Raw genomic sequence first — 56025 nt, forward strand, 5'->3', positions numbered from 1 at the left:
TCCGAGCCGCCCTGCCGTTCCTGGCCGTGCTCTTCGTCTTCCTCATCATGGTCACCTACATCCCGGCCCTCTCGACCTTCCTCCCAACAGCGCTCATGGGACCGGAAATCATCACGAATTAGGCCGCAGAAGCCTGATGTGGACGATGTTTCGAAAGCCCCGCCAATGGCGGGGCTTTCTACATGGGCGCAGCACTGTTGATTTTCAGGGTTCCAGTGATATAGTTGTATGATACAACTATATATGTCGGGGGGAACACCATGGATCAGGATGCACTTGTCACCGGCATTCGTGCCGCCTCGCGCGATCTGGTGCGGCACTGGGGATTTCTGGGACGCTCGGTCGCCGGGTCCGATCTGTCGGGATCGGCGGCCCATGCGCTGATCGAGATCGGGCGCACCGATGGGTTGTCGGCGCGCGATCTCTCGGCACGCCTGCAACTGGAGAAATCCACCGTCAGCCGGTTGGTAAAATCGCTGATGCAACGTGGCGAAGTCACGGAAACCGCCTCGCGCCACGATGCGCGCTCCAAACACCTCCATCTGACCGAAAAGGGCCGGCAGACGCTGGCCGGCATCGACCGCGTGGCCAAAGCCCAGGTGGCCGGCGCCTTGTCCCGCCTGCCGTCAGATCGCCAGATCCAGGTTCTGGAGGGCCTGTCGACCTACGCGGGTGCCTTGGGGCAGGCGGCGCCATTGCCTGCCCCGCCGAGGCCCGAGATTGAAATCCATGAAGGATATGTCGACGGGTTGCTGGGACGCGTGGCGCAAATCTGCGCGCAGCGCATCCAGAAGGACTATCCCTTCGGCCGCGCCTTCGAATGCCGGATCGCGCGGGACATGTCGGACTTCCTGCCGCGCGCCGACCGGCCCGAAAACGGCATCTGGTATGGCCGGGCCGCAGATCAGATCGTCGGCAGCATAAGCATTGACGGAGAAAGCCTGGGCGAAGGTCGCGCGCATCTGCGCTGGTTCGCGGTGACCGAGGCGGCCAGCGGTGCCGGCCTTGGGCGGCGTCTGCTCGACAGGGCTTTGGCGCATTGCGATGCCCAGGGCTTCCCGGAAACCCACCTGTGGACCCTGAAGGGGCTGGATGCGGCGCGCCGCCTCTACGAACACCGTGGCTTTACCCTGGCCGAAGAGTTCCCGGGCGACCAATGGGGCGCCACGGTGACCGAACAGAAATTCATCCGCCCCCGTCCGGTCTGATCCGCCAACACGCAGCGTCTGCCCAATCTTCTTGGCAAAAATACTCCGGGGAGAACGAGGGGCTGGCCCCTCGCTCCGACATCGCACCCACCGCGCAACACCCGCACTCCAGACCAACGAAAAACGCCCCGCAACAGGGGCGGGGCGTTCACATCCAGAAAGCAGCCGCTTAAAGGCTGTCTTCGATCCAGCTTTTCAGGGCCGCCTTGGGGGCCGCGCCGGTCTTGTTGGAAACCACTTCGCCATTCTTGTAGAGGAACAGCGCCGGGATCCCGCGGATGTGCAGCGCTTGTGCGGTCTGCATGTTCTCGTCGACGTTGACCTTGACGATCTTCACCTTGCCATCCAGCTCGACCGACAGCTCTTCCAGCGCCGGGCCGATCTGCTTGCAGGGGCCGCACCATTCGGCCCAGAAGTCGACGACGACGGGCAGGTCGGCCTGTTTGACCTCGGTGTCAAAGGTGGCGTCGGTTACTGCTTGTGTTGCCATGGGGTCCTCCTTGGCGCACTGAAACTCCTGAAGGCGGAACCTAGGTATCCGGCCCGCCAGCGTCAAGCCGTGGTGGCGCCGCAAGCCCCTGCCGCAAGGCGTCCCGAACCAGCGTATCCGGCAAGGGCATCAGGCGGGCGCCACGGGTCCACAGGATCGCGGTACGGATCTCGCGTCCGGGGTAAATCTGTTGCAAAGCATGGGCATAGGCGCCCATCTGCCGCAACAGCCCTTCGGGAACCGCCTGCGGCGTGTCGGGTACCTGCGGGTTGGATTTGAAATCAATCGCCAGAACGTGATCTTCGGCCACAATCAACCGATCCACCAGCCCATACAGCGGTGGACCGCCGGGCAGGGCGGCGGTCAGCGGCACCTCGGCCAGATGATGGAGCGCGAACAGTTCTGCCAGGGCCGGGGCGGTCAGCACATCTGTGGCTTCGGCCAGCAATGCGGCCCGGTCTTCACCCGCGATCTCGCCCAGCAGGTGATCGGCCATGGCGGGCCAGGACGCGGGCGCATGGCCGGGCAGATGTTCCAGCAGCTTGTGCAGGGCGTTTCCGCGTGCCTTTGCGGCTTCCTCATCCAGGTTCTGGTCGCCGGGCAGCGCCTTGGTGCCGCCCAGATCCGACGGGCTGCGGGTCTTTACGCGATCTTCCACCGGGATCACGGGCAGGGTGGCCCAGCCGGGAAGCCCCATACGCGCCTCGGGGATTGTAACGGGGGTGATCAGCGGTCCCTCGGTCCAGGTGCCCTGTTCCAGCCGCAGACCGGGGCCGGTGGGAAACGCGCACGACTGCGCCCCCAGCTCAGTTAGACCGTCCTGCACCTGTTCGTGCCAGGTCAGGGCGTTCGAATTGGTGCCATTCTCGGCGGCACAAACCCAAAGCCAGGTTTCGGCGCGGGTCATGGCGACATACAGAAGGCGCTGCCGCTCGGCCTCCAGCCGGGCGCGCCAGGCATCGCGGGCCTGTGCCAGCGCTTCGGGCATGTCGCCCGAGGCCGGCAGCCACGCCGGCCAGCCGTCCGCATGGGGCAGCACCTCGCCGGGCGTCGGCGCCTTGCGCTTGCCACAATCTGGAAGGATGACCAGCGGTGCCTCAAGCCCCTTGGCGCCATGCACGGTCATCACCCGCAGCCGCCCGCCCGCGCTTTCGGCCTGCCGCTTGATTTCCACGTCGTCGGCGCGCATCCATTCCAGAAATCCGGTCAGGCTAGGCACATCAGCCTGTTCATAGGCCAGTGCCTCGGCCAGCAGGGCATCGATCGACTCCTCGCAATCCGGGCCCAGTCGCGCCACCAGACGCTCGCGGCCGCCGTGGCGCGTCAGGATGCGTTCCAGCAGGTCATAGGGGCGCAGGAAATCAGCCTGTTTGCGCAGGTCGCGCAGCATTTCATGGGTCGGGCTGCCGGTACGCTCGGTGCGCAAGGCGGCCCAAAGCGTGCCGCGCCGCGGTTGTGCAAGCCGATAAAGATCGTCTTCGGACCAGCGCAGCAGCGGCGAACGCAGCGCGCAGGCCAGCGCCAGATCATCCTCGGGCAGGGCGAGGAAGGCCAGCAGCGCCAGCAGGTCGCGCACCGGCAGTTCGCGGGTGATGGTCAGCCGATCGGCCCCGGCAATTTCAAGCCCCTTGTCCTTGCAGGCGCGCAGGATCTCGCGAAACAGGGCGTTGCGCCGCTGCACCAGGATCATCACGTCGCCCTCGGTCAGCGGGCGGCGCTGACCGTTGGTCAGGGGGATGGTCTCGCCCGCGTCGATCAGGCGGCGCAATTCGGTGGCGATCTTGTCAGCCAGCCGCGCGTCCTGATGGGTTTCGGACCGCTTGTCCACCGGATCGTACCACTCGGCATCGTCCTGAGCTTCCGGCGCGGGTTCCAGTGGCCAGACATCGACCCGGCCGGGCAGGGCGTCGAAAAATGCCGCATGGCTGGGCGGGCCGCCGACGCCGTCGCCCCGTTCGCCCGCGAACCCGGCATCCACCGCCGACAGGATTGCGCCCGCCGAGCGGAACGAATGCTGCAACTGTTGGTCGCGCAGACCGTCACCCTGACCAGTCAGGGCAGCAGCGAACTTGTCGCGCATCCGGTCGAATTCCGCCGGATCGGCGCCCTGAAACGAATAGATCGACTGTTTCTTGTCGCCGACCACAAAGATCGTCCGGGTCACGTCATCGCGCGCCCCGGCGCCTGCGGTCAGCTCGCGCGCCAGCAGTTCGATCACCTCCCATTGCACCGGGTTGGTGTCCTGCGCCTCGTCCACAAGGATATGGTCGATGCCGCCATCCAGCTTGTAAAGCACCCAGTCCGCCACCGCCGGATCGCGCAGCAGATCGCGGGCGTGCAATAGCAGGTCATCGAAATCCAGCCAGCCACGGGCCGATTTGCGGGCCTCCATCGCCGGCAGGAAGACCCCGGCAAAACCATGTAGCGCGGCGGACTTGCGGGCAGCGGCCAGGGCAAGGCGGCGGGGGCGGGCCTCGGCAACGCGCGCCATCAGGTCGTTGAGCGCCTCCATCACCCCGTCACCCAGAACTTTTTGCGAGGGTTTGGTGGGGAAAGACCCGATCTTGGGGCCAAAGGGCACCTTGGCCCCCGCTTTGGTCAGCAGGACATCCTCCAGCGCCGACAGCCCGGCCAGCGTGTCGGGCGCGGTCGTGAACGGGCGCAGCTTGTCGGCGGCCTTGCCATCGTTGCCGCCCTTGGCCTCCAGCACCCGAACCAGCGTGGCCAGCAGGTCGGCCTCGGCACCGTCGAACACCTCGGCCAGCAGCGCGTCCTCGCTGAAATCCGGGGGCAGATCCAGCGCGGTCAGGCAGGCGGACAGATCCATCGGCGCGGCGAAACCCTCGCGGTGCGACAGCACCTGCCGGGCGAGACCGGGCAGATCGTCGTCGGTCAGATAGGCGGCCACGGCGTCAATGGCCCTGGCACCGGGGCCCTCGGCCAGCCCGTCCAGAACATCCGTAAACAGCGCCTCGGCCGAGCGGTCGTCAAGTTCGACAAACCCCGGCGGCACCCCGGCTTCCAGCGGGAACTGCCGCAGCAGGGCCGCGCAAAAGGCGTGGATTGTCTGGATCTTCAGCCCGCCGGGGGTTTCGATGGCCCGCGCGAACAGCCGCCGGGCGGCGTCCAGCCGTTCAATGTCCAGCGCGCCGGTGACGCCCTTGCGGGTCAGTTCGGCGCGCAGGGTGGCGTCGTCCAGCATCGCCCAATCCCCCAACTGGCCGAACAGGCGGTTCTGCATCTCGCTCGCGGCGGCCTTGGTATAGGTCAGGCACAGGATGTTCTGCGGCGGCACCTGGTCCAGCAACAGCCGCGCCACCCGGTCGGTCAGCACCCGCGTCTTGCCCGACCCGGCATTGGCCCCCAGCCAGGTCGAGGCCATGGGATCGGCGGCCGCGATCTGGCGGCGGGTGGCGTCGTCCAGCGGGGCTACCATCCCACGTCCTCCGGTTCGGGCATGTCCGAGAATTCCCATTCGCCCCGGCGCGACAGATGCGCGTAGTCGCTTTCATAGGTGATGGTCTTGGGCGCGGGCTGGGCGGTGTATCCCTGTGTGGGATCGTCATAGGCCGCGATCAGTTGCGCCAGTTCCGTCAGAACCTGCGCGGTGGGCAGATCGTCCAGCGGGGCAGGCGATTCATCCAGCTTGGCATTGAGACCAAGGTAGACGGCCCGTGACACCGGGGTCGGCGGCAGATCCTCGAACCCCGCGGTTTCGGCAATCGCCACTTCCAGCAGCAACTGTTTGGCAAAGGCTTTCTGCACCTTGTCGGTGGGCGGCGCGCCGGTCTTGTAGTCATAGATCCGCAGCGTGCCATCCGCGACGCGGTCGATGCGGTCGGCCTGCGCGGTCAGGGTGAAGCGCGCCTCGGGCAGCTCCAGCCGCCCCTTGCATTCGCCGGGGATCGGGTCGGCGTCGGCTTGCCGTGCGGCCTCGGCGGTAAGGAAGCGGTCGGCGATGCGGGCCAGCCGCCCGCGCCACAGCCGCCGCGCCGTAGGCCAGGGAAGCTCGGCCAGCGCGCGGTCGGCGGCGGTCATCATCGCATCGCGCCGGGTTGCCGGGGGCAGGGACTTCAGGTGCGGCACCACCTCCTCCATCACCTTGTGCAAGACGATGCCGCGATCGCGCATGTCGGCGGTGGCGCGCAGCGGGTCCAGTCGCCGCAGGCCCAGAATTCGGCGGGCATAGACCGCGTAAGGATCACGGATCAGGGTTTCGACCATGGTCACCGGCAGTTCGCGCGGGCGGTGATCCAGCGGCGGGCGCGGCGCCGGGCGTGGGGCGGCAGGCACCGGGGCGGCGGGCCGGTCCAATGCGGCGGCCATGGCCACCCAGACCGCACCCCGGGCGCGCATCGCGGACAGGGCCTCGGCCCCGTTTTGATCGGGTAGACCCGCCATCAGATTGGTCAGCCGGTTCAGCCAGCGCGAGGGTACGGTTTCGGCCTCGCCATCGCGGCGGGCGCGGCTGAGGATCGCCTCGGGCGCGGCGATAGCTTGCTGGAAATCATGTGCCGACAGGCCGATGCGGCGTTCGGGCAGCAGCAGTCCCGCCTGCGCCCGCATCCGGCGGTTCAGCCATGGATCGGGGTCGGGAAGCTCGGGCCAACTGCCATCGTTCAACCCGGCCAGCACCACAAGGTCAGCGCCCTGCACGCGGGCCTCCAGCGTACCCCAGATCATCACGCGCGGATCGGGCCGGGTGGCGCTGCGCACCTCGCCGCCCAGCAAGGCATTGACCAGAATGTGAAACTCGCCGGCATCCATCGTGCCCCCGGCTTCGGCTTCCTGCGCCAGTTCGGTCAGCACCCGGCGGGCTTCCTCGCCCGCGTTCTCGTCCCAGACCGGGGCCGGGACATCATCAGGCGCGCCGGGACCAAGGCTGAGGCGGGTCACGAGGGTTTCAAGCCAAACGGTGTGATCGGCCAGCGGCATGGTCCCGCGGCTGTCATGGCCAAGGCAGGTGTCACAGATCCAGCCGACCCACAGCGCCACGTCCTCGGCCTCCCGCACGCGTCGCGCGCCATAGGTTTCGGCCCAGGCGGTCAGGGTTTCGGCGTCGGGAAAGGCATGCCCCTTGCGGCGCAAGTGCAGTTCCAGCTCCCGCGTCCACAGCAGGTGCTGGCCCCGGTCGGCGGCGTCATGCACCAACGGGTGTTTCAGCAGCACCAGCAGGGCCTCGGCGGTCAGCTTCTGTCCGGCCAGCCCGGTGACATGACGGATCAACCGGCCGGGTGCTGTTTGCCGCAGCGGCGCACCGGCGCTGTCGTCTGGCTCGATCCCCCAGCGGGCCAATGCCGCCGTCACCCGCCGCGTCAGCATCCGGTCGGGCGTGATCAGCGCCGCGATGCGCCCGTCCTCGACCGCCTTGCGCAGGCACAGGGCCAGCGCATTGGCTTCGCCGCGCGGATCGGGGGCCTCGATCAGCGTCAGCCCCTCGGTCGCACCCCGCAGATCCCCCAGATCGGGCCCGTCGCGACGCCAGCCATCGGTGACCGGAGCCGGACGCAGCGCCAGCGACACCAGCCGGTTGCGCGATTCCGAAGGCGCGGGACAGTCGGCCCAGTCGGGGATCGTGGCCGGGTCATGACCGAAGGCCTCGGCCAGCGCGGCAAAGCGGTATTGCGGGTGGTCCTGCTGCGCCACCGGGTCGGTCAGGCTGCGCCACAGGTCGGGCGGCATATGTGGATCGACCCCCGGCAGCACCACCGCGCCTTGGGGCAGATCGACCACCGCCTGCATCAGCCGCGCCGTGGTGCCGCGCGATCCGGTCGAGCCTGCGATGAGGACCGGCTCCAAGGGCGGGGTGCGCTGCCAGTCCCGGATCAACCCATCAACGATCAGCCGCTGCCGGGCCTCCTTGTCAATCCCGCCCGCGGCATCGGGCGTCAGGAACTGCCCGGCCAGTGCGATGAACTTCTGGCTGCGCGCCCAATGGCCGGACTGGTCGGTGACATCCAGCGATTCGATGGCGGACAGGGGCACGCCTTCGCTTTGCATCTCGTCCAGCAGCGCGGTCAGGCTGGTGGCCAGATCGAAGGCCGCACTGTCCGGGGCAAGGTCAGGTTCGATCTCCAGCAGGCGGGCGACCAGCTGGCGCAACTCCAGCCGTCGCCGCAGGGGCGGGATCGCGGGCGGCAAATCAGTGCTGGCCGTCTGCCCAAGCTCGGCAACCAACCTGATGCGGGGCAACAGACAGGGCGGGCCTTCGGTAAACAGGGCGGTGATCCGCCGCTCCATCCGCCGGGTGTTCACATACAGCGTCACACGGGCCAGCGCCTCGGGCGGTGCCCCGGCATAGCGGGCGCGCAGACCAGCGACCAGTGCGGCCGGAAAATCCACGCCCGGCGGCACGCGATACAGACCGGGGGCAACGCGACGGGTCATGGCAAAACCTGCGGTGGCGCGGCCAGCATTGCCTCGGCCAGCGGAATGGCCTGGGGATAACCCACGTCGCACCAGCCGCCGCGATGCACCACGCCGAACAGGCGGCCCTCGGCGCCATAGCGGTTCCACAGCAGGTTCAGCGAAAACACCCGGTCGGGAATGTCGGACAGGCCTGCGGGGTCGAGGATCTGCACCCCGGAATAGACGTACTCGGCGCCACGCGTCAGTTGGCCATCGGGCGCGCGGCTGAAATCCCCCACGCCCTTGTGGCCGGTTGCGCGCGCCGCCGGAACAAGGCACAGCAGCGCCGACATGCGGCTCGGCTCCCAGGCCGCGCGCAGGGTCTCCAGCGGGTTCGGCCCGGTCCAGACCGCATCGGTGTTCATCGTGAACACCGGCCCCAAACCCAGATGCGGCAGCGCGTTGCGCAGCCCGCCGCCGGTGTCCAGGATCTCCGGCATTTCCGGCAGAACGGTTACGCCGCGCCCGTCCAGATGCGCCGCGATCATCTCGGTCTTGTAGTGAGCGTTCACCACGGTGCGCGCCACGCCTGCCACTTCGGTCAGCGCCAGCGCATGATCCAGCAAGGACCGGCCCGCGACCTCGATCAGCGGTTTGGGACGGGTGTCGGTCAGGGGCGCCATGCGGGTGCCGAACCCCGCGGCAAACAGCATCACGGCGTCGGGACGGTTCCGCATCGGGCTCTCAACTGGGTCAGGAATTCAGGGGTCGGGGCGGGCAGGGCCGCCGTGGCCGCGCGCAGATCCTGCAGGGCGGGGTGGGCCAAATCGCCTTGCAGATGGTCCCAGACGCGCGGGATCAGGTCGACATAGCGCGCCTTGCCCACATGCAGGCACAGGCGGGCAAAAATGCCAAGGATGCGCAGGTTGCGCTGTGCCCCCAGCACCGCCAGCGCGGTGGCCAGCGCATCAGGCGGCGTGCCTGTGGCGGCAGCAAACCGCGCCTCCAGCCGGGCGCGAAGCGCTGGGGCCAGATCGCGGCGGGCGTCTTCCAGCAGCGACACCAGATCATAGGCGGGCAGACCGGCAAAGGCGTCCTGAAAGTCCAGCAGCCCGACCCGTGCGGGGCCTGTACGGTCCGGCAGCCAGACCAGGTTCTCGGCATGGAAATCGCGATGCACCAGCACTGGGGTGTCCCAGCCCTCAAGCGCGGCCAGAACCGGGTCCAGCGCCGCGGCAAACCCGGCGGCCAGTTCGGGTTGCGGGGTGCCAAGACCGACGTACCAATCTGCGGCAGGCGCGGTCATCTCCGCCAGTGTCGACGGGCCATAGCGCGGCACATCATCCGGCACCGGGCAGGTCTGAAGGGCCACCAGAAGATCGACGGCGGCCTCGTACAAGGAGGTCTCACGCGCAGGATCGGCAAGGATATCCTGCGCGAACATGGTCGCGCCCAAGTCTTCCAGTAAAAGCAAACCGTCCTGTGGCTGACCGGCCAGAATCCGCGGGGCGCTCAACCCGTGGCGCACCAGATGTCCCGCAAGGGCGGCGAAACGAACCGTGCTGTCGTCCGGCTGCGGCGGTGCAATCATCAGCACGGCAGACTGGCCGTCGGGCTTGCACAACCGTTCATAGCGGCGGCTGGAGGCGTCCCCGGCCAGCGCCTGCCGCGCGGCCAGGTGCCACTCGGCCGCCCGCAGAAAGTCCGTCACACGGTCAGTCATCTGCAAACCCGCCTGTTTTCAGTATCTGCGCCAGCCGCGCAGGCCAGGCCGGGCCCCCCGATGACAGGGTCACCACCCGCCGATCACCCTCTTGCGGCGCGAAGGTCAGCAACAAGGCACTGGACGGCAGGTCTTCTCCCATCCGGTCGGGCCATTCGATCAGGCACAGCGCGGTCTCGAAAGCCTCTTCAAGCCCCAGTTCGAACAATTCGTCCGGGGTCGAAAGGCGGTAGAGATCGCTGTGCCAGATCTCCAGATCTCCGGCCTGATAGGTCTGGACAAGCGTGAAGGTCGGCGAGGGAATATCCTCGTCCTTGCCGACGGCATTCAACCGGTGCCGGATCAGGGTGCGGGCGAAAAAGCTCTTCCCGGCGCCGATGGGACCGGCCAATGCCAGCGTGTCCCCGGCGCCCAGCTCGGGCGCCAGCGCGCGGGCCAGGCGGGCGGTAGCCTCCTCGTCGGGCAGGGACAGCGTCAAGGGCAGGGGTGCGATCATGGCCGGACTATGCTGCGCCGCGCATGGGGCGGCAAGTCGGTTGAAACCAGTATCGGGCCGCAAGAGCGATCTTTGGCAAACGAGCGACCCCCACAGACCACGGGCAAGGGCGCGGCATGGCAATTTCTTCTTGGAAAAAATACTCAAATGGGCGCAACCGCATCCACCGGGATCCCGCGTGCCAATTGTCACGATGCGAAAGCCAAGGGCGGTTTTTCAACCGGACACCCGCAGCGCGACACGCGCGGGTGTCCGGCCCCGGATCAATCCGCGCGGGTGCTCAGCGCGGCCAGTCCATTCAGAACGTCGATGGCATAGGCCAGCTGATAGTCCTGCTTGCGCAGGTCGGCTGCGGCCTTGGCGCGGGCCTCGTCCTCTTCCAACTGGCGCATCTCGTCATCGCTGATCGAGTCGTTGCCAAGCGAGCCGCGCAGGTCGGCTTCGCTGCGGGTGTGCGCATCGTCCTCGGTCTGGTCGTCCAATTCATCCGTGCGCGGCGGCTGTTCCACGATGATGTCGGGCGACACGCCAAGCGCCTGGATCGACCGGCCCGACGGGGTGTAGTAGCGCGCGGTGGTCAGGCGCATGGCACCGTCGCCGCGCAGCGGCATGACCGTCTGGACCGATCCCTTGCCGAAGCTCTTGGTGCCGACGACGATGGCGCGGCGATGATCCTGCAACGCACCGGCGACGATCTCGGACGCCGAGGCCGAACCGCCGTTGATCAGCACCACAAGGGGCTTGCCTTCGGCCAGATCGCCTTCGGTGGCGTTGTAGCGTTCGCTGTCCTGGATGTCGCGGCCGCGGGTCGAGACGATCTCGCCCGCATCGAGGAAGGCGTCGGACACGCGGATCGCCTGGGTCAGCAGGCCGCCGGGATTGTTGCGCAGGTCCAGCACGATGCCCGAGACATTGTCGATCCCGCCCAGTTCCGCGACCGAGTTCTGCAGGCCTTCCTGCAGGTTCGGGAAGGTCTGGTCGTTGAAGGTGGTGATCCGCAGCACCACCGTGTCGCCCTCGGTGCGGGCGCGGACGGCGGTCAGTTTGATGGTGTCGCGGGTGATCGACACGTCAAAGGCCTCGTCCAGCCCTTCGCGCACCACGGTGATGATGATCTCGGAGCCGACCGGCCCGCGCATCAGTTCCACCGCCTCGTCAAGGTTCAGCCCCAGCACGCTTTCGCCATCCACATGGGTGATGAAATCGCCGGCTTCGATGCCCGCCTCGTCGGCGGGGGTGTCGTCGATGGGCGAGACCACCTTGACAAAGCCGTTTTCCTGCGTGACCTCGATGCCCAGCCCGCCAAACTGGCCGCGGGTCTGCACGCGCATGTCATCGGCATCCTCGGGCGACAGATAGGAGGAATGGGGATCGAGCGAGGTGAGCATGCCGTTGATCGCCGCTTCGATCAGATCGGTTTCATCCACTTCTTCCACATATTGCGCGCGGATCCGTTCAAAGATGTCGCCGAACAGGTCGAGTTGTTCATAGACCGTGCGCGCTTCACTTTGTTCCTGTGCCAGAAGCGGGCCGGCCACCTGCGTGGTCAGAACGGCCCCGGCCAGGGTGCCTCCGATCGCGGCCATCACGAAAGATCTCATCTGTGGGCGGTCCTTTCCTGTCCGGCTCCCTGCGGGAACCCTTTCGGATCATATAATGCCTATTCCAAAAGGGGGCGCCAGTTCCAACCGCGCCCCGGGTCACAATTCCGTGGATTTCCGCCTCACGCGCGGCGGATCAGGCTGCGGCCGGTCATTTCCTCGGGCTGCGGCAGGCCCATCAGCTCCAGCAGGGTGGGGGCCAGATCGGCCAGGCGGCCGTTTTCCAGCCGCGCGCCGACCGGGCCGCCGACCAGGGCCACCGGCACCGGGTTGATGGTATGGGCGGTGTGCGGGCCGCCGGTTTCGGGATCCACCATGGTTTCGCAGTTGCCGTGATCGGCGGTCACGATCATCGCGCCACCGGCCTTGTCCAGCGCCGCGGTGACGGCGGCCAGGCCCCGGTCCACGGCCTCGCAAGCCTTTTTGGCGGCATCCAGATCGCCGGTGTGGCCGACCATGTCGGGATTGGCGTAATTGGTGACGATCAGATCATAGCCCGCTTCGATCGCCTCGACGAATTTCGCGGTGACTTCGGCGGCCGACATTTCCGGGGCAAGATCATAGGTGGCGACCTTGGGCGAGGGCGGCATGGCGCGCTCTTCGCCCACTTCCGGGCTTTCCTTGCCGCCGTTGAGGAAGAAGGTCACATGGGGATACTTCTCGGTCTCGGCCAGGCGGAACTGGGTGCGGCCATGCTTTGCGACCCAGGCGCCCAGCGTGTTGATGATCGAGCGTTTGGGAAACACCGTGGTGAACCACGCGTTGTGATCGTCGGAATATTCCACCATGCCCAGCAACGCGGCCCAGTCGGGGCGGGTGCCGATATCGAAGTCGGTGAAATCGGGTTGGGCGATGGCGCGCAGGATTTCGCGCGCACGGTCGGCGCGGAAGTTCAGGCAAAAGAAGCCGTCACCGTCGCGGGCACCGGCGAAATCGCCGATCACCGTGGCCGGGATGAACTCGTCATTGGCGCCCGCGTCATAGGACTGGGTGACGGCGGTGACCGCATCCGGGGCGGCCTTGCCCCTGGCGTGCACCATGGCGTCATAAGCAGTGGCGATACGTTCCCACCGGTTGTCGCGATCCATGGCGTAGTAGCGGCCGATGACCGTGGCGATGGTGGCCCCGTCGGGCAGCGCGTCAGAAAGCTGTGCCATGTACCCGGCGGCGGATTTCGGCGGTACGTCGCGGCCATCGGTGATGGCATGCAGCGCCACTGGCACCCCCAGATCGGTGAGGGCTCGGCAGGCCGCGACCACATGATCGATGTGGCCATGCACGCCACCGTCCGAGATCACGCCCATCAGATGCGCGGTGCCGCCGCTGGCCTTCAGGGTTTCGGCAAAGGTGACCAGGGAGGGGGTCCTGGCGAAAGAGCCATCCTCGACCGCGAGATCGATCTGGCCCAGGTCCATGGCGACAACCCGGCCCGCGCCGATGTTGGTGTGGCCGACCTCGGAATTGCCCATCTGGCCGCTGGGCAGGCCGACATCGGGGCCGTGGGTAATGAGCTGTGCGGTGGGACAACTGGCCATGATCCGGTCGAAGGTGGGCGTATCGGCGAGGGCTGGGGCGTTGGCGGTGCGGTCAGGATTTGCGCCCCAACCATCGAGAATGCACAGGACAACGGGTTTCGGGGTGGGCATGGGGGCACTCCTTCGATCGGCACGCGTTGGCGTTCATATAGCGGTCAGGCGCGCATAGTGCGAGGGGCAAGGGGAGGCTCCCGCCGCCTGGACGACCTGACGATCGCAAGGCGTTGGGCCGGCCTGGCGCGGGCTTTGCCCCCGCCTGCGGGCGCGCGGAACGGGTGAACAGGGTTTTGGTTGGCGGCTGTGCGGTTCGTGCTGGGAGGCCGTTTGCGGGCAGGTCTGCCGCAAACAGGCCATCGCAAGGGTGGGGGCGAGTCGCGCCCGCCTCAAGGCCGCTCGTGCCTCGGGCCTTGACCCGGCCCCGACTCACTGGCCCCGACCCACTGGCCCGGTCAATCGGCGGTATCGGCGCGGCCCAGGTGTTTTTCGCCGCGCGCCTTGGCGAGCGCGATCTGCTTCTGGCGTTCGCGGAAGCGGGCCTTGTCAGAGTCGGACGTTTCCGAAAGGCACTGGTGGCAGGAGACGCCCTCTTCGAACTCGGGGCGGTCGCGATCTTCGGGCAGGATCGGGCGGCGACAGGCATGGCACAACTGGTGTGGGCCTTCTTTCAGGCCGTGGCCGACACTGACCCGCCCGTCAAAGACAAAGCAGTCACCGTGCCAGAGGCTGTCTTCGGCGGGCACCTCTTCAAGGTATTTCAGGATGCCGCCCTTGAGGTGATAGACGTCGTCCACCCCTTCCCCCAGCAGGTAATTGGTGGATTTCTCGCAGCGGATGCCGCCGGTGCAGAACATGGCGATGCGTTTGTTGTGGAACCGATCCTTGTTGGCCTCCCACCAGGCTGGAAACTCGCGAAAGCTGGTGGTTTCGGGATCGACGGCGTTTTCGAAAGTGCCGATGGCGACTTCATAGTCGTTGCGGGTGTCGATGACCGCCACGTCCGGGGCCGAGATCAGCGCGTTCCAGTCCCGTGGGTCCACGTAGTGGCCGGTGCCGGCCAGTGGGTCGACCTGCGGCTGGCCCATGGTCACGATCTCGCGCTTCAGGCGCACCTTCATGCGGCCGAAGGGTTGGTCGCTGGCGGTGCTTTCCTTCCAGTCCAGGTCGGCGCAGCCGGGCAGGGCGCGGATATGGGCCAGCACGGCGTCGATTCCGGCGCGCGGCCCGGCAATGGTGCCATTGATCCCCTCGGGCGCGATGAGAAGGGAGCCGGTGACGGCCTTCTCGGTGCAGAGGGCCCGCAGTGGATCGCACAGCGCAGAGGCATCCTTGAAGGGGGTGAAGTGGTAAAGCGCGGCAATTGTGTACATCGGGGCGTTCCGGCATCGGGGTTTGCCCGGAAATAGCCTTGACCCCATCCGAAATGCAAATGATCCTTGGCGCGGCAAACAACAAGGAAGCCTTGATGCGACAACCCCTTCTTATTCTCCCGGTTCTTGGCGGTCTGGCCGCGCTGTCCGGGTGTAGTGCGACCGAAACCGCGGCTGTCATCGAAGACCCCGGTGCGTTCACCTGCCGCGAAACGGCCGCAGCGCGGAACAACGTCAGCTTCGATGAAACCAGCGCCGACCTGATCAACGTCGATATCTCAGAGCGAAAGCACTATGTCGTTTCAGTCAAGGGCAAGCAGATCAAGTGCTCGGTTGACGACGAAGGCTCGTTGTACGAGTTCACGACGATGTAAACCGCTGGCGGCGCCTTCGACGTCGCCAATCTTGCGAAGATGGAAACACCTGCCATGCGCCCCAGCACCGACGCCCTGATCGTGATCGACGTGCAAAATGATTTCTGCGAGGGCGGCGCACTTGCCGTGTCCGGCGGGTCAGAGGTCGTGGCGCCGATCAATGCGCTGATGGCCGAGTTTCCGGTGGTGGTGCTGTCGCAGGACTGGCACCCGGCGGATCATGCGTCTTTCGCCAGCCAGCACCCGGGCCGCGCGCCGTTCCAGATGATCGACATGCCCTATGGGCCGCAGGTGCTGTGGCCGGATCATTGCGTGCAGGGGCGCAGCGGCGCGGCGTTTCACCCGGATCTGGATGCCGACCGGGCGCAGATGATCGTGCGCAAAGGATTTCGACGCGGGATCGACAGCTATTCGGCATTTTTCGAGAATGATCACACCACGCCGACCGGGCTGGACGGGTATTTGCGGGCGCGCGGGGCGTCGCGGCTGACCTTCGTCGGGCTGGCGCTGGATTTCTGCGTGCAGTTTTCAGCGGTGGATGCGGCGAAAGCCGGGTTCAGGGCCGAAGTGCGGCAGGACCTGTGCCGGGCCATCGATCTGGACGGCTCGCTTGCCGGCGCCCGTGCTGCGATGGCTGCTGCCGGGGTCGCGCTGATCTGACGTCAAGGGACGCCCCTTGCGCTATCCCCTCAGGATTGCTCTAGTATTTCAAGAGACAGGAGGGTCGGTCCATGGTGGATATCGCCACGCGCGTCTACAATCACAAATGGAAGATCGACCCGATCATCCGTTCGTTGATCGACACCGATTTCTACAAGCTGCTGATGTGCCAGTCGGTATTTCGCAACAAGCCTGATACCCATGTGGAATTCAGCCTGATCAATCGCAGCCGGAATATCCGGCTGGCGGATGTGATCGACGAAGGCGAATTGCGCGAACAGCTGGATCACATCCGCAGCCTGTCGCTGAGCCGCGGCGAAAGCACCTGGCTGCGCGGCAACATGTTCTATGGCAAGCGCCAGATGTTCCGCCCCGATTTCATGGAGTGGTTCGAGAATTTCCGCCTGCCGCCCTATCACCTGGAAAAGCGCGACGGGCAGTACGAGCTGACCTTCGAAGGCCGTTGGCCCGAAGTCATGCTGTGGGAAATCCCGGCGCTTTCCGTGCTGATGGAATTGCGCGGACGGGCGGTTCTGAATGCCATGGATCGCTTCGAATTGCAGGTGCTCTATGCGCGGGCCATGACAAAGCTGTGGGAAAAGGTGGAACAGTTGCGGCCCGAGCCGGATCTGCGGATTGCCGATTTCGGGACCCGGCGCCGGCATTCCTTTCTTTGGCAGGATTGGTGCGTGCGGGCCATGCGGGAAGGGCTGGGAGACCGCTTTGTCGGCACTTCGAACTGCCTGATCGCCATGCGCCGCGAACTGGAGGCGATCGGCACGAATGCCCATGAACTGCCCATGGTTTACAGCGCCTTGGCCGATACGGACGAGGAATTGCGGCAAGCCCCCTATCGGGTTCTGGCGGATTGGCACGAAGAACACGAAGGCAATCTTCGGATCATCCTGCCAGATACCTATGGCACCGAGGGATTCCTGAAAGAGGCGCCCGACTGGCTGGCGGGCTGGACCGGGATCCGCATTGACAGCGGCGATCCGGCGGGCGGTGCGGAAACGGCCATCGACTGGTGGAAGGAACGCGGCGAGGATCCGCGACAGAAGCTGGTGATCTTCTCGGATGGTCTGGACGTGGACAAGATGCTGGAACTTCAGGCCCGGTTTCGCGGGCGGGTCCGGGTGTCCTTTGGCTGGGGCACCCTGCTGACCAACGACTTCCGCGGCCTGGTGGCCGACGACGCGCTGGCGCCGTTCTCGCTGGTGTGCAAGGCGGTCAGTGCGGATGGCCGCCCAACAGTGAAGTTGAGCGACAATCCCAACAAGGCAATGGGACCGGCGGAGGAGGTAGCGCGCTATAAACGCGTGTTCAACGTCGGTCTACAGAAGCCGCGCGCGGTCGTGGTCTGACCGCGATCAGGCGATCAGAAGATCATCAGCCGAAGCGCCGCCGTCGATGGCATCCTTGAACCACTGCGGCTGGCGGCCACGGCCACTCCACGTCAGGTCCGGGTTTTCCGGGTGACGGTATTTTGCCGGACGGCTGACGCCCGATTTCTTGGCGTGATCCACGACTTCGTTGAGGGAAAATCCGAATTCCCGCACCGTGGCTTCAGCCGCAGCGAATGCTTCCTTGCGGCGACGTTCTTCGAACGTCTCAATCGCCCGTCCCACCTTGGTGTGCAGCGATTTCAGTTCTGCCAGAGAAAGTTCGCTCAGATCGATATCCATGTGTCAGCCTTCTGTTTTCAGGATCACTTCAATTACAGGAGTGAATTGGAGTTTGGCAAGGTACTAGTTAGATACATTGGTGTTGTTTTCCACAATACAATGAATCCCGCGTTTAATCGGAATTTTCAAATGGATCGGGAAGAGCCTTGATCTAAAGGCTTGAAAGCAATGCACTTGCGGCCAGAATGCGGGCGGCTGGTTGGGTCTGATCAATCGGGTTGTCGCATCCGCCGCGTTGAAAAATATCAACATTGTGGCCGATAGCGCCGCACAGAATCGACACCTTGTCGCGATCCTTCAGCAGAATTCCGCCACTTTCATAGGATTGGCATAAGACCTCGAATACCGGGCCCAGGCGATCCGGATCGTTTTCAAGGGCCAGTATCTGACTCAGATCCCGGATCGGATCACCCGTTCCGGCGGCATCCATATCCGTCAGATAGAGCGTGTCATGCGAGTCCAGCGTTTCGGACAGGTTCAGATTGCCAAGGCGAACGTTTGTGTCATCACTGGCATTTTGTAACTCGCCGGCGATGCGGCACAGCAATTGTGCGACTTCGGTTTGGCCGAGATCTTCGAAATAGGCGATGGCCGCATCTGGATTGTATTGGCGATCGGGGTCCGGTTTTGCCGGGAATGGCAAGGGCGCGATGGATTCGGCGGTCAGGTGGAAATCCGCCAGCAATGCCGCCAGCTTTCCATAGGTTTTTAGCGCGGCATCGGGATCCTCGGGGATCTGCACCGGTTGGCCCTGAATGGCCTGTTCCATCACGGCCACCGATGGGGTCTGTTTCAAATGGACGACAAGGTCGCCGTTGCGGGTGCGCTGCGGCCACGGGCAGGCAAATCCGGTGTCGGCCAGCGCCTCTTGCCAGCGGGCCCGGGCGGCGACCCGTTCGGCCTGCGCCTTGGGATAGAATTTCAGCCGGGCGGACAGCCGGGGTGTCAGTCGGATTTCGAATACGCGCCCAGATCCGGGGGAAGTCACCAGCGGCGCTTGTGCCTCGACCTGCCAGGCGGTGGCCACATCCTGGGCGAATGCGGCGTCATACATGGCGCATCCCCGGACAATCCAAGCGCACTGTGCGCCTATTCATCGGGCGCCACCTTTCCACGCAGGGATTTCACCTGCCCGCGCTGGGTCTTGGCTTCCAGCCGCCGCCGGATAGAGCCTTTGGTGGGTTTTGTCGGACGCCGCCGTTTGGGCGCGACCAGCGCCTTGCGCACCAGATCGGCCAGCCGTTCGCGGGCAATCTCGCGATTGCGGGCCTGGCTGCGGGTGTCCTCGACCCGCAGAATCAGCGCGCCATCGTCGGTCCAGCGGCGTCCGGCCAGGCGGCGCAACCGGGTCTTGACCGGGGCGGCAAGATGCGGGCTTCGGGCGGCTTCGAACCGCAGTTCGACGGCGGTGGACACCTTGTTCACATTCTGCCCCCCCGGACCCGAGGCGCGGGTGAAGTTCTCGGTGAACTCCCAGTCTTGCAGGGTGATGTCGGGTGAAATCTCAATCATGACCTGTGGACCGTTACGAAAAGGGCCGCCCTTGGGCGACCCTTCGAGACTGAAAGGAGGGGGTGAAATGGATCTTCATCCCCGGCCGGTGGGTGTTACGCCTTACGACACTTTGTCGGGCTTGCCCCCGAAACCGGAATTCACACCTCTCTCCAATACCTCTCTTGACACTGGATCACCTCCTTCCGCTTGTTTCCGTTGAGGGAAAGCGTGCCACGAACCGCGAAAATGTCAAAGCAAAATCTCGCGGTGCGTCGGGGAAGGTGAACCGGACGGCTCAGGCCGGGTGCGCGGACAGGCGGGCCACGATGGCACGAAACGGCACCAGCGCAAGCAGCGCCAGGGACAGTTTCACCATCCAGTCGGCCACGGCCAGAGACACCCACAGCGGCACCATCGGGCCCACACCCAGCAGCGGCAGGGCTTCATTGGCCCAAGACACATCATTTCCGGGTTCCAGGAACACCAGGCTGGCGGAAAAGGCGATGGTGAAGAACAAAGCGGTATCCAGGCTGGATCCCAGAAGCGACGAAGCCAGCGGTGCACGCCACCATTTGCCGCCGCGCAGGCGGTCGAAGATGGCCACGTCCAGCAGTTGCGCGGTCAGGAAGGCGGTGCCCGAGGCCAGTGCGATGCGCAGGGTGACCAGCGGTCCGAACTCGCCGTGGATCTGCGTGCCGATCAGCGAACAGGCGATGCCGACAACGAACCCGGCCAGAACCACCTTGCGGGCCGGGCCGGGACCATAGACGCGATTCATCACGTCGGTCACAAGGAAGGCCAGCGGATAGGTAAAGGCGCCCCATGTCAGCCATTGGCCGAACAGGAACTGCACCAGAATGTTGGAGGCAACGACGATGGCCGCCATGGCGGCAATGCCGGGAAGCACGCGAGGAGTCATCTATCTGATCCGTTTTTGCAAGGTAGCGGAGACTTGGCTCGCCAAGGCGAACGGGGCCATCTAGCCGCAATTGGTGCGACAATCAAGACCGTCTCGCCACCGCGCCGGCAGCCGGTACTCGACGATCTCGGTGCGCTGCACGGATCGAAAGTTGTCGTCCGACACCATGGTCAGGCGAATGTCGCCGGCCCGATCTTCCCAGACCGCCAGGCCTTCCAGATTGTCATGGGTGCCGAAAAACGTCTCCAGCAGAAGCTGTTCGTCGGCCAGGCCGTCCGCTGTGAAAGCAAAGCTGCGAATGCGGCTGGCAAATCCCAGGATCGGGACATAGTGCCGTTCCAGCAGATACAGACGCCCGTCCGGGCCCAGATCGGCACCCACGGGCAGGAATTTGCCGTCGCGGCGCAGGGTGTAGGGCACGGTCCAGCGCTTGTTCTCGAAGCGGAAGACAGGAAAGGGCCGCTCCCACTCCCCAGACCGCTCGGGGATGGCGATGGGGCGGTTGCGCGGGTCCAGCGCCAGCGCTTCGAAGCCCGAGTTTTCCTGCAAGACCTCCAGCCAGTCGCCGGGGGGCAGGTCGCGCGTCACACCGGTGTCGGCATCCAGAATGCCCACCGTGTGCTTGGCTTCCGACGAATAATACAGAACCCCGCCCGGCACCTGCGCCAGCCCTTCGGTATCGGCGCCCTGGCTGATCCGCGTGCGTCCCTTGGTGTCGGTCAGGTCGATAGCCGGTGTGACGCTCGCGCCCGACAGCTTGCCGCCCTCGCGCTGCAACACGCCGCGAAACATCACCGCGCGGTCCGACAGGCTGATGAAGGCGTTGCCGTCCTGATCCAGTTCCAGCGCCGAAAGACCGCCGAATCGCGGCTCGCTCGGCATGCTGAGCACCAGTTCCCCGACCGGGATCAGCACCCCTTGCGGCACCGGCGCCACGGCGGGCAGCAGGGCGGCGGCGGCCAGCGCGGGCAGCCACCGGGGCGGGAAACTTCGGCGCGTTCGGGTCATGCAGGGTCCAGGGTCACAGGGTTGCTTGCGGCCCTGTCTGACCCTTCAGGCGTGCCGAGACAAGTGCGGCGCCCTCAATTCGCGGCAAGGATCCAACGGCACTGTTTGGGAAGGTCGGCGAGGGTGAAGTCGCGCACGTTCTTTTTCTTCGGCGCGGGTTTGGCCGGTTTTGTGCCGGGCTTCTTGGTCGGGGACAGTGCCTCGGTCACCCACCAGTTCAGCGTGTCGTCGCAGCCGCTGCCGCCCTTGGACAGCTCTTTCACCGTGGGTTTCTGGGTCACACAGCCCTTGTTGCCCTTGGGACATTTCAGGCGCACATGGAAATGAAAGTCATGGCCCCAGTAGGGCCGGATCTTCTGCAACCACTTCTTGTCACTGCGCGAGGAAGCCAGGCACAGCTGGATTTTCACCGGCGGGGTTACGAAAATGCGGTCCACCGCCGGATCGCGCGCGGCGGCTTCCAGAATGGCGGCGTGTTGCGGGGTGTAGTTGCCGTTCACGCGGCGCTGATCCTTGGACCGTACCGAGATCGAGCTGAGCTTTTCGCGCTGGTTGCGGCTGAGGTTCAGCGATTTGGCCGGCAGCATCCAGATGTCGATGTCCAGCCCGATCTGGTGGCTTTGGTGGCCCGAGATCATGGGCCCGCCGCGCGGCTGGCTGATATCCCCGATATACAAGCCCTTCCAGCCCGGCTGTTTGGCGGCCTGCGCGCTGAGCCGCTCGATGAACTCGATGGCTTCGGGGTGGCCCCAGTTGCGGTTACGCGACAGGCGCATCGCCTGCCAGGTGGGGCCGGTTTCGGGAAGCTGCTCCAGCCCGGCGGCGCATCCCTTGGCATAGCTGCCGATACTGTGCGGCTTGTGCGGAGAGGCCGTCTTGGCCGTTCCGAACATGGCATTCGCTTTCTGCTGGGCGCTGGCGGGACTGGCCAGCGCCAGAAGCGGGATCAGGAAGGCGGTCAATAGGGCCTTGCGGATGACTGTCATGGGTCACTGCTCTCCGTCGCTTTTGACCCAGCCTAACACGATCAGCCCCCCGATAAAGAGGGCTAGCAAAGGTGTGATCCCCAGTTGCTGGCTGCCGGTAAGGTCCGTGGTGACCGCCACCAGGATCGGCGCGGCAAAGGAAGTCGCCTTGCCGGCCAGCGCATACAGCCCGAATTCGCGCGTGGCGTGGCCCTTTTCGGCCTGAAACACCATCATCGTCCGCGACGAGGCCTGAAGCGCGCCGCCCGCCGCCCCGATCACCACGCCGACGCCATAAAAGGCGATGTCGGGCAGGCGGCTGCTGGACTCGACCGCCATGCCGAAGACCGAGGCGCGCGAAATGAAGATCGCGGCCAGCGTCGCGCCGATCAGGCACAGGATCGACACCACGATCACCGGCATCGGGCCGAAGCGTTCGTCGCACATGCCGCCGATCCAGGCGACCACGGTGGCCGAGACCACCGCCAGGATACCGAAAACGCCCACGTCGATCACCGACCAGTTCAGCACCCCGGCCGCATAGACCCCACCGAAGAAATACAGCCCGTTCAGCGCATCGCGGTACAGCATCGAGGCGATCAGGTAGTTGCGCAGGCTGGCCCGGTGGCGCAACCCCCGCAGCGTTGCTTTCAGGTCGGGCCATGCGGCGCGTGACGCTTCCAGCACCGTTGCGATGGGCGGCGGCTTGGGGGCGTGCACCCAGGCGAAAAAGGGGATCATGAAGACCATGAACCACAGCGCGGTGAAGGGGCCGACCGCGCGGGTGCCTTCGCGTTTCGTGGCATCCAGGCCGAAGGGCGGGTCCAGCCCGATCAGGGTTTTCCCGGTGCTGGCATTGTCCGCCAGGAACACCAGCATGAAAATCAGCGCCAGAAGCCCGCCCAGATAGCCGAAGGCCCAGCCGTTGCCCGACACCCTGCCGATCTTTCCCTTGGGCGCAAGATCGGGCAGCATCGCGTTGGTGAAGATGGTGGCGAACTCCATCCCCAACAGGCCCAGCCCGAAAAAGGCCAATGTCATCCACAGGTTGAAACTGTCGGGGGCGGCGGCCCAAAGGCTCCACGCGCCGATCACGTAGCAGGCTGAAAACACCCAGATGAACAGCATCCGCGTGCCGGGCCCGGTGCGATCCGCGATAGAGCCCAGCAGCGGGGCCAGCAGGGCAATCACCACCCCGGCCGCGCCCACGCCGTACCCCCAGGCGGATTGCGCGGCGGTGCCGTCGCCCACCAGTTCGGTCACATAGGGGCCGAAAATGAAGGTCAGCAACAGGGTGTTATACGGCTGACTGGCCCAATCGAAAAAATACCAGCCCCAGATACGGCGGCTGTTCATCTGAAACTGCATTTCGGTTACCCCTGCACGCCGCGACTATGCCGTGCGGGCGCGGGGGTCGCAATGGTCAGGCGGCGCGCGCCTGCAAATGCGCGGGCGTGTCCTGCATCGGCGGCCAGGGGCGCAGGGCGTCGGCCTCGGCCCAGGCGCGCACCCAGTCGGGCAGCTGCGGCTCTGGCAGCGGGCGATCGAAGGCGGCCAGCACCCGGTCGGTGCGCACCAGCCCGTTCCGATCCGTGACCGCCATGCGGATCAGCACATGCGAGGTACACTCGGTGCCCTTCCACATGGCGTGTTCGAGATAGAGGAATTTCTCGTCCCAGCCGACGCAGCGCGACGTCATGCGCAGCCGGTCGAAAACCCGCACGCGTTTGCGATAGCGGACCGAGGATCCGGCCACGGTCATCATCCAGCCTTCGCGGCGGAGGGTGCCGACAAACCCGGTGCGGCCCGCCAGCACCAAGCGGCCCAGATCGAACAGGGTCAGCACGCGGCCGTTGTTCATCTCTAGCCACATGTCCAGATCCCAGGGCCAGCAGATGTGATGCGAGACGTGGGTGTCGAGGATGTCCAGCGGCGGTGCCTTTCTGAACTTCCAGAATTCTTTCGACATGCGCAGGAATGGATACATGGTGGGCCTCCTGCCCCGGATGTGAGCAGGGGCGCGGCTGACGTCAACGGAAACGTCGCGGCACGAGGGCTGCGGCTTGTCCTTTGTGGCCTGATTGCCTACTTCCCATGCAGGCCCGTACAAAGGAAGTTTCCATGACGTCGATACTGCAAATCCTGCTGCTCATCCTGGATGTGGCCTGGTTCATCATGATTGCCCATATCATCATGAGCTGGCTGATCAGCTTTCAGGTTCTTAATCTGGGGCAGGATCTGGTGCGACAGATCTGGTACGGGCTGAACCGCCTGCTGGAGCCGATCTATGGCCCGATCCGCCGCATCCTGCCCGACATGGGCACGCTGGACCTGGCGCCGCTGGTGGCGCTGCTGGGGATTTACATTATCCGCATCGTCCTGATGAACAACGCCGCCCTGTTCTACTGATTTCCCGGCCTCTGCCGTCTTGCACCACAAGGGGTGGTGTGGGATTGTGGCGGCAACCACAATCAAAGCGGTCGAGGCATGGCAGACGAGGCAGGCGAGCAGCTTGACGCGCTTTTGGCGCGGGTGTTCGGATTCAACGCATTTCGACCGGGTCAGCGCGAGATTGTCGAGGCGGTGATCGCCGGGCGCGACACGCTGGCGATCATGCCCACGGGCGGCGGCAAATCCCTGTGTTTCCAGCTTCCGGCTCTGTGCCGGGACGGGGTGACGGTGGTGATCTCGCCGCTGATTGCCTTGATGCGCGACCAGGTCCGTTCGCTGCGCGAGGCGGGCGTGGTGGCCGGGGCGCTGACCTCGGGCAACACCGACGAAGAAACCGAAGAGGTATTTCAGGCGCTGGACGACGGTTCGCTGAAACTGTTGTATCTGGCCCCTGAACGGCTGGCGGCCAGTGGCACCCAGACCATGCTGCGCCGGATCGGCGTATCGATGATCGCCGTGGACGAGGCGCATTGCGTCAGCCAATGGGGCCATGACTTTCGCCCCGACTACCTGCGGATCGGCGAATTGCGCGCCGAACTGGGGGTTCCGGTCGCGGCCTTCACCGCCACCGCCGATGCCGAAACCCGCGCCGAGATCGTCACCCGCCTGTTCGGCGGCGGCACCCCGGACAGCTTCCTGCGCGGCTTCGACCGCCCGAACATTCACCTGGCCTTTGCGCCGAAGGACAGCCCGCGCCGCCAGATCATGGAGTTCGCCGCCGCTCGCCGGGGCCAGTCGGGCATTGTCTATTGCGGCACGCGGGCCAAGACCGAAAGCCTTGCCCGGGCGTTGGAGGTCGATGGCCATCTGGCCTGCGCCTATCATGGCGGCATGGCGGCCGAGGATCGCCGGTTGGTCGAAACCCGGTTCCAGCGCGACGACGGGTTGATCGTCGTGGCCACCGTCGCCTTCGGCATGGGCATCGACAAGCCCGATATCCGCTGGGTTGCCCACGCCGATCTGCCCAAGTCCATCGAGGCGTATTATCAGGAGATCGGCCGCGCCGGGCGCGATGGCGCGCCGGCGGAAACCCTGACCCTTTTCGGCGCCGACGACATCCGCTTTCGCCGCACCCAGATCGACGAAAGCCCCGCGCCCGCCGACCGCCGCACCGCCGATCATGGCCGCCTGAACGCGCTGCTGGGGTTGGCCGAGGCGCACGCGTGCCGCCGCAAGACCCTGCTGGGGTATTTCGGAGAGGAGTCCACCGCCTGCGGGAATTGCGACCTTTGCGACCGTCCGCCCGAGCTGATCGACGGTACCGATGCGGTGCGCAAGGCGCTGTCGGCGGCGCTGCGAACCGACGAACGCTTCGGGGCGGGGCATCTGATCGATATCCTGACCGGCACGGCGACCGACAAGGTGCGCGAGCGTGGCCACGACGGGCTGCCGACCTTCGGGGTGGGCAAGGAGTTTTCGAAACCCCAGTGGCAGGCGCTGTTCCGGCAGATGATGGGGCTGGACCTGATGCGCCCGGACCCCGAACGCTATGGCGCGCTGCGTATGACCGAGGCCGCGCGCCCGGTCCTGAAGGGCGAGCAACTGGTGACCCTGCGCAAGGATGCCATGGCCCGCACGGCCGAGCGGCGCCCGGCGGTCAAGGCGCTGGTGTCCGAGGCCGATGCGCCGCTGCTGTCGGCGCTGAAGGCCAAGCGGCGGGCGCTGGCCGAGGCCGCCAATGTCCCGGCCTATGTGATCTTCCCCGACCGCACCCTGATCGAAATGGCCGAAACCCGCCCGCGCAGTCTGGATGACATGGCGCGGGTCAACGGGGTCGGCGCGAAGAAGCTGGAACGCTATGGCGCGCTGTTCCTTGAGGTGATCGCGGGCGAAGCCCCGGCCGAGCAGCACCCGGCGCGGCGCAAGCTGGCGGGCCGCGACTCCGGCCCGCTGTTCGATCTGTTGCAGGAAGCACAGGCGGCCCTGTTGCGGGGGCCGATGGGTACCGAAAAACCGCTCAGTTGTTCGGCGGGAGAGTTGGCCAAGGTTGCCGCAGCGCGACCTTCGGATGAGGATCGCCTGGCGGCGCTGATCGGCCCGGCCAAGACCGAACGCTTCGGCCCGGCTTTTCTGACCCTGCTGCACGCCGCTGAATGACGGAAGATGCGCGGCGGGCCGGAACGGTCTGGGCGCCGAAGGAAAGGAATGCCGATGCTGGTTGTGGTCTCTCCCGCGAAGCGTCTGGACTGGGCGGCGGTCGATGCGCCCGTCGCCACTGCGCCCGATTTTCAGGGTGACGCGATCTATCTGGCCGGGGTGGCCGGGAAGCTGTCGAAGCCGCAGCTTGAAAAACTGATGTCGATCAGCCCCAAGCTGGCCGCAATAAACCACGACCGGTTTCGTGCGTTTCAGGCTGCGCCCGAGGCTGACGTCACCCGGCCTGCGATGCACGCCTTTGCCGGGGACACCTACCAGGGGTTGGACGCGGCCAGTCTTGATGCGGATGCGCAGCTTTATGGGCAGGATCATCTGCGGATCCTGTCGGGGCTTTACGGCGTGCTGCGCCCCTTTGACGGCATCCAGCCCTATCGCCTGGAAATGGGCTCACGCCTGAAAACCCGCGCGGGCGGGACGCTCTATGCCTATTGGGGCGACCGGATCGCAAGGGCGCTGGCGGCGCAAGCCGCGGCGACGGGCAGCCGGGTCTTGGTGAATTGCGCCAGTGTCGAATATTTCTCGGCAGTGGATCTGGCGGCGCTGGGTCTGCCGGTGGTCACGCCGGTGTTCATGGAGGAGCGCGGCGGCGCCCCCAAGATCGTCAGCTTTTACGCCAAGAAGGCGCGCGGGGCGATGGCGCGCTTCATTGTGGAAAACCGGTTGCGCGACGCGGATGCCTTGCGTGATTTCACCACCGGCGGCTATGCCTATGATGCCGGGCGCAGTACCCCCGACAAGCCGGTGTTCCTGCGCGACGAGGCCGCGGCGCTGGCCGCCTAGCCTGCTGTCACCGACAGGCCGACCGGCGCAAGCTCTTCGATCTTGCCGCAGATGGCGGCCTTGCGCAGCGGTTTGGTCAGGTAGTGGTCGATGCCCGCCGCCAGGATCTCATCGGCATCGCCGGCCATGGCGTGGGCAGTCAGGGCACAGATCGGGGTGCGGGGCGCGCCGGTGTCCGCCTCGATCTCGCGGATCTTGCGCGTCGCCTCCTTGCCATCCATCTCGGGCATCGAGATGTCCATGAAGATCATATGCGGGTGGAAGTCCTGAAAGGCGGTGACAGCTTCATGCCCGTTGTTTGCAAACTGCAGGTCGATGGCCAGATCCTGCACCATCTTGCGGAACACCAGCTGGTTGGTGCGATTGTCCTCGGCCGCCAGAACCCGCAGGCGGTCCGCCTGCGCGGGCGGTTCGGGCGCAGGCGGTTCCGGCAAGGGTGTCTCGGCAGGCAGGGTCACCCCAAGGTCGCCGATCTTCTGGAACAGGTCGCGACGCAACAGCGGCTTTTGCAGGATCGCGGTGACGCCTTGCATCCTTGGATCGCTGTCCAACTGCCCGGGTTCCGAGCACAGCAGCAGAATCGGTCCGCGTTCGCCCCGGTCGCGCAGCGCCTGCGCCAGCGCCAGCCCATCGGTGCCCGGCGGCTTGTGATCGCTGATGATCAGGTCGAAACTGTTGGGCGGATCGGCCAGGGCGTCCTCGGCCGAGCGTCGGGCGGTGACCCGCAAGCCCATCATCGACAGCTGGCGGTCCAGGATCATGCGGTTGATGTCCTGCGCGTCGATCACCAGCGCGGTGCGCAGATCGGTGCTGTGCAGCGGCGCGGGGGTGTCGGTGCCTTCGTCCAGCGGCAGGGTGATGCGAAAGCCGAAGCAGGAACCTTCGCCCTCGACCGAATCGACCCAGATCTCGCCGCCCATCAGCGCCACCAGTTTCTGGGTGATGGCCAGTCCCAGCCCGGTGCCCTCGAACTTGCGATTGCGCTCGTCCTCCACCTGGTTGAATTCGCCGAAGATGTGATCGACCTTGTCGTCAGGAATGCCGATGCCGGTGTCCTCGACCGTGATGTGCAGCCGCTGCTGGTCCGCGCCGTCGTCAGACCCGATGCCGGTGACGCGGATCATGACGTGACCTTCGGTGGTGAATTTCACCGCGTTGCCCAGAAGGTTGGTCAGGATCTGCCTGATGCGCCCCGGATCGCCCACATAGCGGGTCGGCAGGAACATGTCGAAATCGAGCATCAGCTCGATCCCCTTTCCTTGCACCGAAGGCTTCAGCAGCAGCAGCACCTCGGTGATCGTGCGTTCCAGGTCGAAGGGTTCGGGCTGCAGCGTCAGCTTCTCGGCCTCGATCTTGGAATAGTCCAGCACGTCGTTGATGATCACCAGCAGGGTCTCGCCCGAGCCGCGGATGGTTTCGGCGAACAGGCGCTGTTCCTCGGTCAGATCGGTGTCGCACAGCAGGTCGGCCATGCCGATGACGCCGTTCATCGGGGTGCGGATCTCGTGACTCATGTTGGCGAGGAAGGCGGATTTCGCGCGGCTGGCGGATTCGGCGCGGGTGCGTTCCTCTTTCAGCTTTTCCTCGTAGCGGATGGTTTCGGTGATGTTCAGGGCCAGGCTGACCATGTCGCCGTCGCGAGCACGCCGGTCCAGGAACTTGACATAGCGTTCGTCCCACAGTTTGACCGTCAGCGGCTCGATCCGGTCCTGCTGCCAACGGCCCGCCATCCGGGCCTGCCAGGCCGAGGGGTCCTCAAAACCGATGTCGACCAGCCCCTCTTCGACCACGACCTCAAGAATGTCCTGATAGGTGGCGCCGGGGCGGATGCATTCCAGCCCGTCGAACATGGCCATATAGGCGCGGTTGGCGATCACCAGCTGGTTGCGCGCGTTGAACACGGCAAAACCGTCCTGGATGGTTTCCAGGGCTTCCCAAAGCCGCCGTTCGGCCTTGTCCGCCTGCTTGTTGGCCTTCTGAAGATCGGCGCGAACCTGGGTGTTTTCACCCTTCAGTTCCTCGGCCTCTGTGCGATAGGTCTGCGCCTCGGCGCTTTTGACAACCACCTCGTCCGACAGTTTGCGGGCATGTTCCGAAAGCTGGCGATTGGCCGAGAACAATTCCTTGCTCTTGTGCTCCAGCAGCCGTTCGGCGGCCAGACGCGCACGCCGTTCCTGCGCCAGAAGCGCGGATAAGTCCGGGCCGCCTTGTTCCGTCATGCTTCACTCGTTCCATCAACCAGCGATGATCGTGGAGCAGGAAGGTGAACAGAGCCTGAACACGGCCCGGACTCAGAGGGTTTTAGAGGCGTTCGAAGGCGATCGCGATGCCCTGTCCGCCGCCGATGCACATGGTGCACAGCGCGCGTTTGCCGCCGGTCCGCTCAAGTTCGTACAGCGCCTTGACGATCAGGATGGCCCCGGTGGCGCCGACCGGGTGACCCAGGGCAATGGCGCCGCCATTGGGGTTCACCTTGGCCGGATCGAAGCCCAGACCCTTGGTCACGGCCAGAGCCTGAGCCGCGAAGGCCTCGTTGCTTTCGATCACGTCGAAGTCGTCGGCGGTCAGGCCGGTTTTCTCCAGCAGTTTCTGCACGGCAGGCACCGGGCCGATGCCCATGACCTCGGGACGCACGCCCGCATGGGCATAGCCCAGGATCTTGGCTTTCGGTTTCAGGCCGGCGGCTTCGGCGGCATCGGCACGGGCCAGAACGATGGCGGCAGCCCCGTCGTTGATACCCGAAGCGTTGCCGGCGGTGACCGATCCGTCCTTCTTGAACACGGCGCGCAGGCCGCCCAGTTTTTCAAGCGTGGTGCCCTTGGGATGCTCGTCGGTGGCGAAGTCGACCATGTCGCGCTTCACCTTGACCTGCACCGGCACGATCTGGCTTTCGAAACGGCCCTCGGCAATGGCCTTGGCGGCGCGCTCCTGGCTTTCCAGCGCGAAGGCGTCCTGCTCTTCGCGGGTGATCTGGTTCTCGGCAGCCACGTTTTCGGCGGTGACGCCCATGTGACCGGTGCCGAAGGGGCAGGTCAGGGTGCCGACCATCATGTCGACGGCGGTGGTGTCACCCATCTTCTGACCCCAGCGTGCTGCGGGCAGAACATACGGGCCGCGCGACATGTTCTCGGCGCCACCGGCCAGGCCGAAGTCGGCATCGCCAAGCGCCAGCGACTGGATCACCGAAATGGCGGCCTGCATGCCCGAGCCGCACAGGCGGTTCACGTTCAGGGCCGGGGTTTCTTGCGGAATGCCCGCTTCCATCGCGGTGACGCGTGACAGGTACATGTCCCGCGGTTCGGCGTTGATGACGTGGCCCATGACAACATGGCCGATCTTCTCGGGTGCAACGCCAGAGCGTTCGATTGCGGCCTTGGCCGCGGTAGCGCCGAGCGTGGTGGCCGGAGTGTTGGCCAGGCTGCCGCCGAAAGTGCCGATGGCGGTACGTGCGCCATCCAGAATTACGATATCGGACATCAGGAATTCCCCCTTGGGTCCATTGGTGAAAATACCTCGATCAAGGTGATCTCGGGTGGCACGCCGAAGCGGAACGGGAAGCCGGAATAACCCAGGCCTGCTGACACGATCAGGTGCCGCTCCTCTTCGACAATATGACCGATCGCGTAACGATCGCCATATCGGGATGGTGTTGCGGGGCGTCGCCCGAACACCGTGAACTGGCCGCCATGAGTATGCCCGCTGATCTGCAGCATGGGCCGGGGGTCACCCGCTGCAAAGTAATCGGGCTCATGGGCCAGCAGGATCGAGGGCGCGCCTTGAGGGACTTTTGAAAAGGCGGCCTCGGCATCCGCATATCCCATCCGCCGCTTGCCCCGACCGCGTTGCGTGTCGAGGGAAACAAGCCAGAAAGGACATCCGGAATGGGCAAGCTCGACCGCATCGTTGCGGACAAGCGGCATGTCGTTGTCGGCGAAAGCCTGGATGATGCTGTTGACCTGGCCCTTGCTGGCGCGATCTTGCGGGCAGTCTTCGCGGTCATGGTTGCCCATGATCGCATGGACACCCAGCGGCGCGGTCAGCGGCTTGAACAGCGGCACGATTTTATCGGCAACCAGGTGGTCGCACATCATCTTGCGGTCGGGCAGCAGGTCGCCTGCCAGCACGATCAGGTCGGCGTCCAGCGTGTTGGTGTAGTCCACGATCTGCGCGATCCGCTCGGGCGATACCCAGGGGCGGCAGACGTGCGGATCGGCCAGCACCGCGATGCGCAGGGCCGGGGCTTTCCAGTCGGGCAAGGCCAGCCTGTGCAGGGTCAGACCCGGCAAACCCCACAATCCGACGCGGCCCTTGGCAGGCCGGGCGGGCGGCGCCGGGGCCCAGGGGGCCCGTGCCAGCGATGTGGACAGTTTGCACATGCGAAACACGGACCATGTCCAGAGGCCTGCCACAAGCCGCGAGTTGCCGCAGAGGCACATGTGACGCACATCTCTACGGGCGGTGTCCCGGCCGGGTTCGGGGCATGAAAAAAGCGCCCCGGCGGTGGTGCCGGGGCGCTTGCGATCAGGTCGCGGGGGCCTTGGATCAGGCCGAAGTGAAGTGCAGCGGGCGGACCTGCTGGAACATGCCGGTGGCGGTCAGCTTGTCCAGGACTTCCACGGGCGGCTGATCGTCAAGATACAGCAGCGCGATGGCATCGCCGCCGGCCTCGGTCCGGCCCAGGGTGAAGTTGGCGATGTTGACGTTGTTCTCGCCCAGCGTCTTGCCCAGCGTGCCGATGATCCCGGCCACATCGTTGTTGGTGGTGTAAAGCATGTGCTCGCCCACTTCGGCGTCGATGTTGATGCCCTTGATCTGGATGAAGCGCGGCTTGCCGTCGCTGAACACGGTGCCGGCGATGGTGCGGGTCTTTTCCTCGGTCTCGATGGTCAGCTTGATATAGGCATCGAAGACGCCCGACTTCTTCTGCATGGTGCGCGAGATCTGGATGCCGCGCTCTTCGGCGATGACGGGCGCGGAGACCATGTTCACATCGGGGTTGGTGGCTTTCATGAAACCGGCGATCGCGGCGCAGTTCAGCGCGTCGAGGTTCATTTCCGCAACGCGGCCGTCATACAGGATGTTGATTGCCTTGACCGGTTCGTCCGAGATCTGGCCGACGAAAGCGCCCAGATCCTCGGCCAGCTTGACCCAGGGGCCCATGATCGCAGCTTCCTCGGCGGTGACCGACGGCATGTTCAGCGCGTTCTGCACGGCACCGGTCAGCAGGTAGTCGGCCATCTGCTCGGCCACCTGCAGGGCGACATTTTCCTGCGCCTCGGTGGTGGCCGCGCCCAGGTGCGGGGTGCAGACCACATTGGGCAGGTTGAAGAGCGGGTTGTCGGTTGCCGGTTCCACCGAGAACACGTCGAAGGCCGCCCCGGCCACATGGCCCGACTTCAGGGCTTCGGCGAGAGCTTCCTCGTCTACCAGACCGCCGCGGGCACAGTTGATGATGCGCACGCCCTTCTTGGTCTTGGCGATGGCTTCGCGCGACAGGATGTTGGCGGTCTTTTCGGTTTTCGGCACGTGCAGGGTGATGAAATCGGCACGGGCCAGCAGCTCATCAAGGTCGACCTTGGTGACGCCCAGTTTCTTGGCGCGTTCGTCGCCCAGGAAGGGATCATAGGCGATGACCTTCATCTTCAGGCCGACGGCGCGGTCGCAGACGATGCCGCCGATGTTGCCGGCGCCGATCACACCCAGGGTCTTGCCGGTCAGCTCGACGCCCATGAACTTGGACTTTTCCCATTTGCCGGCATGGGTCGAGGCGCTGGCCTCGGGGATCTGGCGAGCCACAGCGAACATCATCGCGATGGCATGTTCGGCGGTGGTGATCATGTTGCCGAAGGGCGTGTTCATCACGATCACGCCTTTCTTCGAAGCGACCGGGATGTCGACATTGTCGACGCCGATGCCGGCGCGGCCCACGACCTTGAGGTTGGTGGCGGCTGCGAGAACCTTCTCGGTGACCTTGGTGGCCGAGCGGATGGCGAGGCCGTCATACTGGCCGATGACGTCGAGCAGACGCTCCTTGTCCTTGCCGAGGCCGGGTTCGAAGTCGACCTCGATGCCGCGGTCACGGAAGATCTGGACGGCGGTTTCGCTGAGCTTGTCGGAGACGAGAACTTTGGGTGCCATGGGGCGGTCCTTCATGAATTTTCGGTGGCTGGAAACCGTCTGGCGCGCGTCTGGCCGGTGTATGGCAGGCGAAACCGTCGGGGATGGCCGCGGGATCAGGGGGAGAGGGCGGGACCGGGGGCGCTGCCCCCGGACCCCCGGAGTATTTCAACCAAGAAGAAGATCAGGCGGCTTCGGAGAGCGCCGCGAGTTCTGCTTCATAGGCCCATTCGATCCAGGGCATCAGGGCGGCCACATCGGCGGTTTCCACCGTGCCGCCGCACCAGATGCGCAGGCCCGCCGGGGCATCGCGATAGGCGCCCAGATCGAGGCCCGCGTTTTCCGCTTCAAGCCGCTTGGTCACCGCCTTGGCGAAGGCCGCGGTGTCGGCGATGGCCGGATTGGTGAACTTCAGGCAGACGCTGGTGGTCGAGCGGGTGGCCGGGTCGGTGGCCAGGAAGTCGATCCAGTCGCGGGTGGAAACGAAATCGTCGATGGCGGCGAAATTGGCCTCGGCGCGGGCGATCAGGCCCTTCAGCCCGCCCACGGATTTCGCCCAGTTCAGGGCCACAAGGTAGTCTTCGACGCAGAGCATCGAGGGGGTGTTGATGGTGGCGCCGGTAAAGATGCCGTCGATCAGCTTGCCGCCCTTGGTCAGGCGGAAGATCTTGGGCAGCGGCCAGGCGGGGGTGTAGCTTTCGAGCCGGTCCACCGCGCGCGGGCTGAGGATCAGCATGCCGTGGGCCGCTTCGCCGCCCACCACCTTCTGCCAGGAGAACGTGGTGACGTCGAGCTTGTCCCAGGGCAGGTCCATCGCGAAACAAGCCGAGGTGGCATCGCAGAGGGTCAGGCCGTCACGGTCCGCGGGGATCACGTCGCCCGAAGGCAGGCGCACGCCCGAGGTGGTGCCGTTCCAGGTGAAGACCACGTCCTGATCATAGTCCAGCGCGGCCATGTCCACGATTTCGCCGTAGTCGGCAAGATGGGTAGTGGCCTCGATCTTGAGTTGCTTGACCACATCGGTGACCCAGCCCGCGCCGAAGCTTTCCCAGGCCACCATCTGCACCGGGCGTTCGCCCAGCAGCGACCACATGGCCATTTCCATGGCGCCGGTGTCGGAGGCGGGCACGATGCCGATCTTGTAGTCGGCGGGGATGCCGAGGATCTCGCGGGTGGTTTCGATCGCCTCTTTCAGCTTCGCCTTGCCGATGGCGGCACGGTGCGAGCGGCCCAGCGGGGCATCTTTCAGGGCGTCGAGGGTAAAGTCAGGATTCTTCGCGCAGGGGCCCGAAGAAAAACGCGGATTGGCCGGGCGCGTTGCCGGAGTCGGTTTGACCATTGCTGGTATCCTTGCAGATATCTGCCCCTCGTTGGGGAGGGGTGTCCCACCGCCGCGTATAGAAGAGGCGGGATCGGTCTTGCAAGCGCGATTTAGGTCCTGCGGCGGTTTCGACGCCTTGGCCGTGCGGGACGGGTTCCCTGCCCTTAGGTAAGGTGGCGGTTCCGTGATAGGGTAGACCCCTGTCAAACGGGGGAAAACAGGAGATGTTGAAGCAATTTTTAGGAGTTCTGGGGGTGATTTTGCCGGTGTCGGGGGTGATGGCAGAGACGGCGGTGGAGCGCGGTGCCTATCTTGTCGAGGGGCCGGCGGCCTGCGGCAACTGTCACACCGCGCCGATGCCGGGGGCACCGGCCTATGGAGGCGCGGCGATTCCCGAGCATGGGTTCGTGGCGCAGGCACCGAACATCACCCCGGCCGGCCGGATCGCGAATTGGAGCGATGCGGAACTGGGCCGCGCGATCCGCGAGGGCATCCGGCCCGACGGATCGGTGATCGGGCCGCCGATGCCCATCGGCCTCTACCGAGGCATTGGCGATTCGGATCTGGCCGCCATCGTGGCCTATGTCCGCACGCTGGCGCCGGTCGAAACACCGTTCGTTGCCACTGAATACCCTTTCGATTTGCCGCCCGCCTATGGGCCGCCGATCGACAGCGTCGCGGACAGGGTACCGGGGGTGTCGGTGGAGTACGGTGCCTATCTGGCGGGGCCGGTGGCCCATTGTATCGAATGCCATTCGTTGAAGGACGGCCGTCCGGATATCGCGGGCAACCTTGGCGGCGGTGGCCATGCCTGGGAAGGGCCCTGGGGGCGCGCGGTGGCGGCCAATCTGACCAGCCATGCGGATGGCCTGGCCAATTACAGCGATGCCGAGATCAAGGCGATGATCGCGCAGGGGGTGAAGCCCGACGGGACGCCGATGAAGCCGCCCATGGGCTATCCCTTTTACGCGCGGATGAGCGAAGCCGATCTGGATGCCATCGTGATGTACCTTCGGACCCTGCCGCCGCTGCCTGACGCGCAGTAGCGCCTTACAGCGGTTGCAGCGGCACGGCCTCCAGCGTCTGTTTCAGCAGGCGGGCGCTGTTGGCCAGGGCGGACTGTTCGCTTGCGTTCAGGTCGGGCACCAGTTCGGCCTCGACCCCGTCACGGCCCAGAACGCGGGGCAGGGACAGGGGCACATCGCGGACGCCGACGATCTGCGCGGTCATGGTGGACACGGAATGCACCGAGCGTTCGTTGCCGTTGATCGCGGCCACCAGCCGGGCCAGTGCCGCGCCGATGCCGTGATAGGTCGCGCCCTTGCCTTCGATGATGGCATAGGCGGCGCGACGGACGCCGGTGTCAATCTCGGTGCGGATGTTCTCGGTCAGAGGGCGGCCGGTCTGGGTGGCGGCAGCATCCAGCGTCAGGGCGCCGACGCGGGCCGAGGACCAGGCCAGAACCTCGCTGTCGCCATGTTCGCCCAGCACATAGGCATGGACCGAGCGCGGCGCCACATTCAGGGCGCGGGCCAGAAGATCGCGGAAGCGGGCGCTGTCGAGCATGGTGCCGGAGCCGATGATGCGGGCGGGCGGCAGGCCGGTCAGGCGCGCGGTGATGCCGGTCATCACGTCCACCGGGTTGGTGGCCACCAGCAGGATCGCCTGCGGTGCGACGGTCATGGTTTCGGACAGAACGGCGCGAAACACGGCGGCATTGCGGCCGAGCAGATCCAGACGTGTTTCGCCGGGTTTCTGCGACACGCCGGCGGCGATGATGATGACAGAGGCGCCGGCCAGATCGGCGTAGGTCCCGGACCGCACCTGCGTGGCTGCGGCAAAGGGCATGGCGTGGGCGATGTCGTCGGCCTGCGCACGCGCAAGGCCTGCGTTCCGATCGACCAGGACAATTTCGGACACATGGCCCATCAGGGCCACGGCATAGGCTGTGGTGGATCCCACCATTCCCGCGCCGACAATTCCCAATTTCATGGCAGGTCCCCTGTTCCGGCGCCGTTAGCGCAATCAAGACAGGGGTACGACAGCCGCAGGCGCTGTGTCAGGCGGCGCAAGGTCACGGGCCGACGCGCGGCCCGCGCGGTTCAGCGACGAACGATGCTGACGGGCGAGTAGAAGGTGCTGGTGAGGCGTTCGCCCCAGATCTTGACCAGAGCTTCGTAGGTGATGCGCGGGATCGGCATGGAGACCTCCAGTTTGCGACTGATATGTTAGATAATTAAATTAAAATGTTTGCGCACGCAATAGTACTAAAGTTTCATGCTCAATTTTCTCGCGGATGTGTCGGCCGTGCACTGGTGCCGGCAGGGGCGGGGCAAAGGCCGTCAATTCACCACAGTTCTGCGAATTGGGCCGCCCGGCCTCTGGCCTGCTGCGGCCGCGCGTGATCTATGGCGCGGCAAGCCAAGGATGGAGCCGTTTCGATGCAAGTTGTCACCCTTCTGACCTCTCCCGCTGCACCGGCGCTGGATCGCGCCACGGTCGAGGCGCTGCGCGATGCCTGGGGCGGCGGCGAGGCGCGCTGGCTGGCGGAAGGCGAGGCGGCGGAGTTCACGGTATCGGTCTTGCCCGAGAATTTCTGGCAGGTCTGGGAAGATCTTCAGACACGCGGCATCGACATGCTGGGCCAGCCCCTGGCGGGGCGCGAGAAGAAGATGCTGCTGGCGGATATGGACAGCACCATGATCGATCAGGAATGCATCGACGAACTGGCCGATCTGGCCGGGGTCGGCGACCGGGTCAGCGAGATCACCGCGCGGGCGATGAATGGCGAGCTGGATTTCGACGGCGCGCTGACCGAGCGGCTGGGTCTGCTGACCGGGCTGGACGCGGCCATTGTCGACCGGGTCTATGCGGATCGCATCACTCTGGCCGCGGGCGGCAAGGCACTGGTGGCGACGATGAAGGCGCGCGGGGCTTATGCGGCGCTGGTGTCGGGCGGGTTTACGGCGTTTACGGAAAAGGTCGCCGCCGATCTGGGTTTTGACGAGCATCGCGCCAATGTACTGGGCATGGCCGGGGGCAAGCTGACCGGCGTACCGGTGCAGCCGATCCTGGGGCGCGAGGCCAAGATCACCGCGCTGGAGGAAATCACCGCCCGTCTGGGCCTGTCGGAAGCGCAGGTTTTGGCCGTGGGCGACGGGGCAAACGACCTGGGAATGCTGGGCCGTGCCGGTGCCGGGGTGGCGCTGCATGCGAAGCCCTCGGTCGCCGCGCAATGCGACCTGCGGGTCAACCATGGCGATCTGACGGCGCTGCTCTATATGCAGGGCGTGGCCCGGTCGGAATTTGTCGGCTGAGACTGGCTCACATCCCCGCGATTGCCCTTTCGGGTCCGTGGGCTTTTCGATAAGCTGGCGACCGAGGATACGGAGCCCTGAGGCCGGGAAAACTGGCGAGGAGGGTGCCGTGCGAAGCAGAGTGCTGGAGGCGAAGGGTGATGAACGCAGCGATCCGGTCAGGTCTGGCGGCGGTCCTGTGTATGGCCGCGAGCATGGCCATGGCGCAGAACGAAGCCACGCGCGTGGCGGCGAAGTCGGACTGGAGCATTTTTGCCGAGGAAGATCCCAAGCAGTGCTGGGTTGTCTCGGCCCCCAAGGAAACGGTGAACACGCGTGACGGGCGTGTCGTGGCGGTGCGCCGCGGCGACATCTACATGTTCGTGTCGTTCTGGCCGGGCAGCGAGAAGCTGGGCGAGGTGTCCTTCCAGGGCGGCTATCCTTTCGCGCCGGGGTCAACCGTGGCCATGCAGGTGGGTGATTCGAAATTCGAACTGTTCACAGATGGCGAAATGGCCTGGGCGGCGACGCCCGAGGATGATCGCCGCATCGCCACCGCCTTGAAGCGCGGCGTGGAAGCGGTGATCACCGGACGGTCGTCGCGCGGCACCACCACCAAGGACACCTTCTCGTTGATCGGCTTTACCGCCGCTTACGACGACGCGATGACCCGCTGCGGCGGCTGATCCCGTATCCCGGCCCTTGACACTGTCGCCCCCGCACACAGGTTCGGGGGCTTTGGCCTGTGGATACTTTTCAAAGCTGCTGTGAGGCGCTATGTAGCGGTCTGCCCTGTCCGAAAGATCCGCCATGACCGCCACCGCGCCCATCACGCAAGACGTTCTGACCCTGCCGCGCAAGCTGCGGGAAGACGGCAAGATGAACCTTGTCGGCCTGACCCGCCCGGCCCTGCAAGAGGCGCTGGTTGCCGCCGGCACGCCCGAGCGTCAGGGCAAGATGCGGATGAACCAGGTCTGGCAATGGATCTATCAGAAGGGTGTGCGCGACTTCGACCTGATGACCAATCTGGCGAAACCCTATCGTACGCTGCTGGCCGAGAACTTCGTGGTCGAGGTGCCCGAGATCGTCAGCAAGCAGGTGTCGGACGACGGCACCCGGAAATATCTTGTCCGCATCGCCGGGGGCCATGAGGTCGAGACCGTCTATATCCCCGAGGAAGATCGCGGCACCCTGTGCGTCTCCAGCCAGGTCGGCTGCACCCTGACCTGTTCGTTCTGCCACACCGGCACGCAAAAGCTGGTGCGCAACCTGACACCCGGCGAAATCGTCGGCCAGATCCTGCTGGCCCGCGACGATCTGGGCGAATGGCCGGAACCGGGACGCAATCCCAAGGATGAAACCCGGCTGCTGTCGAACATCGTGCTGATGGGCATGGGTGAGCCGCTGTACAACTTCGAAGCCGTGCGCGACGCGATGAAGATCGCCATGGATCCCGAAGGCATCAGCCTGAGCCGCCGCCGCATCACCCTGTCCACCAGCGGCGTGGTGCCCGAGATCGCCCGCACCGCCGAGGAAATCGGCTGCATGCTGGCGATCAGCTTCCATGCCACCACCGACGAGGTGCGCGACCGGCTGGTGCCGATCAACAAGAAGTGGAACATCGCCGAGCTTCTGGACAGCCTGCGCGCCTATCCCAAGCTCAGCAATTCCGAGCGGATCACCTTTGAATACGTGATGCTGCAAGGGGTGAACGACAGCGACGAGGATGCCCGCCGTCTGATCAAGCTGATCGAGGGCATCCCGGCCAAGATCAACCTGATCCCGTTCAACGAATGGCCCGGTGCGCCCTACAAGCGGTCGTCGAACAACCGCATCCGGGCCTTTGCCGACATCATCTACAAGGCCGGGTACGCCAGCCCGATCCGCACCCCGCGCGGCGAGGATATCATGGCCGCCTGCGGGCAACTCAAATCCGCCTCGGAACGTGCCCGCAACGCCCGCCGCGCCGAAAAGCCTGCCGCCGAATAGCGCGCGGCACGCCCCTGACCTGCTGCCTGACCGGCGCCGCGCGACCTTCGCGCTGGCGCCGGTGTGCGTTTTGGGGGGCAGATTCGGGCAAACTGACCCAGTGGCAGGTTTGGCGCTGGCTTTTTCGGCAAAATTGGTAAACTAATATTACCAGTACGACGGAGTCACGGAATCCCCGCAGGGGCGGTGGATCCGGCACCGGAAGAGGAGCGCCGAATGGGTCTGAACCAATGCCATAATTTTCATGACTTCCGAAAGCTGGCCAAGCGCCGGCTGCCGGGGCCGATCTTCAACTACATCGACGGCGGGGCCGACGACGAGGTGACGCTGCGCCAGAACACCAGCAGCATCGAAACCTGCGATCTGGTGCCCAACGTGCTGCGCGGGGTCGGCGATGTGGATCTGTCGGTGACGGTGATGGGGCAGAAGCTGGCGATGCCCTTCTATTGCTCGCCCACCGCGCTGCAACGCCTGTTTCACCACGAGGGCGAGCGCGCCGTGGCGGCGGCAGCGGCGAAGTACGGCACCATGTTCGGGGTCTCGTCGCTGGGCACGGTCAGTCTTGAAGAGCTGCGCAAGAAGCACGACACCCCGCAGGTCTATCAGTTCTATTTCCACAAGGATCGCGGGCTGAACAAGGTGATGATGGATCGCGCCAAGGCGGCCGGGGTCGAGGTGATGATGCTGACCGTGGACAGCATCACCGGCGGCAACCGCGAGCGGGACCTGCGCACCGGGTTCTCGATTCCGTTCAAGCTGACCCTGAACGGCATGTATGAATTCGCGCGCAAGCCCATGTGGGGCATCAACTATGTCACCCACGAAAGCTTCAAGCTGCCGCAACTGGACGACCATGTGGACATGAGCGGCGGCGCCAAGTCGATCGGCAGCTACTTCACCGACATGCTGGACCCGTCGATGACCTGGGATGACGTGGCCGAAATGGTGCGCGACTGGGACGGGCAGTTCTGCCTGAAGGGCATCATGTCGGTCGCCGATGCCCGCCGCGCGGTCGAGATCGGCTGCACCGGCATCATCCTGTCGAACCACGGCGGGCGGCAGCTGGACGGCTCGCGCACGCCGTTCGACCAGCTTTCGGAAATCGTGGATGCGGTGGGCGACGAGATCGACGTGATCATGGACAGTGGCATCCAGCGCGGCACCCATGTGCTGAAGGCGCTGTCTCTGGGGGCAAAGGCCGTCGGCGGCGGCCGGTTCTACCTGTATCCACTGGCCGCCGCAGGGCAGCCGGGGGTCGAACGTGCCCTGGGTCTGATGAAGGCGGAACTGGAGCGGGGGATGCGGCTGATGGGCTGCACCTCGGTCTCGGAGTTGAGTCGCGACAACCTGCGGTTCCGGTGATCACGGCCCTTCGGGCCGGATCCTGACCCTTGCCGGACTCACCACATGTGGGTCCGGCGCTGGTGCCTCAGACCCGCAGCATCGATCCGAAGATCGTGTCGGAATGCTCTTCCAGGTAGATCCGCAACCACGGCGTGAAACGCGCCGGGCGCCGGGCGACCTCGGCCATCAGGTCGTAAAGGCCGATCCATTCCACCTGCATCACCTCGTGCGGATTGGGCGTGACCTTCAGGCTTTTCGAGGCGGTGGCCATGAAGATGTCGACCACCTCGTGTTCGATCATGCCGTTGCCCACCTGCGCGCGATATTCCACGCGGTCGCGCTTGGCCGGATAGATGCCGGTGATGCCCAGCTCTTCCTTCAGGCGGCGCACAGCGCAATCGGCCGGGCTTTCGCCCCAGTCGGGATGGGTGCAGCAGGTGTTCGCCCACAGTCCCGGTGTGTGATATTTTGACATTGCCCGGCGCTGGATCAGGATATTTTGCCCATCGACGATGAACACCGACACGGCCTTGTGCCGGAGTCCGCGCTTGTGCACCTCCAGCTTCTCGACCGGCGTCAGGGTGCCGTCTACCCAGGCGGGAATCATGTCTGTCATCGGTCTGGGTCAGATGCGATCGGGCTGAGAGGTCTGGCGAGGGCTGTTGCCCAGATGTAAGCGCGTTGTCGCGCATCATGCACGAAGGCATCATGACACAGGGGCGGCACGACGCGGGGCATGGTGCCAAGGTCGTGTTGAAAGCTGGCGCGATCCGCGCAATTTCAACGGTGAGATCACCGGACGCCGGTGCTGACGCCATTGAAAGGAGACCGCCCCATGACGACCCCCCTTCTCGCTGCCGCCCTTGCGACCCTGTGCGTCACGCCCCTGCTGGCCCAGGGCGACGTCGCCGCGGGCGAAAAGGCATTCCGTAAATGTGTCGCCTGCCACGTGGTGGTGAACGACGCGGGCGAGACTCTTGCGGGCAAAAGGGCCAGCACCGGCCCGAACCTGTATGGTGTGACCGGACGCGCGGCCAGCACGGTCGAGGGCTTCAAGTATTCAGGACCGGCCCTGCAACTGGGCGAAGCCGGGGTGATCTGGGATGAGGCCAGCTTCACCGCCTTCGTGCAGGATCCCACCGCCTATCTGCGTGCTACGCTGGACGATGGGTCGGTACGGTCGAAGATGACCCTCAAGGTGCGCAAGGAACAGGAAGCCGCCGACCTTTTCGCCTATCTGTCCAGCCTGTCGGACTGACCTGGTGCGCGCCAATCCCCTTCTTCTTGGCGGAAATACTCAAACGGCGCCGCGCAGCGGCGCCCGGCCCAACGCCTTGCGGCCGCCAGGTCGAAAGGGGGCGGGAGCATTCCCGGCGGCGGCCCTGATTCCGGTCACGGGCGCCGCCGCCGCCCCGGCGTTCGTGACCTGAAATCAGGCGGCCGCCGGACCACCCAGCCGATGAACTTCGCAAGCCGGGAATGGCTGCGCAGGGCCTCGATGGTGTTGTAGTTGCGCGCCAGTTCGGCCTCTGTCAGGGTCGCGTGAATTTCAGAATGACAGATCTGGTGCAACAGAACCGTCGGCCCGCCCTTGCCGCCTTTCAGCTTCGGGATCAGGTGGTGACGGCTTTGCAGCACCCCTTTCGGGATCGGGCGGCCGCACAGCGGGCACAGCGGATCGGTCGGATCGGTCATGGGGCAAGGATGGCGCATCATGGCCGCAGGACAAGAGCAGGTTGAGGCATTGATCATCGGCGCCGGTCCGGCCGGGCTGATGGCCGCCGAGATGCTGGCGCAGGCGGGTCACCGCGTGGTGCTGGTCGAGGCCAAGCCGTCGATCGCGCGCAAGCTGCTGATGGCGGGCAAGTCCGGGCTGAACCTGACCAAGGCCGAGGATCCGGCGCAGTTCCGGGTGGCCTATGGCACAGCGGCCGACTGGTTGGCGCCGATGCTGGAGGGCTTCGGTCCCGACGCGGTGCAGGACTGGGCACGCGGGCTGGGTCAGCCGGTGTTCACCGGTTCCACCGGCCGGGTGTTTCCCAAGGCAATGAAAGCCTCGCCATTGGTGCGGGCCTGGGCCGCAAGGCTGGGCGCGCTGGGGGTCGAGAGGCGCACGCGCTGGCGCTGGACTGGCTGGGATGGTGCGGCGGTGTTGTTCGACACGCCCGAAAGGCCGCGCCGGGTACTGGCCGATGCCACGGTTCTGGCGCTGGGCGGGGCAAGCTGGGCGCGGCTGGGCTCGGACGGGGCCTGGGCCGCGATCCTTGAAGGCGCGGGCATCGCGCTGACCCCGTTTGCCCCGGCCAATGCCGGGATCCGCATCGATTGGTCGCCGCACATGGCCCGCCACTTCGGCGCCCCGGTAAAGGGTGCGGCCCTGCGCGCCGGGACGGTGCTGTCGCGCGGCGAATTCGTGATCTCGGCACGCGGGCTGGAAGGCGGCGGGGTCTATCCGCTCAGCCAGCAGATCCGGGCAGGGGCCGCGCTGCACGCTGATCTTCTGCCCGATCGCGAAGCCGCATGGATCACCGCACGGCTGGCCCGCCCGCGCGGCAAGGCCACGGTGGCCGCCCATCTGCGCAAGAGCCTGAAGCTGGACCCGGCACGGCTGGCCCTGTTGCAGGAGTTCGGCCGCCCGCTGCCCGACACACCCGAGGGGTTGGCGCACTGCATCAAGGCCTTGCCCATCGCCCACGCCGGACTGCGCCCGCTGGACGAGGCGATTTCCACCGCCGGGGGGGTGCCGCGTGCGGCGCTGGATGACGGGCTGATGCTGACGGCCCGGCCCGGCACCTTCTGTGCCGGGGAAATGCTGGATTGGGAAGCGCCCACGGGGGGCTATTTGCTGACCGGTTGTCTGGCCACGGGGCGTCACGCAGGGCGCGCTGCCGGGGCGTGGCTGTCAGGCGGGACGCTGGACGCAGGCGTCGAGATCAGCCCGCGTCTGAGTTGAGCGCCGCCTGCCCGCGCGCCACCGCCGCCCTATAGGCCGGTCGGGCCTGCATCCGGGCCAGATAGTCGTTCAATTCCGGCAGGTTCAGGTCAAATTTCGCCACATTGGCCCAGCTCATGCAGTGGGCTGCAAGGATGTCGGGGACGGTCAGAACTTCGCCCATCAGGTAGGGGCCGTCGCCGATGCGCCGGGCCAGCGCCTTGGCCGAGCTTCGCATCTCCCACCGCAGGCTGTCCTTGATGGCGGGCATCCGGTGTTCCTCGGGCAGGATGAAACTGTGCCGCGCGGCGGTCCACAGGGCCGCATCGAACTGATCCAGCAGGAAATGCATCAGCCCATCCTGGCGCGCGCGCTCCATCGAGCCTGCGGGATAGGTCAACACCTCGTGCCGGTCGGCCAGAAAGTTCAGGATCGCGGTGCTGTCGGTCAGCGCCTCGCCCTCGACCAGCAGGATCGGCACCTTGCCCAGATCGTTGTGGGCAACCACCCGGTCCGATTGCGGCGGTGCCGGGATCAGGTCATAGTCCAGCCCGGCTTCCTCCAGCATCCAGATCACGCGGAAGGTGCGGGTGCGCGGCAGTCCGATCACGGTGTACATGGTTCAACGTCTCCCCAGATATGTCAGGCGGAACAGGGCGCGTTCCATCAATGCGGCCTGCGGCGCGTTGGCCCCGGCCGCGCGCAGCGCCAGATCGGTCTCGACCAGCACCGCCAGCGCCTCTTCCAGCCGCGCGGCCCCCCAGTGCTGGGCCTGCCGTTGCATGGCGTTGCGGCGCGGGCCGAACAGCGGCGGGCGCAACCGGGCGACGCCTTCGGACACGCCACCGGGATGGGCGGCGATCATGTGCAGGGTGCGGAAATGCATCAGCGCGCCGATGCACAGGGTTACCGGCGCGACGCCCTGATCCTTCAGCCGCCGCAGGGTGCTGGCCAGCGCATCGGCGCGTCCGCCCGCCACCACCGCCAGAAGCTGATCGACCTCGGCCTCGGTGGACAGGGGGGCGATGGCGGCAATGTCCTCGCCGCTGACCGGCGCGGGATCGTTCAGCTTGTACAGCGCCAGCTTTTCCACGTTCTGTGCGAAATCGCCGGGGTCGAGGGTTTCGGCCAGCGCCACCAGATCGTCCATCGCCGCGCGCGGCAGATCCCGCAGTCCGGCCTGCGCCAGCGCGGCCTCGATCTCGGCACGGCTGGGCGGATCGGCATAGACCGCCGCCGCATAGACCGCTTTGTGCGTCTCGAACAGCTTGCGCAGGGCCGAGGACTTTTTCAGATTGCCGGCGGTCAGGATGATCTGCGCATCGCCGGGCTGCCAGGCCTCCAGCGCGGATTTCACGGCCCCGGCCAGGCTTTCAGGGGCCATGTCCACGAAGACCACGCGCGGGCCAGGAAAGAACCCCGCCGCACGGGTCGCATCCCCCAGCGCCGCCGGATCGCCACGCAGATCGCCGGGGGCCAGCCGCGTCAGCCGCATTTCGGCCTCGCCTTCCGGCCCTACAAGCGCGGCGATGACCTGCTGGCGTTTCAGCGCCACGCGCATGGCGTCGGGACCATAGATCAGCAGCCCCGCCTTCTTCGGGTCCGGTCGGGCGAAATACCCGGTCGCATCCCGCGCCGATAGCTTCACCGCGACAACTCCGGCCCGGAAATCAGGCGTGACATGATCTTGTCGGCCAGAATCACCGTCAGGCGGTCATAGCCATCGCGCTCGGCCGCCTGTGTCGAGACCGAGATGCCCGACGAGTTGTAGCTGGAAAACCCGTCCACCCGTCCCGACATCGCAACGCCGCCGGTCGAAGTGTCGACCAGCTGATAGGTCGCAACGCCGATCAGGTTGAACTGGTTGGTGCTTTGCGCGGTGGTGATCGCCACCCGTTCGGAGCGCGTGCGCAGGGTATAGCTCAGCCGGTAGCGCGGCGATTGCGGCGGCCCCAGCCGATCCTGCAACGCCTGCCCCAGAGAAAACTCCACATTGCCGTTCTGGAAAGCTACATCGACGTTGCCCGACAGGGCCGCGCCCTGTCCGCCGGGCGCGTATACCGGCGTGAATTCACAGGCCGAGGTCACAAGGACCGCCGCCAGCGCGGCCAGCGCGCCGCGCCTTGTCGGGCCGGGGCTGGTCTCAGACCACCACATTGACGATGCGCCCCGGCACCACGATCAGCTTTTTCGGCGCGCTGCCGGCCAAGGCCTTCTGCACCGCCTCATGGGCCAGAACCAGGGCCTCGATCTCGGCCTTGGGCATGTCCTTGGCGACCGAGATTTCGGCCTTGCGCTTGCCGTTGATCTGGATCGGCAGAGTGACATTGGCTTCGACCAGCAGCGCCGGATCGGCCTTGGGCCAGGTGGCCTGCGCGACCAGTCCTTCGCCCTGCAGCAGCGACCAGATTTCCTCGGCCAAATGCGGGGTCATCGGCGACATCAGTTGCGCCATCACCCGCAGGGCGCGGACCCGGTCGGCATTGGGCGCCTTCGATTTGTGCAGCGTGTTGGTGAACCCATAAAGCTTGGCCACCGAGGTGTTGAAGGCAAAGCCCTCGATCCCCTCGGTCACGTCGCGGATGGCGCGGGCGGTGGCGCGGGCCAGATCGTCGTCGCCGATCTCTCCGCCGGCCTCGGCATGGGCGGCCAGCTCGCTGGTCATGCGCCAGACCCGCGACAGATGCTTGAAGGCGCTTTCAGCCCCGGCCGAGGTCCATTCCACGTCGCGCTCTGGCGGGCTGTCCGACAGCATGAACCAGCGCGCGGTATCGGCGCCGAAGCGCGTGACGATGGCCACCGGATCGACGACATTCTTCTTGGATTTCGACATCTTGGCCGAGGGAATCACCTCCACCTCGGTGCCGTTTTCCAGCTTGCCATCGGTCACCTCGGACGGCAGGTGATACACCGGGCGGCCCCGGTCGTCGCGGGTCTGATAGATCTCATGGGTGACCATGCCTTGCGTGAACAGCGCGTTGAACGGTTCCTTCGCGCTTTCGGGCAGGTAGCCACAGATCACCATGGCGCGGGCAAAGAACCGCGAATAGAGCAGATGCAGAATCGCGTGCTCGATGCCGCCGATATACTGGTCGACGTTCATCCAGTAGTCCGCCTCGGCCCGGTCGGTGGGCGTCGCCGCCCCCGGCGAGGTGAACCGTGCGTAGTACCACGAGCTGTCGACGAAGGTGTCCATCGTGTCGGTTTCGCGCTTGGCGGCAGCCCCGCACGCGGGGCAGGGCACATCGCGCCAGGTCGGATGCCGGTCCAGCGGGTTGCCGGGGCGGTCGAACTCCACGTCCTCGGGCAGGCGGACGGGCAGGTTTTCCTTCTTCTCGGGCACCACGCCGCAGGCCTCGCAATGCACAACGGGGATCGGACAGCCCCAGTAACGCTGACGCGACAACCCCCAGTCGCGCAGCCTGAACTGGGTCACGCCCGCGCCCCAACCGGCGGATTCCGCCGCCGCGATGGCCGCCGCGACGCCCTCTTCACCGGTGGTGGGCGTGCCGGCGAACCCCATGACATAGCGCACCGCGTCGGTTTTCGCGGGCACGAAGGCCTCTTCTTCTTGGTCCAAATACTCAGGCCCGGCTTCCGCAGGCGCGTCGGCAGGCACGAAGACCGATTTGATCGGCAGGCCGTATTTGCGCGAGAACTCGAAATCGCGCTGGTCGTGGGCCGGACAGGCGAAGATCGCGCCGGTGCCATAGTCCATCAGGATGAAATTGGCGATCCAGACCGGCAATTCCCACGACGGATCAAGGGGGTGGCGCGCTTTCAGCCCGGTGTCGAATCCCTTCTTCTCGGCGGTTTCCAGATCCGCCTCCGAGGTGCCCATGCGACGGCATTCGGCGCAGAATTCGGCGATCTCGGGGTTTTCGGCTTCCAGCGCACGGGCCAGCGGGTGGTCCGGCGAGATGCCGACAAAGCTGGCACCCATCAGCGTGTCGGGCCGGGTGGTGTAGACCTCGATCTTCTCCTGGCCGCCCGCCGGGGCGGTTAGGTCGAAGGCAAAGCGCAGGCCCTGGCTCTTGCCGATCCAGTTGGCCTGCATGGAGCGCACCTTCTCGGGCCAGTCGGTCAGCCCGTCCAGGGCGGTCAGCAGCTCTTCGGAATGCTCGGAAATGCGGAAGAACCACTGGGTCAGTTCCTTGCGTTCGACCAGCGCGCCCGAGCGCCAGCCGCGCCCGTTCTCGACCTGCTCGTTGGCCAGAACGGTCATGTCCACCGGATCCCAGTTCACCACCGCGTTCTTGCGATAGACCAGACCCTTGTCGAGAAAGTCGATGAACAGTGCCTGTTGCTGGCCGTAATAGTCCGGGTCGCAGGTGGCGAATTCGCGGGACCAGTCCAGCGACAGCCCGAGACTGGCGAACTGCTGCTTCATGTTGGCGATATTGGCATAGGTCCATTCGCCGGGATGGATATTGCGCTCGATCGCGGCGTTTTCCGCCGGCAGGCCGAAGGCGTCCCAGCCCATCGGATGCATGACCGAGAATCCCTGCGCCGCCTTGTAGCGCGCCACCACGTCGCCCATGGCGTAGTTGCGCACATGGCCCATGTGCAGGTTGCCGGACGGATAGGGGAACATCTCAAGCACGTAATACTTGGGACGGTCCGGGTCGGGCCGGGCCCGGAACACCTCGGCCTCGTCCCAGGCCTGCTGCCATTTTGCTTCGATGGTGGCGGCGTCGTATCGCGACATGGCGGTTCTTTCTGAATCTTGGTCTTGAGCACACCGGCCGGACACTGCGGCCCCCGAATCGGCGTTACAGGTTCTGGTCGCGGATGCGCAGCATGCGGGCGTGAGTCAGAATCGCATCTTCCACCGCGCGCACGGTTTCCGGCGATGCGGGGCCCGACCGGGTCGACAGCGCCAGGTTCAGCGACCGGGCATCCAGTGCGGGATCCTGCACATAGACGGTGGCGCGATAGGCGCGGCTGCCGCCGGGCGGCGTGCCATAGCCCATCACGATGACACCGGAAAACGGATCGGAGGCTTCGACCGGCATGAAGTCCAGCACCTCCAGCGCGGCGGTCCACAGGTACCGGTTCACTTCCAGCGTGACATTGGGATCGTCAACATTCTGGAACAGGTCCCACAGGGTCGATTCGGGCACCGGATCATCCCCGGCCAGCGGCACCTCGGTCACCTGCTGCCCGGTCGGGCCACAGGACGCCAGCCCGGCACAGATCAATACCGTGCACAGAAAGGGGCGACTGGTTTTAAAGGTCATGCGCGTCGTTCCTGATCCTGATGTCCTGCAATCCCTAGCCGACCCCCTTGCCGCGGACAAGCCAAAGGCCGCTGCATCCGCCTGCAGAGACGCCGCGGCCCCGGCTTCACTGTGGCAAAGCTGCACCAATTCAGGATCATGATTTGCGGTTGCTTTCGGTGCTTCTTGTTTTGGGCGCCGGAAAGCGAGAGATAGGGTCCAGCTCAAACGGGTGCTCCCGATTTGAGGACCACCTTTATCTACGAGGGAACCGATGAAAAAGATTCTTCTTGCCTCGACCGCACTGGTCGTAACCGCGGGTATCGCAGCCGCAGACGTCAAAGTTTCGGGCGACGGCCGTATGGGTGTTGTCTACTACGATGACAACTTCGCACGTGTCGACAGCTACGGCGAAGAGCAGAACTGGCAGTTCAACAGCCGGATCCGCATCAAGTTCGCAGCTTCGGGTGAAACCGATGGCGGCATGACCTTCGGCGGCTCGATCCGTGCCGACAACGCACTGGGTGGCCGTTTCGGTACCTCGGGCGACGTCTTCATCTCGTCCGACACCTTCGGCACCCTGGCAATGGGTGACGTGGACGGCGCAGCCGAGACCGTTGTTGGCGACCTGGACATGATCTCGCTGCAGGGTCTGTTTGACCAGAACGAAATGCTGTACCTGTTCGGCGCCAACGATCCGTCGGCTCTGTACACCTACGCATGGGAAGGCCTGACCCTGGGTCTGTCGCTGTCGGACGACCAGGAATACGCACTGGGCGCCGGCTGGGACGGTGGCATGTGGGGCGTTGGCCTCGGCTACGAATACCTGCCTGAAGGCGGCAACGTTCAGATCAGCATCGACGATCAGGACATCACCATCTTCCGCGGCGTGAACGAAGACACCGAGCAGCTGATCGGTCAGGCCTACGTGACCTTCGCGAACATCACGCTGAAAGGTGCCTACGGCGAGATCAAGCAGGGCAGCCAGAACGCAGACCAGTATGGTGTGTCGGCCATCGGCGACTTCGGTCAGTTCTCGGTCGCAGCCTACTACCGCGTCCTTGAAGGTCTGAAGGGTGCACAAATTGTTGGCGGCGGCACCATCCAGAAAGACAAGCTGGAAAACTACGGCATCGGTGCTGCTTACGACCTGGGCGGCGGCGCATCGCTGGTTGGCGGTATCGCCAGCGTCTTCGGCGGCGACACCACCGGTGACTTCGGTCTGAAGTTCGCGTTCTAATCTGAACACCGAACTTGTTTTGGGAGAGCGGGCCTTCGGGTCCGCTCTTTCCTTTTGTGCGCCTGCATGTTTGAACATCCCCGAAATGTTCAGGAAGCCATGAGACGCCCATGCCTCTTGCCGAGATTACCGACCGCATCCACAAGGCCGAAGCCGCTGCCGGCCGGCCGCAAGGCAGCACCACGCTGATTGCCATTTCCAAGGTTCAGCCGCTGGACCGGGTGACCGCGGTGCTGGGCGAAGGCCATCGCGTCTTCGGCGAAAACCGCGTGCAGGAAGCCACCGGACGCTGGACCCCGCTTCTGGACCAGTACGACGGGCTGGATCTGCACCTGGTCGGGCCGCTGCAATCAAACAAGCTGCGCCCGGCGGTCGAACTGTTCGGTACCATCCATTCGCTGGACCGCGAGAAACTGGCGCGCAAACTGGCCGATCTGGCGCAGGAACGCGGGCAGTGCCCGAAGCTGTTCGTGCAGGTCAACACCGGGGCCGAGCCGCAGAAGGCCGGGGTTCTGCCCGAGGCGCTGGACGCCTTCATCGGGGCCTGCCGCGCCATGGATCTGACGCTGGACGGGTTGATGTGCATCCCGCCGGTGGACGAGGAACCCGCCCTGCATTTCGCGTTGCTGCGCAAGATGGCCGAACGCAACGGGCTGAGCGGCCTTTCGATGGGCATGAGTGCCGATTTCGAACAGGCCATCGCCCTTGGCGCCACCCATGTGCGCGTCGGCTCTGCCCTGTTCGGCGACCGCGTTCCGGCCGCCTGACCGGCGCCCCGGTCAGGCCGGGGGCAGATCCTGCAGGCTGGGCGCGATGTGCGACAGTTCCGGGCTGAGCGGAAACAGGCAGGCCTGAAGCGCGTGATAGATGTCGGGCTTGCCCTTGAACTGGGTCGCGTCGGGCTTGCCTTGTGCATCCACCTCTGGATACCAGCCGCCCCGCGCTGCATCGATGAAATGTGACGCGGCAAACTGCCAAAGCTGGCGGTAGCGGGCTTCGTCTTGCGGGTTGCGCTCCAGCTTCAGCAGCGCGGCATAGGCGCCGATGGCCTCGGTCACCGGCCACCAGTAGCGATCGGTGATCCGCGGGCTGCCGTCATGGTTCAGGGTATAGTAGAGTCCGCCCTTTTCGGCATCCCAGGCATCTTCGAAGGCCGTATCGATCAGTTTGCGCGCGGTCTGCGGGACGCGGTCGTCCTGCCGTCCGGTCAGATCCCAGTATTGCAGCAGCAGTCGTCCCATTTCAAAGGAATGCCCCGGTGTGGTGCCCGCCGGGCGGAACATGGCATCGCCGGTAAATTCCAGATCCACGGACCAGTCGCTTTTATAGTGTTCGGGGATTCGCCAGCCATGCGCGGGCGCCCTGTTGAACAGGAAGAACTCGAAAATGCGGCCGGCCCGATCCAGATAGATCTGGCGGCCGGTGGCTTCATAGGCCGCCATCAGCCCCTCGGCCCCGTGCATGTTGGCATTCATGCCGCGATAGTCTGAAAACGGTGTCCAGTCGCGGTTGTATTCATCGCACAGCCGCCCCGGCGTCTCTTCCCAGAAATGGCGGTCCAGAACCTCGCTCACATCGGCGATCAGGCGGTCGGCATCCGGGTGCCCCACCATCCGGGCGCTGGATCCGGCCAGAAGCACGAAAACATGGCCATAGGCAAGCTTGCGCGGGTCGGCCATGGCCTGGTCCTTGATGCCCCAGACATAGCCGCCATGCCGGGTGTCGCGATGGCCGCTCCACAGCGCATCCATCCCCCGGTCGATGATCGCATCGCAATCCTCGCGTCCCAGCAGTTTGCCCAGGGCAAAGGAATGCACCAGCCGCGTGGTCGAATGCAGCGGCTGTATGGCGTCGGTCAGCGGGTTGCCGTCGTAGTCGAGCGACCGGAACCCCGGCTCCGGCCCCAGCACCCCCTTGAAGAAGTCGAACATCGCATCGGCCTGCGCCCGCAGCCAGCGGCGATGTTCGGGCGTGTCGATCCAGAACAGGTCGGGGTCGGCGGGGCCTGCGGGGGCAAGGTCGGTCATCGGGCGCACTTTCTGGCAATGCTGCGGGCGCGGGGGCACCCGTGCTGGGGGCATGTCACGGATTCGCGGCGAGGATACCCAAGCCTTCGCGGATTGAAACCGCAATCCGACGCGGCGGTCCAGCGACCCAAACCGCGCCGCCGCCCTCGACGGCTCGCGCATAGCGCGAACAAGCCGCGCGAATCCGCCCCAACGACCCCCGGAAAGGCCCGAGCCCTGTTGCACGACTCTGCCCGGCAAGGCACGCTGTTGTTAACCTCTTGTCGCCAGCACAGGATCGGAACCATGAGACTTCAGACCCCGGTTGCCGAGATGGTTGCCACCGCACGCGCCCGGATCACCGAAATCGAGACGCCGGATCTGATCGCGCGTCTGGGCGATCCGAACCTGATTGTCGTGGATATCCGCGATGTGCGCGAACGCCAGCGGTCGGGCTATATTCCCGGAAGTTACCACGCGCCGCGCGGCATGGTCGAATTCTGGGTCGATCCCGACAGCCCGTATTTCAAGACAATCTTCGGCCAGCAGGACAAGACCTTTGTCTTCCACTGCGCCTCGGGCTGGCGGTCGGCGTTGACGGTGGCCACCCTGCAGGACATGGGATTTGACGCGGCGCACCTGCGCGAAGGCTTCTCAACATGGGAAAAGCACGGCGGACCGGTGGAGTTTCCCGCGTCGCGCAAGGTTGAACCGGACTGACACCGCCATGACCCCGCGACTGGATCACATCGTGCTGGGCTGCGCCCGGCTGGATCAGGGCGCCGACGCCCTGCAGGGCAGGCTGGGGGTGACTCTGCCCGAAGGGGGCCAGCATCCGGCGATGAGCACCCACAACCGGCTGACCCGGCTGGGGTCCGAGGCCTATTTCGAACTGATCGCGGTCGATCCCGCCGCCCCCGATCCGGGCCGTGTGCGCTGGTTCTCGCTGGATGATCCGGCCACGCAGGCGCGGTTGGCGGCGCGTCCCCGCGCGTTGTGCTGGGTTGTGGCAGTTGATGATCTGGACGCCGTGGTGGCCCGCAGCCCGGTCGATCTGGGCGAGGTGTTGAGCCTTGCGCGTGGCGATCTGACGTGGCGGTTGACCGTGCCGCGCGATGGCCATCTGCCCGAAGCGGGGCTTCTGCCGGCCTTCATCGAATGGCCCGGCGGGCAAGGCCCGGCAAGCCGCCTGCCGGATCAGGGGTTGCACCTGACCGCCATCCACCTGCGCCATCCCGCGCCCGAGACATTCGGCCAGACGCTGGAGGCGCTTGGCCTGTTGCCGCTGGTGCGGTTGCACACCGGGCCGCGCGCCCTGTCCTTCGACATCGAAGGCCCCGCAGGCCCTGTCACGCTGGACTGACCCCGTGTGCTAGTTGGTGCAGCTGGGCAGGCTGTCGAAGAAATCCGGCCCCACATGCACGGCGGTGGTGATGATCGAGTTGTAATCCCCGCTCAGCACGTTCGAGATTTCGCGCACCAGTTCGCCCTCGGCGGTCAGCTCGATCACCCGGCCTTCCATCGGGGCCGAAACCAGCCAGTTGCCGTTGGGCAGACGTTCCTGCTGGCCCATGATGTAGCTGTCGAATTCGAAGCCCGAGCCCGCGAACTTGTCGCGCACAACGCCGGTGGTCATGTCCATCTCAAGAATGGTCGAGCGCATGCGATGGGTGTTGTTCGAATAGACGGTGATGGTGCCATCGGGATGGAAATCCGCGTCGTGCTGATGCTCCCACGGGCCGGCCTTGTGCCATTTCAGCTTGCCGGTCTGGCGATCGACGACGCCGACAAGGTCGATGGCGCGGTGTGACATGATCAGATCACCGGCCTCGAACTGGGGGAAGGCATCAGCCCAGGCCGCGGGCAGAACCTCTACATCGTTGGGATGGATGATGTCGGGGATCTCGTCGGTCTTCGCGTCCATGTTCCAGCGGAAATGCTCGGGGATACGGAAGGCCATCAGGGCGTCGGGGTCGGGCAGCAGCACGTCCTGCACGAGGTCGATGGATTCCAGCGTCTCGCCGGTGTCGGCATCCACCCGCACCATCTGCTGGTCATGGCCGCCATCCCAGTATTTCGACGTCCACGTCCAGAAGCCGCCCAGATCGGGATCTTCGGTCAGCGAATGGTGGTACACCACGTCCGTCCGCCGCCAGATTGGCTCTCCGCAAGCATCGAATCGCGCCATCCCGAAGCCATCATCGAAGTTGGCCAGGATCGAGCCGTCGGGCAGGGGCCGCACCGCGTGCACGAATTCCATCTCGGTGCCGCCGTCGATCACCTTGGAATGGTCGATCTTCCACGAATGCAGCACCGCACCGTTTTCGTCGATCAGGTCGGTGACATAGCCCGGCTCGGGGCTGGCGATGCGGTTGATCAGCAGATAGCCCGGCGCGATCTTGTCGGCCTGATGCACCACATAGCGGTCATCGGGCATCCGGGGCGGGCGGCGCAGATAGGTGCCATCGGGCACCACGTATCCCGTCGCGCGCCAGGACTTCACCGCCTGTTTGGTGTCGTTCAGCATTTTCCAGGGGGCCCAGTCCTTGTGGGTCGTCCACATGCCCCCAAGGAAGGCCAGTACACCAACGAGAAACAGGGCAGAGAGAAGAGAAACAAATCGGGACATCAGACCAGCCACACCGTGGAAATTTCCCGCAGGGTGAAGGATTGGGGCGCGAAGTCAACCACGCGCGAGGCGCCTCCCTGACGCAGGGGGCGTTTTGGGGTCAGCGATCCTCGGCCAGACGCCGACCTGGGCTGATCCACCCGCCCTTGATCTGGCCGCGAATTTGCCTGCATTCTTGGCCCGAAACAGGGGGAGCGCAGCGTGGATTTCACATTCAGCACCACAGGCACCATTCGCCAGCAGCGGGGCGGGGCCGCGCAACTGGGCCGCCTGCTGGCCGACACCCCGGCCACCGCCGGGCTGCGCCGCCTTCTGCTTGTCACCGATCCCGGCATCATGCGGCTGGATCTTGCCGGTCCGGCGCTGGCCGATCTGGCAGCCTGCGGCATCGCCGTCACCCTGTTTGACGGTGTCGAACCCGATCCCAAGGCCCAGACCGTGCGGGCCGCGGCGGATCTGGCCCGTGACTGTGGCGCGCAGGGGGTGATCGGCTTTGGCGGCGGTTCGTCGATGGATGTGGCCAAGGTCGTGGCGTTGCTGGCCCGGTCGGATCAACCGTTGGAGGAGATCTACGGCGTCGGCATGGCGCATGGCCGGCGTCTGCCGCTGGTGCTGGTGCCCACCACCGCCGGCACCGGGTCCGAGGTCACGCCGATCTCGATCCTGACCAC

At 65.5% G+C, this 56025-nt stretch carries 51 protein-coding genes (1 of these 51 only partly in view); 19 read left to right on the forward strand and 32 right to left on the reverse strand.

Annotation, left to right across the window (positions count from 1 at the left end; all coding sequences use genetic code 11):
- Positions 1-260 precede the first annotated feature (260 nt).
- Positions 261-1208 (forward strand): helix-turn-helix domain-containing GNAT family N-acetyltransferase, encoded by a 948-nt coding sequence (locus H8B03_RS02915; protein ID WP_193140150.1) that lies wholly within the window; start codon positions 261-263, stop codon positions 1206-1208.
- Between the two features lie 169 nt (positions 1209-1377).
- Here the strand turns inward: H8B03_RS02915 and trxA are convergent, their stop codons facing one another.
- The 9 genes from trxA to H8B03_RS02960 all read right to left on the reverse strand — a co-directional run bounded on the left by trxA (position 1378) and on the right by H8B03_RS02960 (position 14768).
- Positions 1378-1698 (reverse strand): thioredoxin, encoded by a 321-nt coding sequence (gene trxA, locus H8B03_RS02920; RefSeq protein WP_193140152.1) that lies wholly within the window; start codon positions 1696-1698, stop codon positions 1378-1380.
- 40 nt (positions 1699-1738) lie between these two features.
- Positions 1739-5134: a double-strand break repair helicase AddA gene (addA, locus tag H8B03_RS02925; protein ID WP_193140154.1), complete on the reverse strand. Its 3396-nt coding sequence runs from the start codon at positions 5132-5134 to the stop codon at positions 1739-1741.
- Complete coding sequence (gene addB, locus H8B03_RS02930) at positions 5128-8085, reverse strand: double-strand break repair protein AddB (protein ID WP_193140155.1); 2958 nt, start codon at positions 8083-8085, stop codon at positions 5128-5130. Before addB ends, addA begins: the two co-directional genes overlap by 7 nt.
- The gene (locus H8B03_RS02935; protein WP_193140157.1) at positions 8082-8783 is read right to left on the reverse strand and encodes a nucleotidyltransferase family protein; all 702 of its coding nucleotides are present in this window, start codon (positions 8781-8783) and stop codon (positions 8082-8084) included. Before H8B03_RS02935 ends, addB begins: the two co-directional genes overlap by 4 nt.
- Entirely contained in the window at positions 8759-9769 is a 1011-nt protein-coding gene (locus H8B03_RS02940) for an aminoglycoside phosphotransferase family protein (protein WP_193140159.1), read from the reverse strand. The genes H8B03_RS02935 and H8B03_RS02940 overlap by 25 nt, the downstream gene beginning before the upstream one ends.
- Positions 9762-10265 carry a tRNA (adenosine(37)-N6)-threonylcarbamoyltransferase complex ATPase subunit type 1 TsaE gene (gene tsaE / locus H8B03_RS02945; protein ID WP_193140161.1) on the reverse strand — a complete coding sequence of 168 codons (504 nt, stop codon included), beginning with the start codon at positions 10263-10265 and terminating at the stop codon, positions 9762-9764. The genes H8B03_RS02940 and tsaE overlap by 8 nt, the downstream gene beginning before the upstream one ends.
- Positions 10266-10528: 263 nt before the next feature.
- On the reverse strand, positions 10529-11866 hold the full coding sequence (locus tag H8B03_RS02950) for a S41 family peptidase (RefSeq protein WP_193140163.1): 1338 nt from the start codon (positions 11864-11866) through the stop codon (positions 10529-10531).
- A gap of 122 nt (positions 11867-11988) precedes the next feature.
- Positions 11989-13512, reverse strand: coding sequence for a 2,3-bisphosphoglycerate-independent phosphoglycerate mutase (gene gpmI, locus H8B03_RS02955; protein WP_193140165.1), 1524 nt, complete (start codon positions 13510-13512; stop codon positions 11989-11991).
- 338 nt (positions 13513-13850) lie between these two features.
- Entirely contained in the window at positions 13851-14768 is a 918-nt protein-coding gene (locus H8B03_RS02960) for a rhodanese-related sulfurtransferase (protein WP_193140167.1), read from the reverse strand.
- Positions 14769-14806: 38 nt separating this feature from the next.
- On the opposite strand from H8B03_RS02960, the gene H8B03_RS02965 reads away from it, so the two are divergent.
- The 3 genes from H8B03_RS02965 (at position 14807) to pncB (ending at position 17166) form a co-directional block, all read left to right on the forward strand.
- The gene (locus H8B03_RS02965; RefSeq protein ID WP_193140168.1) at positions 14807-15142 is read left to right on the forward strand and encodes a hypothetical protein; all 336 of its coding nucleotides are present in this window, start codon (positions 14807-14809) and stop codon (positions 15140-15142) included.
- 54 nt (positions 15143-15196) lie between these two features.
- The gene (pncA, locus tag H8B03_RS02970; RefSeq protein WP_193140170.1) at positions 15197-15802 is read left to right on the forward strand and encodes a bifunctional nicotinamidase/pyrazinamidase; all 606 of its coding nucleotides are present in this window, start codon (positions 15197-15199) and stop codon (positions 15800-15802) included.
- Positions 15803-15873: 71 nt separating this feature from the next.
- The gene (pncB, locus tag H8B03_RS02975) at positions 15874-17166 is read left to right on the forward strand and encodes a nicotinate phosphoribosyltransferase (protein WP_193140172.1); all 1293 of its coding nucleotides are present in this window, start codon (positions 15874-15876) and stop codon (positions 17164-17166) included.
- Between the two features lie 6 nt (positions 17167-17172).
- Here pncB and H8B03_RS02980 read toward each other — a convergent pair whose 3' ends face one another.
- From H8B03_RS02980 to H8B03_RS03015, 8 genes are all read right to left on the reverse strand, one after another.
- Positions 17173-17487 carry an H-NS family nucleoid-associated regulatory protein gene (locus tag H8B03_RS02980; RefSeq protein ID WP_193140174.1) on the reverse strand — a complete coding sequence of 105 codons (315 nt, stop codon included), beginning with the start codon at positions 17485-17487 and terminating at the stop codon, positions 17173-17175.
- A 151-nt stretch (positions 17488-17638) separates the two neighbouring features.
- A complete protein-coding gene (locus tag H8B03_RS02985; RefSeq protein WP_193140176.1) occupies positions 17639-18541 on the reverse strand; it encodes a phosphotransferase in 903 nt (300 codons plus the stop codon).
- 35 nt (positions 18542-18576) lie between these two features.
- Complete coding sequence (gene arfB / locus H8B03_RS02990; protein ID WP_193140178.1) at positions 18577-18999, reverse strand: alternative ribosome rescue aminoacyl-tRNA hydrolase ArfB; 423 nt, start codon at positions 18997-18999, stop codon at positions 18577-18579.
- 277 nt (positions 19000-19276) lie between these two features.
- A complete protein-coding gene (locus H8B03_RS02995; protein ID WP_193140180.1) occupies positions 19277-19900 on the reverse strand; it encodes a queuosine precursor transporter in 624 nt (207 codons plus the stop codon).
- A gap of 60 nt (positions 19901-19960) precedes the next feature.
- Positions 19961-20908: an esterase-like activity of phytase family protein gene (locus H8B03_RS03000; RefSeq protein ID WP_193140182.1), complete on the reverse strand. Its 948-nt coding sequence runs from the start codon at positions 20906-20908 to the stop codon at positions 19961-19963.
- A 74-nt stretch (positions 20909-20982) separates the two neighbouring features.
- Positions 20983-21894: a penicillin-insensitive murein endopeptidase gene (gene mepA / locus H8B03_RS03005; protein ID WP_193140184.1), complete on the reverse strand. Its 912-nt coding sequence runs from the start codon at positions 21892-21894 to the stop codon at positions 20983-20985.
- A gap of 3 nt (positions 21895-21897) precedes the next feature.
- Positions 21898-23229, reverse strand: a complete 1332-nt coding sequence (locus tag H8B03_RS03010; protein WP_226925683.1) for an MFS transporter — start codon at positions 23227-23229, stop codon at positions 21898-21900.
- A 67-nt stretch (positions 23230-23296) separates the two neighbouring features.
- A complete protein-coding gene (locus H8B03_RS03015; RefSeq protein ID WP_193140189.1) occupies positions 23297-23860 on the reverse strand; it encodes an acyl-CoA thioesterase in 564 nt (187 codons plus the stop codon).
- A gap of 134 nt (positions 23861-23994) precedes the next feature.
- On the opposite strand from H8B03_RS03015, the gene H8B03_RS03020 reads away from it, so the two are divergent.
- From H8B03_RS03020 to yaaA, 3 genes are all read left to right on the forward strand, one after another.
- Entirely contained in the window at positions 23995-24282 is a 288-nt protein-coding gene (locus H8B03_RS03020) for a YggT family protein (protein ID WP_193140191.1), read from the forward strand.
- A 78-nt stretch (positions 24283-24360) separates the two neighbouring features.
- Positions 24361-26421 carry a DNA helicase RecQ gene (gene recQ / locus H8B03_RS03025; RefSeq protein WP_193140193.1) on the forward strand — a complete coding sequence of 687 codons (2061 nt, stop codon included), beginning with the start codon at positions 24361-24363 and terminating at the stop codon, positions 26419-26421.
- 54 nt (positions 26422-26475) lie between these two features.
- Positions 26476-27261, forward strand: a complete 786-nt coding sequence (gene yaaA / locus H8B03_RS03030) for a peroxide stress protein YaaA (protein ID WP_193140743.1) — start codon at positions 26476-26478, stop codon at positions 27259-27261.
- On the opposite strand, the gene H8B03_RS03035 is transcribed toward yaaA, so the two are convergent.
- From H8B03_RS03035 to H8B03_RS03055, 5 genes are all read right to left on the reverse strand, one after another.
- The gene (locus H8B03_RS03035; RefSeq protein ID WP_193140195.1) at positions 27258-29480 is read right to left on the reverse strand and encodes a response regulator; all 2223 of its coding nucleotides are present in this window, start codon (positions 29478-29480) and stop codon (positions 27258-27260) included. The genes yaaA and H8B03_RS03035 overlap by 4 nt on opposite strands.
- Positions 29481-29562: 82 nt before the next feature.
- Positions 29563-30738, reverse strand: coding sequence for an acetyl-CoA C-acyltransferase family protein (locus H8B03_RS03040; protein ID WP_193140198.1), 1176 nt, complete (start codon positions 30736-30738; stop codon positions 29563-29565).
- The gene (locus H8B03_RS03045; protein WP_226925703.1) at positions 30738-31637 is read right to left on the reverse strand and encodes a metallophosphoesterase; all 900 of its coding nucleotides are present in this window, start codon (positions 31635-31637) and stop codon (positions 30738-30740) included. The genes H8B03_RS03040 and H8B03_RS03045 overlap by 1 nt, the downstream gene beginning before the upstream one ends.
- A 166-nt stretch (positions 31638-31803) precedes the next feature.
- Entirely contained in the window at positions 31804-33399 is a 1596-nt protein-coding gene (serA, locus tag H8B03_RS03050; RefSeq protein ID WP_193140202.1) for a phosphoglycerate dehydrogenase, read from the reverse strand.
- Positions 33400-33562: 163 nt separating this feature from the next.
- The gene (locus H8B03_RS03055; RefSeq protein WP_193140203.1) at positions 33563-34717 is read right to left on the reverse strand and encodes a phosphoserine transaminase; all 1155 of its coding nucleotides are present in this window, start codon (positions 34715-34717) and stop codon (positions 33563-33565) included.
- 206 nt (positions 34718-34923) lie between these two features.
- Between H8B03_RS03055 and H8B03_RS03060 the strand changes: the two genes are divergently transcribed.
- Entirely contained in the window at positions 34924-35745 is an 822-nt protein-coding gene (locus tag H8B03_RS03060) for a c-type cytochrome (RefSeq protein WP_193140205.1), read from the forward strand.
- A gap of 4 nt (positions 35746-35749) precedes the next feature.
- Here the strand turns inward: H8B03_RS03060 and H8B03_RS03065 are convergent, their stop codons facing one another.
- A complete protein-coding gene (locus H8B03_RS03065) occupies positions 35750-36691 on the reverse strand; it encodes an L-lactate dehydrogenase (protein ID WP_193140208.1) in 942 nt (313 codons plus the stop codon).
- A 449-nt stretch (positions 36692-37140) separates the two neighbouring features.
- Here H8B03_RS03065 and serB point away from each other — a divergent pair, with 449 nt between their 5' ends.
- The 4 genes from serB to H8B03_RS03085 all read left to right on the forward strand — a co-directional run bounded on the left by serB (position 37141) and on the right by H8B03_RS03085 (position 41346).
- Positions 37141-38016 carry a phosphoserine phosphatase SerB gene (gene serB, locus H8B03_RS03070; protein WP_193140210.1) on the forward strand — a complete coding sequence of 292 codons (876 nt, stop codon included), beginning with the start codon at positions 37141-37143 and terminating at the stop codon, positions 38014-38016.
- A gap of 140 nt (positions 38017-38156) precedes the next feature.
- On the forward strand, positions 38157-38681 hold the full coding sequence (locus tag H8B03_RS03075) for an invasion associated locus B family protein (RefSeq protein ID WP_193140212.1): 525 nt from the start codon (positions 38157-38159) through the stop codon (positions 38679-38681).
- 124 nt (positions 38682-38805) lie between these two features.
- Complete coding sequence (rlmN, locus tag H8B03_RS03080) at positions 38806-39984, forward strand: 23S rRNA (adenine(2503)-C(2))-methyltransferase RlmN (RefSeq protein ID WP_193140214.1); 1179 nt, start codon at positions 38806-38808, stop codon at positions 39982-39984.
- Between the two features lie 216 nt (positions 39985-40200).
- Positions 40201-41346 (forward strand): alpha-hydroxy acid oxidase, encoded by a 1146-nt coding sequence (locus H8B03_RS03085; RefSeq protein WP_193140216.1) that lies wholly within the window; start codon positions 40201-40203, stop codon positions 41344-41346.
- A 67-nt stretch (positions 41347-41413) separates the two neighbouring features.
- Here the strand turns inward: H8B03_RS03085 and idi are convergent, their stop codons facing one another.
- Positions 41414-41944 carry an isopentenyl-diphosphate Delta-isomerase gene (idi, locus tag H8B03_RS03090; RefSeq protein ID WP_193140218.1) on the reverse strand — a complete coding sequence of 177 codons (531 nt, stop codon included), beginning with the start codon at positions 41942-41944 and terminating at the stop codon, positions 41414-41416.
- A 219-nt stretch (positions 41945-42163) separates the two neighbouring features.
- Here idi and H8B03_RS03095 point away from each other — a divergent pair, with 219 nt between their 5' ends.
- The gene (locus H8B03_RS03095; protein WP_193140220.1) at positions 42164-42586 is read left to right on the forward strand and encodes a cytochrome c family protein; all 423 of its coding nucleotides are present in this window, start codon (positions 42164-42166) and stop codon (positions 42584-42586) included.
- Positions 42587-42720: 134 nt separating this feature from the next.
- On the opposite strand, the gene H8B03_RS03100 is transcribed toward H8B03_RS03095, so the two are convergent.
- A complete protein-coding gene (locus tag H8B03_RS03100; protein ID WP_193140222.1) occupies positions 42721-43023 on the reverse strand; it encodes an HNH endonuclease in 303 nt (100 codons plus the stop codon).
- A gap of 19 nt (positions 43024-43042) precedes the next feature.
- On the opposite strand from H8B03_RS03100, the gene H8B03_RS03105 reads away from it, so the two are divergent.
- The gene (locus H8B03_RS03105) at positions 43043-44281 is read left to right on the forward strand and encodes a TIGR03862 family flavoprotein (RefSeq protein WP_193140225.1); all 1239 of its coding nucleotides are present in this window, start codon (positions 43043-43045) and stop codon (positions 44279-44281) included.
- Here H8B03_RS03105 and H8B03_RS03110 read toward each other — a convergent pair.
- The 5 genes from H8B03_RS03110 to H8B03_RS03130 form a co-directional block, all read right to left on the reverse strand.
- The gene (locus tag H8B03_RS03110; protein WP_193140227.1) at positions 44262-44879 is read right to left on the reverse strand and encodes a glutathione S-transferase family protein; all 618 of its coding nucleotides are present in this window, start codon (positions 44877-44879) and stop codon (positions 44262-44264) included. The two genes, H8B03_RS03105 and H8B03_RS03110, sit on opposite strands and share 20 nt — an antisense overlap.
- A 3-nt stretch (positions 44880-44882) precedes the next feature.
- Positions 44883-45908: a DNA polymerase III subunit delta gene (gene holA, locus H8B03_RS03115; protein ID WP_193140229.1), complete on the reverse strand. Its 1026-nt coding sequence runs from the start codon at positions 45906-45908 to the stop codon at positions 44883-44885.
- On the reverse strand, positions 45905-46417 hold the full coding sequence (gene lptE, locus H8B03_RS03120) for an LPS assembly lipoprotein LptE (RefSeq protein WP_193140231.1): 513 nt from the start codon (positions 46415-46417) through the stop codon (positions 45905-45907). Before lptE ends, holA begins: the two co-directional genes overlap by 4 nt.
- The gene (gene leuS / locus H8B03_RS03125) at positions 46404-48968 is read right to left on the reverse strand and encodes a leucine--tRNA ligase (RefSeq protein ID WP_193140232.1); all 2565 of its coding nucleotides are present in this window, start codon (positions 48966-48968) and stop codon (positions 46404-46406) included. The genes lptE and leuS overlap by 14 nt, the downstream gene beginning before the upstream one ends.
- A 64-nt stretch (positions 48969-49032) precedes the next feature.
- Complete coding sequence (locus tag H8B03_RS03130; protein ID WP_193140234.1) at positions 49033-49500, reverse strand: DUF3576 domain-containing protein; 468 nt, start codon at positions 49498-49500, stop codon at positions 49033-49035.
- A gap of 253 nt (positions 49501-49753) precedes the next feature.
- Here H8B03_RS03130 and H8B03_RS03135 point away from each other — a divergent pair, with 253 nt between their 5' ends.
- Positions 49754-50719 (forward strand): porin, encoded by a 966-nt coding sequence (locus H8B03_RS03135; protein ID WP_193140235.1) that lies wholly within the window; start codon positions 49754-49756, stop codon positions 50717-50719.
- Positions 50720-50829: 110 nt separating this feature from the next.
- Positions 50830-51486: a YggS family pyridoxal phosphate-dependent enzyme gene (locus tag H8B03_RS03140; RefSeq protein ID WP_193140237.1), complete on the forward strand. Its 657-nt coding sequence runs from the start codon at positions 50830-50832 to the stop codon at positions 51484-51486.
- Positions 51487-51498: 12 nt separating this feature from the next.
- Here the strand turns inward: H8B03_RS03140 and H8B03_RS03145 are convergent, their stop codons facing one another.
- Positions 51499-52746, reverse strand: a complete 1248-nt coding sequence (locus H8B03_RS03145; protein WP_193140239.1) for an AGE family epimerase/isomerase — start codon at positions 52744-52746, stop codon at positions 51499-51501.
- A gap of 285 nt (positions 52747-53031) precedes the next feature.
- Between H8B03_RS03145 and H8B03_RS03150 the strand changes: the two genes are divergently transcribed.
- Complete coding sequence (locus H8B03_RS03150; protein WP_193140242.1) at positions 53032-53445, forward strand: rhodanese-like domain-containing protein; 414 nt, start codon at positions 53032-53034, stop codon at positions 53443-53445.
- Positions 53446-53452: 7 nt separating this feature from the next.
- Complete coding sequence (locus tag H8B03_RS03155; RefSeq protein WP_193140244.1) at positions 53453-54088, forward strand: VOC family protein; 636 nt, start codon at positions 53453-53455, stop codon at positions 54086-54088.
- 9 nt (positions 54089-54097) lie between these two features.
- Here the strand turns inward: H8B03_RS03155 and H8B03_RS03160 are convergent, their stop codons facing one another.
- Entirely contained in the window at positions 54098-55354 is a 1257-nt protein-coding gene (locus H8B03_RS03160) for an arylsulfotransferase family protein (RefSeq protein WP_193140246.1), read from the reverse strand.
- A gap of 201 nt (positions 55355-55555) precedes the next feature.
- Between H8B03_RS03160 and H8B03_RS03165 the strand changes: the two genes are divergently transcribed.
- Positions 55556-56025, forward strand: the beginning of a protein-coding gene (locus tag H8B03_RS03165) for an iron-containing alcohol dehydrogenase (protein WP_193140248.1). The gene runs 700 nt beyond the window's last position; only the first 470 of its 1170 coding nucleotides appear in the window; its start codon is at positions 55556-55558; its stop codon lies off the right edge, out of view.

This window comes from Meridianimarinicoccus sp. MJW13 (genome assembly GCF_014901205.1).
GTDB lineage: Bacteria > Pseudomonadota > Alphaproteobacteria > Rhodobacterales > Rhodobacteraceae > Meridianimarinicoccus.

What these genes read in the sequence shown, in the direction of transcription:
- H8B03_RS02915 (WP_193140150.1), top strand. Translation starts at nt 261, where the DNA reads ATGGATCAGGATGCACTTGTCACCGGCATTCGTGCCGCCTCGCGCGAT.
- trxA (WP_193140152.1), bottom strand. Translation starts at nt 1,698, where the DNA reads ATGGCAACACAAGCAGTAACCGACGCCACCTTTGACACCGAGGTCAAA.
- addA (WP_193140154.1), bottom strand. Translation starts at nt 5,134, where the DNA reads ATGGTAGCCCCGCTGGACGACGCCACCCGCCGCCAGATCGCGGCCGCC.
- addB (WP_193140155.1), bottom strand. Translation starts at nt 8,085, where the DNA reads ATGACCCGTCGCGTTGCCCCCGGTCTGTATCGCGTGCCGCCGGGCGTG.
- H8B03_RS02935 (WP_193140157.1), bottom strand. Translation starts at nt 8,783, where the DNA reads ATGCGGAACCGTCCCGACGCCGTGATGCTGTTTGCCGCGGGGTTCGGC.
- H8B03_RS02940 (WP_193140159.1), bottom strand. Translation starts at nt 9,769, where the DNA reads ATGACTGACCGTGTGACGGACTTTCTGCGGGCGGCCGAGTGGCACCTG.
- tsaE (WP_193140161.1), bottom strand. Translation starts at nt 10,265, where the DNA reads ATGATCGCACCCCTGCCCTTGACGCTGTCCCTGCCCGACGAGGAGGCT.
- H8B03_RS02950 (WP_193140163.1), bottom strand. Translation starts at nt 11,866, where the DNA reads ATGAGATCTTTCGTGATGGCCGCGATCGGAGGCACCCTGGCCGGGGCC.
- gpmI (WP_193140165.1), bottom strand. Translation starts at nt 13,512, where the DNA reads ATGCCCACCCCGAAACCCGTTGTCCTGTGCATTCTCGATGGTTGGGGC.
- H8B03_RS02960 (WP_193140167.1), bottom strand. Translation starts at nt 14,768, where the DNA reads ATGTACACAATTGCCGCGCTTTACCACTTCACCCCCTTCAAGGATGCC.
- pncA (WP_193140170.1), top strand. Translation starts at nt 15,197, where the DNA reads ATGCGCCCCAGCACCGACGCCCTGATCGTGATCGACGTGCAAAATGAT.
- pncB (WP_193140172.1), top strand. Translation starts at nt 15,874, where the DNA reads ATGGTGGATATCGCCACGCGCGTCTACAATCACAAATGGAAGATCGAC.
- H8B03_RS02980 (WP_193140174.1), bottom strand. Translation starts at nt 17,487, where the DNA reads ATGGATATCGATCTGAGCGAACTTTCTCTGGCAGAACTGAAATCGCTG.
- H8B03_RS02985 (WP_193140176.1), bottom strand. Translation starts at nt 18,541, where the DNA reads ATGTATGACGCCGCATTCGCCCAGGATGTGGCCACCGCCTGGCAGGTC.
- arfB (WP_193140178.1), bottom strand. Translation starts at nt 18,999, where the DNA reads ATGATTGAGATTTCACCCGACATCACCCTGCAAGACTGGGAGTTCACC.
- H8B03_RS02995 (WP_193140180.1), bottom strand. Translation starts at nt 19,900, where the DNA reads ATGACTCCTCGCGTGCTTCCCGGCATTGCCGCCATGGCGGCCATCGTC.
- H8B03_RS03000 (WP_193140182.1), bottom strand. Translation starts at nt 20,908, where the DNA reads ATGACCCGAACGCGCCGAAGTTTCCCGCCCCGGTGGCTGCCCGCGCTG.
- mepA (WP_193140184.1), bottom strand. Translation starts at nt 21,894, where the DNA reads ATGACAGTCATCCGCAAGGCCCTATTGACCGCCTTCCTGATCCCGCTT.
- H8B03_RS03010 (WP_226925683.1), bottom strand. Translation starts at nt 23,229, where the DNA reads ATGAACAGCCGCCGTATCTGGGGCTGGTATTTTTTCGATTGGGCCAGT.
- H8B03_RS03015 (WP_193140189.1), bottom strand. Translation starts at nt 23,860, where the DNA reads ATGTATCCATTCCTGCGCATGTCGAAAGAATTCTGGAAGTTCAGAAAG.
- H8B03_RS03020 (WP_193140191.1), top strand. Translation starts at nt 23,995, where the DNA reads ATGACGTCGATACTGCAAATCCTGCTGCTCATCCTGGATGTGGCCTGG.
- recQ (WP_193140193.1), top strand. Translation starts at nt 24,361, where the DNA reads ATGGCAGACGAGGCAGGCGAGCAGCTTGACGCGCTTTTGGCGCGGGTG.
- yaaA (WP_193140743.1), top strand. Translation starts at nt 26,476, where the DNA reads ATGCTGGTTGTGGTCTCTCCCGCGAAGCGTCTGGACTGGGCGGCGGTC.
- H8B03_RS03035 (WP_193140195.1), bottom strand. Translation starts at nt 29,480, where the DNA reads ATGACGGAACAAGGCGGCCCGGACTTATCCGCGCTTCTGGCGCAGGAA.
- H8B03_RS03040 (WP_193140198.1), bottom strand. Translation starts at nt 30,738, where the DNA reads ATGTCCGATATCGTAATTCTGGATGGCGCACGTACCGCCATCGGCACT.
- H8B03_RS03045 (WP_226925703.1), bottom strand. Translation starts at nt 31,637, where the DNA reads ATGTGCAAACTGTCCACATCGCTGGCACGGGCCCCCTGGGCCCCGGCG.
- serA (WP_193140202.1), bottom strand. Translation starts at nt 33,399, where the DNA reads ATGGCACCCAAAGTTCTCGTCTCCGACAAGCTCAGCGAAACCGCCGTC.
- H8B03_RS03055 (WP_193140203.1), bottom strand. Translation starts at nt 34,717, where the DNA reads ATGGTCAAACCGACTCCGGCAACGCGCCCGGCCAATCCGCGTTTTTCT.
- H8B03_RS03060 (WP_193140205.1), top strand. Translation starts at nt 34,924, where the DNA reads ATGTTGAAGCAATTTTTAGGAGTTCTGGGGGTGATTTTGCCGGTGTCG.
- H8B03_RS03065 (WP_193140208.1), bottom strand. Translation starts at nt 36,691, where the DNA reads ATGAAATTGGGAATTGTCGGCGCGGGAATGGTGGGATCCACCACAGCC.
- serB (WP_193140210.1), top strand. Translation starts at nt 37,141, where the DNA reads ATGCAAGTTGTCACCCTTCTGACCTCTCCCGCTGCACCGGCGCTGGAT.
- H8B03_RS03075 (WP_193140212.1), top strand. Translation starts at nt 38,157, where the DNA reads ATGAACGCAGCGATCCGGTCAGGTCTGGCGGCGGTCCTGTGTATGGCC.
- rlmN (WP_193140214.1), top strand. Translation starts at nt 38,806, where the DNA reads ATGACCGCCACCGCGCCCATCACGCAAGACGTTCTGACCCTGCCGCGC.
- H8B03_RS03085 (WP_193140216.1), top strand. Translation starts at nt 40,201, where the DNA reads ATGGGTCTGAACCAATGCCATAATTTTCATGACTTCCGAAAGCTGGCC.
- idi (WP_193140218.1), bottom strand. Translation starts at nt 41,944, where the DNA reads ATGACAGACATGATTCCCGCCTGGGTAGACGGCACCCTGACGCCGGTC.
- H8B03_RS03095 (WP_193140220.1), top strand. Translation starts at nt 42,164, where the DNA reads ATGACGACCCCCCTTCTCGCTGCCGCCCTTGCGACCCTGTGCGTCACG.
- H8B03_RS03100 (WP_193140222.1), bottom strand. Translation starts at nt 43,023, where the DNA reads ATGACCGATCCGACCGATCCGCTGTGCCCGCTGTGCGGCCGCCCGATC.
- H8B03_RS03105 (WP_193140225.1), top strand. Translation starts at nt 43,043, where the DNA reads ATGGCCGCAGGACAAGAGCAGGTTGAGGCATTGATCATCGGCGCCGGT.
- H8B03_RS03110 (WP_193140227.1), bottom strand. Translation starts at nt 44,879, where the DNA reads ATGTACACCGTGATCGGACTGCCGCGCACCCGCACCTTCCGCGTGATC.
- lptE (WP_193140231.1), bottom strand. Translation starts at nt 46,417, where the DNA reads ATGTGGTGGTCTGAGACCAGCCCCGGCCCGACAAGGCGCGGCGCGCTG.
- leuS (WP_193140232.1), bottom strand. Translation starts at nt 48,968, where the DNA reads ATGTCGCGATACGACGCCGCCACCATCGAAGCAAAATGGCAGCAGGCC.
- H8B03_RS03130 (WP_193140234.1), bottom strand. Translation starts at nt 49,500, where the DNA reads ATGACCTTTAAAACCAGTCGCCCCTTTCTGTGCACGGTATTGATCTGT.
- H8B03_RS03135 (WP_193140235.1), top strand. Translation starts at nt 49,754, where the DNA reads ATGAAAAAGATTCTTCTTGCCTCGACCGCACTGGTCGTAACCGCGGGT.
- H8B03_RS03140 (WP_193140237.1), top strand. Translation starts at nt 50,830, where the DNA reads ATGCCTCTTGCCGAGATTACCGACCGCATCCACAAGGCCGAAGCCGCT.
- H8B03_RS03145 (WP_193140239.1), bottom strand. Translation starts at nt 52,746, where the DNA reads ATGACCGACCTTGCCCCCGCAGGCCCCGCCGACCCCGACCTGTTCTGG.
- H8B03_RS03150 (WP_193140242.1), top strand. Translation starts at nt 53,032, where the DNA reads ATGAGACTTCAGACCCCGGTTGCCGAGATGGTTGCCACCGCACGCGCC.
- H8B03_RS03155 (WP_193140244.1), top strand. Translation starts at nt 53,453, where the DNA reads ATGACCCCGCGACTGGATCACATCGTGCTGGGCTGCGCCCGGCTGGAT.
- H8B03_RS03160 (WP_193140246.1), bottom strand. Translation starts at nt 55,354, where the DNA reads ATGTCCCGATTTGTTTCTCTTCTCTCTGCCCTGTTTCTCGTTGGTGTA.